Here is a 57,671-nt window from a genome sequence, read left to right as displayed (position 1 = left end):
CGATCCCCTGGCTGCTGGTGGCAAACGCGAGGTGCCGGGCCCCGACCTTCAGGAGGGCCAGGGCCCTGACCCCGTCACCCGTCGGGAGGAAGTCCCCGACCGGGTAATACGACGATCCGCTCGCGTTCATCACGATCGTCCCGTAGCCCGCTGCGTCGGTCCAGGACCCGAGGACGCGCGTGCCGTCCGGCGAGATGGCGACGGGACCGATGCGCTCCTGGCCGTCACCGCTCTTCGGGTACTTGTCCGTCCCCAGCAGGTCTTCGACGGAGATCTTCGCGGGGGCTCCGGGATTCGCGAGGCTGTAGACGAGGAAGCCGTAGTTGTAGCGGATGGTCAGGCGCTGCGCGCCCGGGGACCCGCCCAGGCTCAACGCATCCTTCCGAGCCTGGAAGCGGAAGTAGGACGGCAGGCCGGATGACGGCGGATCGAACTGCGCAGGCGCCGAGAGGACCAGGCACTGGGCAAGGCCGTGTTGCGAAACGCCGACGAAGGACAGGCCGAGGCAAGCGGCAACCGCGATGCGGGCTAACAGTCGGACCGGTGAACCGAACATCATGGGTACCCCTCGGGGTGGTCTCCGGAGCTTCGATGGGTGGCCTGCGCTCGCAAGACGCTCCGTCCGCCTGCCCTCATGTCGTCCAGCCTGGGTTCTACCGGTTCTTCGAGACGTATCCCGGACACCCAAGCCCATCGAACAGGATAAGTGAAAGTGAAGCCTCGCGCCCGAGTTAAAGGCGGCCGCCATCGCAGCGACCGAGTGCGGAATGGAGACGTGGACGAACCAGAACTCTGGGGAATGGTGTGAACAGAGCTCACCAGGCTCCCGGCTGTCGAGCCTTGGGGGCGGAATCCTCAGCGCCCGGCGAGGGCGACGGTCTCGTGGGCCGGCTCGGAGCGGCGGACGTGCTCGCTGGCGGCGGCCTGCCGGATCTTCTTCGCGAGCGCCGTGTGGAGCGCGTGCCCGGCGCGGTGCGCCACGACGTGCCCGACGACCGGACGCCCGACGAGGGCGAGGTCGCCGATCAGGTCGAGCGCCTTGTGCCTCACGAACTCGTCGGCGAAACGCAGGCGGCCGTTCACGACGTCGCTGTCGCCGACGACGATGCAGTTCTCTTCGCTCGCGCCGCGCGCGAGGCCCTTCGACCGCAGGTAGTCGTACTCGGCGAGGAATCCGAACGTCCGCGCCGGGGCGAGGTGCTCGGCGTAGACGTCGGGAGTCAGGACGACCGAGATCGACTGGCGGCCGATCGCCGGGTTCGGGAAGTCGATGGAATACGAGACGCGGAGCTCCTTCGCCGGGCGGACCTCGATCCACTTTCCGTCCTCGTTGTGGACCGAGAGCGTCTTCGTCACCGCGAAGGGGCGGACGGCGGAGCCGAGGGGGACGAGTCCGGCCTCCCGGATCTCGGCGACCCACGGGGCGGAGCTGCCGTCGAGGATCGGGACCTCGGGGCCGTCGATCTCCACCGTCATGTTGTCGAGGCCGAGCCCGACGGCGGCGGAGAGGAGGTGCTCGATCGTCCCGACCTCGCGCCCGGGCTCCCCGAGAGAGGTCGCGAAGTCGAGACGGCCCGCCTCCTCGGCGACTGCCGGGATGACGACGCCGACGTCGGTCCTGACGAAGGCGATTCCGCGGCCCGCGGGGGCGGGACGAAGGGTGGCGCGCACGTTGCGGCCGGAGTGGAGGCCGACGCCGGAGACCGAGATGGTGCGGCCGAGGGTCGTCTGCAACCTCATCACGGTCCTCTCTACGCACGGTGGATGCCAGACGGACTTCCTCGAAATCGCTGGATCCGGGTGACTTGCCGGCCTGGGGCGACCCGCTGCCGTTGAATTTCCGCATCACCTTGTGGCGTTGGCGCCACACTTCTCCCGCGGGAGCCTTCGAGCTTTTCCGGCGGTTCGCCTGACGCGGGGCACCGCGAGCGGTCGTCCGCACGGGCATACTCCGGATCGTGACCGCCCGCCCCGCAGCAACCCCGAACAGAAAGAAGGACGACGCCGTCCGGCCTGTCGCCAGGAACCGCAAGGCGTTCCACGAGTACTTCATCGAGGAGAAGGTCGAAGCGGGCCTCGAGCTGACCGGGACGGAGGTCAAGTCGCTCCGGGAAGGGCGCGCGAACCTCACGGACGGCTGGGTTGAGTTCGCAAAGGGGCAGGCCTGGCTCCACGGCGTCCACGTCTCCCCTACGACCCGGGCTCTTACATGAACCCCGACCCGGTCCGGAAACGACGGCTCCTCCTTCACAAGCGCGAGATCCTGAAGTGGGCGACGAAGATCCAGAGGTCGAGCGCCACCTGCGTCCCCCTCTCGCTCTATTTCCGCGGCCCGCGTGCCAAGGTCGAGATCGCTCTCGCCACCGGCAAGAAGCTCCACGACAAGCGCGAGACGATCAAGCGGCGCGAGGCCGACCGGGAGAGCCGCGCGGCGATCAAGGCGGGCCGGACGCGTTAGGGGGCGGCCACGAGGGGCGTGCAGGGAACGACGCGGCTCCTCACCGGAAGTAGCCCGAGACGTCCAGGATGACCTGCACCTGGCCGGACCCCGCCCGGTTCAGGACCGAGAGCACCCCTCCGGTGAGGCCCATGATCGCGTTGTTCGCGCGGATGGTTCCCGGGCGGAAGGCGATCGTCGTCGTCCCGGGCGCCGCTCCGGTACCGGGGAAGAGGGTCAGGGTCCCCGAGACCGTCGCGTTCGTCGTGGTGACGTTCAGGGCGACAGCCGTCGCGTCGGCGGGGATGCCGCAGGCTCCCGCCGGCAGCGCGAACGCGCGGGTCTCGCCTCCGGAGAGCGCCGGCCCTCCGAACGGACCGGAGGGGTGCCGGGTGTCGACGATGCGGCAGGGGGCGAGCGTGTAGAACCCCGACGCGTCGGGCGTGACGTTCTCCGCGGCGACCTCGAGGAGCCGGGCCGATCGGGCCGGCATGTCGAGCGTCAGGTGCCCGCCGCCGAAGATCGCCCCGCCGAGTGGGGAGAGTCGGGTCGAGCCGTCGAACCCGAAGACGCGGACGTCGCGGGTCCCTCCGCCCGCGATCGTGACGGTGACGGGCCGCAGCACCGTGTCGCGGTTCACGAGGACGACCACCAGCGCACCGCCCGGCGCCTCCACGGCGTAGCCGCTGACGGCTTCGGGTTCGTCCGAGGCGGCCCGCACGCTCGTCCCGGCCACCCGCGCGCCCGCCCCGTCGTAGTCGAGCCAGAGCCGGAAGGCGTCCTCGACGAGCGACCCTGCCGCCGGCGCCACCCACCGCGTCGCGACGTCCACCCCCTCCCTCGCGAAGATCCCGAGCAGCTCCGCCTGCGCGAGGGCGCTCGAGAGGCCGTCGTCGTTCCCCCAGCTGTATTCCGTGATCGCGAGCTTCGTACCGGGCAGCTCGGCGGCGATCCACTCCTTCATCCGTGGGATCAGCCGCACGGCCGCGGGGATCCACGACTCGTCGACGTAGTTCGGGTCCCAGAGGCTCCGGAGCGACCGGAGCCGCCGGGCCGACGTCGCCGCCGACTCGTCGCCCGAGAGCGCCACGCCCGAGGCCTGCGGGTAGTAGTGGACGTCGAGGACGTCGACGAGCCGCACGCCGTGCGTCTCCTCGTGCTGCCGCACCTGCCGCAGGTACCACTGGGTCAGCGGGACGCGTCCGTGGGCGATGAAGTCCGCGCCGCTCGGCGAGCAGTTGTCGGCGGCGGAGTAGAAATACTCGCACCAGCCCCACGACACCGGCCCGAACACGACCGCGGCCGGGTCCTTTGCCTTGATCGCGGCGGCGACGTCGCGCGTCTTCGTCCAGAGCTCGTCGAACGTGAGCGGCAGCGGGTGGACGTCGCGATGCGTCGAGTCCCAGAGGGCGGGCTCGTTGTCGAGGGCGTAGTAGCGGATGCCGCCGCTGGCCGCCGTCCCGAACTGGGCCGCGAGGTGGTCCATCCAGGCCGTGACGAACGACGGTCCGACGGCGATCGACGTGTCGAGCGGGTCGTTGCCGGTGACGAACGCCCCGCCGGGGCGAATGCCGTTCCCGGCATCGGGCTGGCACCAGAAGGCCCCGCCCGTCGCGGTGCACTCCGTCTCTGTCTGGGCGCCGTAGCTCTGTACCGAGAAGCCCCACGACTTCTCGCGGCTCTTCGGGGTCCACCCGATGAGCGGGACCGTCAGGATCGGCTCTCCGCCGGCAGCCCGTGTCTCGGCGAGGAACCGGTCGGCCGAGGAGCCGAGCGGCAGCGTCGACGGGTCGGGGTTGTCGTCGGGGACGTTCATGAAGAACCAGTCCATCCCCTTGTTCGAGGTGTCGTTCTGCCAGTTGTAGCGGGTCACCGCGTTGCCGCCCCAGCGACGGACGGGCCACTTCAGCTGCGCCGCCTGCGCCGCCGTCCCGAAGTTCACGCCGAAGATCTGCGGGCTCACCGGCCGGCGATCCAGGGCCGTGTCGACCGAGACCGTCACCGCGCCGCCGACGGGCGACGCCGCGACCGCGAGGGCGAGGAGCGCGGCGAGCACGAAAGGGAACCGTTTGCCGCTTCGGACCCCTCCTCCGGAGGCGCTGAGGTTTCGCATCGGTTCCGGCACCGTACGCCCGCCCGTTCGCGACATCTACTCGACCGGAGGTGAGCGCCGTCCCTCCGTGGTCTCGTCGTCCCGCGCGAAGCGAATGAGACGCAGCGGGATGGGGGCCGAACGTGGGGCGGCGACACTACGAAGGGGAGATTGTCTGAGCCATGGCACCACTTGCTGGTCAGGAGCCCTCGGAGAGGCTAGATTCAATGATGCGAGTATTCGCGTCCGGTTGCCGGTCCGGCCGGAAGGGGGATTCATGAGGGCTCCGCGTTTCCTGATCCTGGCCGCACTCGTCGCCGGCGTGCCGGGGGTTCTGCGGGGCCGCTCTGCCCGAGCGGAACGGTCCCATCGTCGCAGCGGCCCGTGGAGCCATCGTCGACGTTCCCGGCGGGAGCGGCGAGATGGAGGTGGTCCGGTTCTCGGACGAGGCGGGGACGGGACTCCTCGCGACCTCCCTGAACGACAGCCTCCGCCTCGAAGAGTGGCCGGTGGCGCCCGGCGTCCGGAGGCCGGTCGTCCTGTCGCGGTTCGAGGTCTACGCCCCCGATGCCCGCATCGTCCGGATCGTCGACGGCCAGGAGATCGAGCTGCCCCGCTCGCCGCTGGCCTTCTTCAAGGGGACGACGGCGGACGGCGACGAGCCGGCCCGGGTCGTCGCATGGGTCGACCCGGTTCTCGGAGTGCGCGGCGGCTTCGCCATCGGTCCCGACGGGATGGTCGAGATGGAGCCCGACCCCGACGCGAAGGCGGGCAGGAGCCTCAGGGTCCTGAGCTCCGAAGCGAGGTTCGGGGAGGGGGATGAACGCCGCCCGACCTTCGCGTGCGCCCAGGGCGAGGGGGAGACCGCCCACTTCAGCGTGCCCGACACGCTCGAGACGCTCGGCGAGGCGTACCGCGCCGTCGTTCCCACCCAGCTCGCTCCGCTCGCGACGACGCCCACGAAGACGGCCGTCATCGCGTTCGACACGGACGCCGAGTGGATCGCCCTGAGACACGGCGGAAGCATCGCGGGTACCATCAACCACCTCACCCAGCTCGTCGCGCTGATGACGATCATCTACGAGCGCGACGCGGGCCCCGCGAAGGACCAGGGCGTCCGGATCCTCCAGGGCTACAGCATCATCCGCGCCACGGAGGCGGAAGACCCGTACGCCGATACGACGGGCGGGGCCAGCGGGACGAAGCTGAACGAGCTCACGAACTACTGGGAGGCGAACTACCCCCGAAGTGTCGTGAAGCGTGCTCTCGTCGCGCTGGTCTCGGGAAAGCAGTCGAACGTCCCGGTGACCTCGGCTTCTGGAATCGCCTGGGTCGGCGGTCTGTGCAACGGGGTCGGCTACAGCGTCAACCAGCTCATGACGGGGTCGAGCAGCGGCTTCTGGGACATGCTCATCATGGCGCACGAGGTAGGGCACAACTTCGGCTCGCCGCATACTCATTGTTACCCGAACCCGAAGCCAGACACGTGCTACGGCAGCGAGACCGGAACGAACTGCTTCTCCGGGGCGGGGTCCTGCCCGGGGTCGGCGACGTACAACGGCGTGACGACCAACGGCACGCTGATGAGCTACTGCCACACCCCCCCCGTCAGCTGCAGTCCGCGCAACGACAACGTCTTCCATCCCACCTCGGTCTCCAGCTACCTCCTCCCGAACATCAACGGCGCCTCGTGTCTCGCGACGGTGCCCGGCGGCATCGTCCCGAGCGGGCCGAACAGCATCGGCATCTCCCCGACGTCCGGTCCCCTCGCCGGCGGACAGAGCGTGACGATCACCGGGGGCGGCTTCGCCACCGGGACGACCGTCGCCTTCGTCGAGCTCCCCTCGAACAACGTCTTCGGCGGCTCCCCGAACACGAAGCTCCTCACCGGCGTCAGCATCGTCAACGCGAACACCATCACCGCCGTGACCCCTTCGGCGACGAACACCGGTCTCGTCGACGTGGTCGTCATGAACAGCGACCAGCAGACGGCCTTCATCCGGAACGGGTATACCTACTCGACCGGTCCGGTGTCCCCATCCGTCACCGCGATCAACCCGAACTTCGGCCCGGCTGCGGGCGGTACGGCGGTCACGATCACCGGGGCGAGCTTCGTGGACGGCGCGACGGTTCGCTTCAGCGGCACGTCGGCGACCGGGGTCGGCTTCGTGAATGCGACGACCCTGACCGCGACGACTCCCGCTCGCGCCGCTGGCCTCGCGAACCTCACCGTCACGAACCCCGACGCGCAGGCCGGGACGCTGGCGAATGCCTATTTCTTCGCGCCCGCGCCGACGGCGACGAGGTGGTTCCCCGTGACCCCGTGCCGCATCCTCGACACCCGTAACGCGAACGGCGCACTGGGCGGACCGGTCCTCTCGGCGAACCAGACCCGGTTGTTCGACGTCACGACGACCCCCACGACCTGCGGGATTCCCGCGACGGCGAAGGCGCTCTCGGTGAACTACTCCGTCTTCGCTCCCCAGCAGGCCGGCGAACTGCGCGTCTACCCCGGCAACGGTGTCCCCACGATCGCGAACATCGTCCCGTTCAAGGTCAACGAGACGCGCGCGAACAACGGCCACCTGACCCTCTCGACGGATAACACGGGGACCTTCAACGTCCGAAACGCCTCCAACGGGACTATCCACTTCATCCTCGACGTCAACGGCTATTACCAGTGATCCGCGCCAGGGCCTTCGCGCTGGCCACGGCGCTGGCCCTTTCGAACGCGCCGGCCGCCGGCCAGACGATGGGCTGCCTCGGAGCCCCGGCCTCGGTCCACTGCGGCTCGCCCGAGGTGCCTCTGTTCCCGGCGGACAACTGGTGGAACGTCCCCGTGAAGGATGCCGTCCTCGACGCGCGCAGCTCGAGCATCATCGGATGGATCGGGACCGGGGTCGGGATTCATCCCGACTTCGGAGGCGACGATTCCGAAAACCCGCCCTCGATCTACGGGATGGTCCACTTCTCCGTCGCAGGAACCCAGGCTCTCGAGGAGGTCGCCTTCGACTACTCCGACTCGGACGAGGGGGCTCCCGGGCGCCCGTCCGGCTACCCGATCCCACCCGAGGCGAAGACGAACGCGAAGTGGATCGAGGGGGGATCGCCGGGAAACGAGAACCCGGGGGGCGACAAGCACATGCTCATCGTCGACCGGGACAACAAACTCCTCTTCGAGCTCTGGAACCTGCGCTGCCTGCCGGCGGGCTCCCCGACCTGCTCGTGGGAGGCCGGGTCGGGCGCCGCCTGGAGCCTCGAATCGAACGCCCGGAGGCCTTTCGGCTGGACGAGCGGCGACGCGGCCGGCCTCGCCATCCTTCCCGGGCTCGTCCGGTATCCCGAGGTCTATTCGGGGAGTCCGATCCGGCACGCCTTCCGCGTCACGACGAGAGGCGTTAACGGGTTCGTCTACCCGGCGTCGCACCTGGCGACGACGAGCACGAACGTCAATGCCCCCGCACTCGGCACGCGCCTCCGGCTCAAGCCCGCGTTCGCCCTGTCGGGATACCCGTCGGGGGCGACCGCGACCGACCGGGCTGCGATGGACCGGGTCGTCGCGGCGCTGAAGGAATACGGTCTCATCGTGGCCGATACGGGCTCGGACATGTACGTTTCCGGCGCGTACGACACACGCTGGGACAACGGCATCTGGAACCCGTTCTTCGGCGGTATCCAGGCCGGCGATTTCGAGGTCGTCGAGCAGGGCTGGGGCTCGTCCCGATTCACGCCGGTGACACCCTGCCGGCTCCTCGACACCCGGAACGCCAGCGGGGCCTGGGGTGGGCCCGCGATCCCCGCGAACGGACAACGGTCCTTTGTGGCGGCCGGGCGATGCGGGCTGCCGGCCTCCGTCCGGGCGATATCCGGGAACCTCTCCGTCGTGAACCCGGCGGTTGCCGGCTCGCTGAAGCTGATCCCGGGTGACCGGTCGGCCAGCGCCGCGACGGTGATCGGCTATGCCCAGGGGCGGGTCATCGCGAACAACTTCGTCCTCCGCCTCTCCGGGCGGAGCGCGACGCTGGCGTGGGGATCCTTCGCGGCCCGAAACGAAAGCAGCCAGCCCGTTCACGTCGTCGTCGACGTGAACGGGTACTTCGAGTAGAAAATGCGGTCCAGGACAGGAGCATCAGCATGAGCAGAACCCAGACCCGGCTTTCCACGCTTCTCTTCGCCGCCGCGGCGCTCACGGCGACCGTCGTCACGGAGCGCGCGGAGGCGCAGGGGCTTCAGTACTACGCCGTCACGCCGTGCCGGATCGTCGACACGCGGAATCCGAACCCGTTCCAGCCGCCGCCGCGGAACACGACGCCGACGGTCCTCACGGCGCTCTACCCGCCGACGTCGGAGACGTGGTGGCCCGGGCCCTACGACGCCTTGAACCCGGTCGGGATCAAGGTCCGCCTCGCGCCCCTCTACGACGGCACTGGCAACTGCGGAGTTCCGACGACGGCCTCGGCGGTGAGCCTCAACGCGTCGATGATCAACGGGAACACGCTGGGCTACTTCAACATGTGGCCTTCGAACGCGGCTTTTCCGACGGTCGCGACGATGATCGTGGGGCAGGGTGAGACGGTGACGTCGAACGGCGCCATCGTGCCGCTCGGGCCCTACTCGGCCGGCAACCCCGACATGTACGTGAGGTACTCGACGGGCCAGAAGCCGGGTTCGGCCCACCTGACCCTGGACATCACCGGCTACTTCGCGCCCTGAGCCCGGTGGCCGGGTCCCCGGAACGGTCCCGCGGTCGGGAGACAGCCGGCGTGCTATCGACGGTGAAGCACTGGGGGGCGCGCGCCCGATCCATCGCTCGCGCCCTGTCCGACCGGTCTCGCCTTTCGCTCGAGGTCGCACGCCTGCGGAACGAGAACCGCCGCCTGAACGAACGCCTCGGGCTCGCCGTACCGCCCGTCAGGAGCGATCCTTCGATCGCCTACGCCTACCTGATCGACCAGTTCTGGTGCGACCGCTACGGCATGTATTTCCGGGGATGGCTCCACTGCCACGAGCGGCGCCTCTTGCGGCTCGAGATCGAGGTCGGCGAAGCGCGTGTCGTCGTCGACACCTTCCACGACCGGCCCGACCTTCTCCGCTTCTACCCCGACCATCCGCACGTCGTGCACACCGGATTCGAGGCGTGGGTCCCATCCCGGCCGGGAACTCCCGTCTCCTGGGTCCTCGTGACCGACCAGGGGGTACGGCGCATCGTGCCCGACCTCCCCGAGCCCCAGCCGGAGCCGTGGGAGCCGACCGACACGGGCCCGCTCCTTCCGGACTTCATCGCCGAGATGCAGGCGCGTCGCGGCCGCGTGCTCGAGATCGGAAGCCGGCTCGTCTCGCCCGACGCCCAGGTGTTCCGGGAGCGCTTCCACCGGTACGTCGGCACGGACATCTTTCCGGCACGAAACGTCGACGTCGTCGCCGACGCGCATTACCTCTCCGGCGCTTTCGGCTCGGAGACCTTCGACGGCGTCTTCTCCCTCAACGTCCTCGAGCACCTCTCGGCCCCCTGGCTCGTCGCGCGCGAGATCAACCGGGTGCTGAAGCCCGGAGGGCTCACGTTCCACAACGCCCCGCACACCTGGCCGATCCACGAGATGCCCAACGACTTCTGGCGGTTCTCGGACGAGGGGCTGCGCCTCCTGTTCGGGCCGGCAAGCGGCTTCGAGGTCCTTGACGCAAAGGGCTACGGGCGGGTCTACGTCCACCCGGACTGCCGCAAGGGTGCCTACCTCGGCATGCCGACCATCGCGAGCGTCGGTGGGGCCTGTGTCCTCTCGCGAAAAGTGCGCACCGTCGGCCGCGATGAGATCGCCTGGCCGAGCGAAGCGGCCGAGTCGAACCGGCGCGCGCTCTCGTACCCGGCGCCGGCGTGAACACCGCCTGAAGGAGCCTTCGGTTCCCCCCCGCCCGACTGGGTGATAATCCTCGGTCGCGGAGGGGAGATGCGCTGCCTGGTCATCCATGGCGAGGACGAGGTGCTCCGGTTCCCGGTGCCCGAGGCGGAGGCTCGCCTCGGGTCGGACCCCTCGAACGACCTCGTCGTACAGGTCGCGGGTGTCTCGCGCTTCCATGCCCGCCTCGTGCCCGATTCTCTCGCGCCCCGCCTGTTCGATCTCGACTCGAAGAACGGGCTTGTCGTCAATGGGAAGCGGTACCGGGAGGTCGCCCTTTTCCCGGGGCTCATCGTCCACGCGGGCGCCGCCCGTCTCTCGCTCGAGGACGGAGCAACGTCCGACTTCGAGATCGCCGTCGAGTTCGCGCGGCAGCCCGACCACCCCCTCCGGCCTTCCGAAGCCTCCGCCCCTGTCACCGACACGATCACGTCGAGTCCGACCGGTCGGGACGCGCTCGGTCTCCTGCGCGACCTGAACGGATTCGGCAAGGAGGGACGCCCGAAGCCCGGCACGGACGAGTTGCTGGAACGGCTGAGGAGGGTCCTCGGTGCGGAGACCGTCGCCCTGCTTCGGGAGAGTCCCTCGGGACGCGAGGTCGTCCTTGCGAGCGGCGAAGCTCCCGACAGCCGAGCTCTCTCTGCACTCCCGGCACCTTCCGGGGCGAAGGGAAGTCTCTGCTTTCTGGACATCGGCGACACGACCGGCGCCTTCCAACCGTCGTGCTCACCCGACGCCCTCGCCGCGCTCGTCCTGCTGCCGGCCGGCGCCGCCTTCGCTCCCTGGCAGAGGGAGTTCCTCGGGTTCAGCCTCGATCACCTCACCGACACGCGGAACGCCCTGGCGCGTGAGGTCGCGATCTCGGTGCCAAGGCACCGGCAGCTCGTCCTTCCCGAGGGGATGGTCCGGGGCGATTCGATCGCGATGCGCGGGCTTCTCTCACAGATCGCGAAGACGGTCCACTCCCGCATCGACGTCCTCATCCACGGCGAGACGGGAACGGGCAAGGAGCTGATCGCACAGCTGATCCACGCGTCCGGACCGACCGCAGGAGGCCCGTTCGTGGCGATCAACTGCGCCGCCATCCCGGCGGAGCTCCTCGAATCGGAGCTCTTCGGGGTCCGTGCGCGCGTCGCGACGGGAGTTGACGCGCAGCTCGGGCGAATCCTGGACGCGAACGGCGGCACGCTCCTCCTCGACGAGATCGGCGAGATGCCGCTCTCGCTTCAGCCGAAGCTCCTCCGTTTCCTGCAGGAGCGCGAGGTCCACTCGATCGGTGCCTCGAAACCGGAGAAGGTCAACGTGCGGGTCATCTCGATCTCGAACCGAGATCTCCTCGAGGATTCCAGGGCCGGGCGCTTCCGCTCGGACCTCTTCTACCGCCTGCGTGGTCTCCAGTTCCACGTCCCCCCCCTCCGCGACCGGAAGGAGGACATAGCAGGTCTCGTCGCGGCCCTCGCTGCCCGCGCTGCAGAGGAGGAGGGGAAGCAGATTCGCGGCATCAGCCGCAAGGCGCTGGACCTCCTCGAGGCGTACGACTGGCCGGGGAACGTCCGGGAGCTGCAGGCCGAAGTGCATCGCGCCGTTCTCTTTTGTCCGGCAGGTGCCCTATTGGGCGCAGAACACTTCAAGACCGTTGACTGGGCGGTTAGGCAAGGTCGGTCGGGCTCAGCGGCCGAACGGGAGACTCTTCGCCCTGGGCAGCACTTGGGCGGGGGCGGTCTCGAACTCCGAGATCGAGTCGTCAAGTTGGAGAAGGAGATGATTGCGGCAGCGCTGGCAGAAACCGCGGGCAACCAGACACGAGCCGCGAAGATACTCGGTATCACGAGGAATGGGCTTGCACTGAAGCTCGCACGGCTCTTTCCAAGCGGACGTCCTTTGTAGGCCGCCCCTCCCGACGTTGGTCTCGACAGAGAGATCGACCTCACGTCTCGGGTATTCCCGCTCTCGGGGCCTTTGTCAGCGGCCTGTTGGCTGCTACAGCGCTTCCGTTGCCTCAGGCCTGGCCCGTCGCCACGACCACGGCAGCTCCTTTATCAGCTTTCAATCGAAGGTTCTCTTCCTCGGCATCGCCTCGAGCCCGGCCTACGTGCGAGAGCGCGAGGGAAACGGCGGCGCCGAGCCCTTCATCCGAACCCTCAAGGAGCAGCTCCTCTGCCTCCATCGTTTCGACACTCTCGAAGATCTCCAGCGCGCCCTCGTCGGCTTCAAGCATCGCTACAACCACCAGTGGCGCATCGAACGCCACAGCTTCCTCTCCCCCTCGCAGCAGCGCTCCCGCCTCCTCGATTCTCTTCTCTTCATGAGGCCGCGTGATTACCATCTCGCGGCTGCCCTAGGATCCCGGGCCAGTCCAGGCTGAACGGACCCTGGCGTAGGCTTTCCGACGAACCATGCCAGGGCCTACTCGTGAAGCAGTGCCCTGGCCGCGGAAGCCACATCCCTGACGCACGAAGGGAATCGCCGAGGACGACCCGTCAGAGCGCTGCACACAGCGTTTCATGGGCCGCCAAGATTGTTGGCTACCGGACAGGAAACCGAGAATCGTACTGATGCTTCGGCACCACGTCCCGTCAATCAGGTCAGATCGAATTGAATCCTTCGTGCCCGAAAGCGTCGATGGCGTCCGAATTGCAGACCCGGAACGTAACGGACAGGTCTCTCGGAGATCCCGCTTGCGACAAGAGGGAGTCGGGGGTCCTGTTTCGCCAGAGCCGGTCACTTGAGGTCTCCCTGTGGGGCCATGCAGGAGGAGTCTGTGAGGATTCAATCGAGCTTCGTTCACATGTGCGGACTGGCAGCTACCGCGACTCTGCTTGCGTTCTCCGGCACGCTGGCCGCAACGACGATCAGTGAGTTTTCGACGGCTGACTTGGTCCGGCACGCTCAGCTCGGCGGGAGGATGTCGGTATTGAAGAAAGCCTCCATCCCGGGCGGTTCTATGTATCGCCTCCGGATCGATGACCTCCTCGTCGGATCCCTCTTGGGAGACGAACTCGACCTCACACTCGACGACTCTGTCGAAGGCATGCCGCAGCTTCAACTGGGCAAAAGCTACGTCCTCTTCCTCAGTCTCGCGAATCGATACGAGAGGATCATCGCGCTAATACCGGGCACCATTGAGGAGAGAAATGGCCTCCTCTTTAGCTACGGTGGACAGCCGACGCGACTTGAGTCGGTGAGCAGCGTGGTTCCCTCGATGTCGAAGGGAGAAGGCGCCGGCGTACCGGTGACAGTGACAGCCCATCGACTCATCCCGGCCGACGATCCGATGTCCTATGCGGAGTTCCGCTCCTCGCTTCTGCGAGTCAGGGACGAGTTGCTCAGCGCAGGCGCACTCCTTCGTTGGAAGTAGAGGAGAGCCCTGTGAGATCCGGCGGTCGCATGCGCGTCGGGATTGGTTTTGTCTACTTCGTGGTGGCTCTGATTTTGAGTTTCGAATCAGTGGCGCAGGCGAAGTTCGCGCTGCATAGGACACAGGCATGGAGCCGTCACCCGGCTAAGAAGGACCCGGCAGCCGTTGGTACCTCGAACAACACGTGGTACTACAACGCATCAGGGGCTCCCAGCAACGCTAATGAGAGCGATGTAAAGCAACAGCTGGTGGCGGCTATGACGCAATGGAACGGGGTGCTTTCAAAATGGACCTTCTATACGAGTTCGATCTCGAACACGACAGACCCACCGGATCCCCTGGACACCTTTCACGACGTCGGCTGGTACCACGAATCGGGTGCGGCGCTCGCGGTGACGACATATCCCTGGCCGTCGGGTTACCAGCCCGACGGAGCCGACATTAAGTTCAACACCTACTACACGTGGGCCTTCTCCTCGACTACGCCATCGACCGCATACGATTTCCGCTCCGTGGCACTACACGAGTTGGGACATGTGGTCGGGAGCGGACACTCGAGCACTGCGCAGAACGTGATGTACTACGCGATCCCCCAGGGTAGTCAGAAGCGTAGTCTGCAGACGGACGATACCTACGTTGCTTCGTACCTCTACGGTTCCTCTCTCGATGCGAGCGTTCAGAGCGGTGCTCCTGCATTGATGACAGTGGGAGTCGACTACTACGTCACGTTCCAGTACGTCGTTTCGGCAGGATTCTCGCCGGTTCCGAGTAGTGAGTGCTACCTGGACATCAGCTTGACGGCCGGTAATGCGGCGGTGGCTGTCTACGATTACTCGCCAGAGTGGGATGCTGTTGACGACCGTGCCATAGGGTCGACTATCTACAGATACAGCGGCACGACGATGTTGGCGACGAACCGACTGTTCAGCGCGCGGAGAGGATTGTCCCTGCCGTCGAATGCCTCGTACTTCGTGACCCTGCGGGTCCGGGCATTAGACGCGACCAGCCCAGTGGCATTTCTTTACCGTGCGAACTACGTGAACTCATCTCACCAGGAACCCACGTCGGACAACGGTGCCGTTCAACCTTCGGCTCCGGCGATCTTCGGGGACCTTTCCCCTCGTACATCGTCTTACCTGGACCAACAGGGCTTCCCGGCGGCCAGGCTCTCGATTCCGGTGGTGGCGGGTCCGGCGGCTCCGTCTGGCCTATCAGCGTCTGCAGCGTCGTCAGCGCAGATCAATCTGGTCTGGATGGACAACGCGACCAACGAGACGGGCTATAAGGTCGAGCGGAAGACGGGTACCGCTGGGACCTGGGGGCAGATAGGGACGGCGGGAGCAAGTGCGACGAGCTACCCGGACACGACATGCAGTCCGAGCACGACTTACTACTACAGGGTTCGAGCGACGAACAGTGCCGGAGACTCGGGCTATTCGAACGAGGCGAACGCGACCACGCCGGCGGCGCCTCCGGCGGCTCCGTCTGGCCTATCAGCGTCTGCAGCGTCGTCAACCCAGATCAATCTGGTCTGGATGGACAACGCGACTAACGAGACGGGCTATAAGGTCGAACGGAAGACGGGTACCGCTGGGACCTGGGGGCAGATAGGGACGGCGGGAGCAAGTGCGACGAGCTACCCGGACACGACATGCAGTCCGAGCACGACTTACTACTACAGGGTTCGAGCGACGAACGGTGCCGGAGACTCGGGCTCTTCGAACGAGGCGAACGCGACCACGCCGGCGGCGCCTCCGGCGGCTCCGTCTGGCCTATCAGCGTCTGCAGCGTCGTCAAGCCAGATCAATCTGGTCTGGATGGACAACGCGACCAACGAGACGGGCTATAAGGTCGAACGGAAGACGGGTACCGCTGGGACCTGGGGGCAGATAGGGACGGCGGGAGCAAGTGCGACGAGCTACCCGGACACGACATGCAGCCCGAGCACGACCTACCACTACAGGGTTCGAGCGACGAACAGTGCCGGAGACTCGGGCTCTTCGAACGAGGCGAACGCGACCACGCCGGCGCCTCCCGTAACGATTCCGGCGGCTCCGTCTGGCCTATCTGCGTCTGCGGCGTCGTCGACCCAGATCAACCTCGTCTGGGTGGACAACGCGACCAACGAGACGGGCCATAAGGTGGAACGGAAGACGGGTACCGCTGGGATCTGGGGGCAGATAGGGACGGCGGGAGCAAGTGCGACGAGCTACCCGGACACGACATGCAGCCCAAGCACGACTTACTACTACAGGGTTCGAGCGACGAACGGTGCCGGAGACTCGGGTCATTCGAACGAGGCGAGCGCGACGACGCCGGCGCCTCCCGTAACGATTCCGGCGGCTCCGTCTGGCCTATCTGCGTCTGCGGCGTCGTCGACCCAGATCAACCTCGTCTGGGTGGACAACGCGACCAACGAGACGGGCTATAAGGTGGAACGGAAGACGGGTACCGCTGGGACCTGGGGGCAGATAGGGACGGCGGGAGCAAGTGCGACGAGCTACCCGGACACGACGTGCAGCTCGAGCACGACTTACTACTACCGGGTGCGTGCGACGAACAGCGCCGGGGATTCGAGCTTTTCGAACGAGGTGAGCGGGACGACGCCGGCGCCGTTGACGTGTACGACACTCAGTTGCGCATCGCCGATGGTGGGCAGCCTGTCCACCACAGATGCCACGAACGGTCATAACGGCCCAGGCGTCTACGTCGATCGATACTGCTTTGCCGGCGAAGCCGGCCGCACGATCACCTTCGACCTCGTCTCTGCGTCCTTCGACGCCTACCTGTATCTCTTAGATCCGTCTGGAAACGTCGTGGCATGGAACGATGATTGGAGCGGACTGAACTCGCACATCTCGTTCACCCTTCCTTCTTCAGGGCAGTGGACCGTGGAGGCCACTTCCTACCATCAAGGTGCGACCGGGCCCTACACGCTTACGATGTCAGGTTGTGCGAACGGTAACGGTACCGCCTTCTATCCGCTGGCTCCATGCCGGATCATCGATTCCCGCAATGCCGCAGGGCCCGCCGGCGGGCCAGGGCTCTCGCCCCAAGGATCAAGGATGATCTATGTTGCGGGTGCCTCCTGCGGCGTTCCCGCCACCGCCACGGCGGTAGCCGTGAACCTGACCGCGATCAGCCCCCCGGCTCATGGTGCCCTCAAGCTGATCCCGAGCGGGACGAGCCCGACAGCAGCCACGGCGCTCAGCTTCCGTGCGGGCCGGATGAGTTCAAATAACGTGATTGCCAAGCTTGGTCCGGATGGAGCCGCGGTGGTGTTCGCAGACACGTCCTCGGGCACGACGCAGTTCACGCTCGACGTCAGCGGGTACTTCGCACCTTCGTGGCAAGAGGTCACTGTCTGGCTTCCAGGAGACGTCCCGCTCATCCTAACGAGAGTTCCGGCAGGTACCTTTCAAATGGGATCGCCGACTACTGAGAGAAGCAGAGAGACAGACGGGACTACCGAAGCGCTGCACCAGGTTTCGATTTCGAGTGACTACTATATTGGCAAGTACGAGATCACGCACGCTCAATGGGTCGCGGTTATGGCATCGCACCCGGACGACAACCCGTCGTGCGGGGCGTCCTGTCCCCAGAATCTGGTGTCGTGGAATCAGGTCTCGGGAACAGATGGATTTCTTCAGAGACTGAATGCACATTTATCAGCGACCGGTCAGCAGGGCGCGGGAATGTTCAGGCTACCCACGGAGGCGGAGTGGGAGAGAGCGTGCAGGGGTGGCACTCAGAGCAGGTTCTCTTTCGGCGATGCTCTCAATGGTTATGAAGTCTGCAACCCGAGTGCGGAGGCCGATCCTTACATGTGGTTCTGCGGCTCCTCTGGAGGCTCTCAGCATCCGGTGGGCACCAGAAGGCCTAATCCGTACGGCCTGTTCGATATGCATGGAAACGTTTATGAGTGGTGTGCAGATTGGTATTCAGACTACAGTGGTGTGCCGGAAACCAATCCCGTCGGGCCGCCATCGGGTACCTACAGGGTCGTGCGCGGCGGTTCGGCTTCCGACGTCCTTGCACGAGCCCGTTCCGCCGCGCGCTTGTTTATGGAGCCCAACGAGTTCAGCCACCGCATCGGCTTTCGGGTGGCGCGGACGCGATGACCGAGGATCAGCCAGAGGCCCTATGGACTTATAGAAGACGGCCTGTATGGGGCTTGGCGCGCGAGACACAGGAGAGTAACGATGACGGACACTTTGTATGCCAGCAGGGGAGTTGCAGCCATGGAAACGAAGCGGAGGGCAATCGGTCTCACCGGAATTCTGGCCGCTGCATTCGCAGCGGTCATCGTTTCGGAGAGCGCCGAGGCACAGGGCTACCAGTACTACGCCGTCACGCCGTGCCGGATCGTCGACACGCGGTATCCGAACCCGTTCCAGCCGCCGCCGCGGAACACCACGCCGACGGTCATCACGGCGCTCTACCCGCCGACGTCGGAGACGTGGTGGCCCGGGCCGTATGACGCCCTGAACCCGGTGGGGATCAAGGTGCGGCTCGCGCCTCTCTACGACGGAACGGGCAATTGCGGGGTGCCGTCGACGGCCGCGGCGGTGAGCGTGAACGCGTCGATGGTCAACGGGAACACGCTGGGCTACTTCAACATGTGGCCCTCGAACGCGGCCTTTCCGACGGTTGCGACGATGATCGTGGGGCAGGGCGAGACGGTGACGTCGAACGGGGCGATCGTGCCGCTCGGACCCTACTCGACCGGCAACCCCGACATGTACGTGAGGTACTCGACGGGCCAGAAGCCGGGCTCGGCCCACCTGACCCTGGACATCACAGGCTACTTCGCCCCCTGAGGTGGGATCGCCGGATTCCTCGCACGGTCTGCCGCTCCGGCCTCGGGGCGGCGGACCAGGCGGAGGCGGCTCCCGTCAGCGCGTCGGCTTCGGGTATTCGGATCGGACGACCGAGTGGACGTCAACGTCCCACCGAAACTTCTCGGTGTCGTACTCGCCCGTCTTCCTCGCCACGAGCGCGATCCCCATGTTCATGGGATGCCGGAACAGGCCCCTCGTGGGCGCGTCGGCCACGAGAGAGTAGGCGCGGCAGGGGAGGCCCTCGACGGCCTCGACGATCTCGAAGCCGGTCTCTGGGATGAAGAGGTGGGATAGGCCCGCGACGGGGAACCGCCAGAAGTCCCACGGGAGCTCGTGAGCGGGCCAGACCGGGTGGGTCGAGAGGAAGACGTAGCCCCCGGGTTTGAGGATGCGGTTGATTTCGAGCACGACCTTCCACGGAAAGACGAGGTGCTCGAAGACCGAGGCCGAGAAGACGACGTCGACCGAACCGGGCTCGAAGTGGCGCGACAGCTCGTGAGCGTCGCCGACGACGTCGACGCCCCGCCCGGGGTGAATGTCGAAGCCCGTGTATCGCGCGGCCTTCGGGAAGAGATCGCGTCGGAGCACTCCCGTGACGTCGCGGGAACCGATCTCCACGACGACCGGCGCCGGCATCTTTCCGACGATCGACAGGAACTCGGGAAGGAGCTCGTGAAAACGGAACCGCTCCGCCTTTCGGATGAGCGGGCGATGCAGGAGGTTGAGGAACGCGAAGTACCAGTCCAAGTCGGATCTCACTCTCTCAGGCTAGGCGCTGCCGCTGAAGAGCCGGCGGATGCGCGTCGCGAGGCCGACCGGGGCGAGGGCGCGCTCCCTCTCGTGCCGGACGGACTTCGTGAGTGCGTCGGCGAAGGCCGGGCCGGCGGGCAACGACCGCTGCGCGTCGGCGAGGTCGAGGGCCTCGTCGAACAGGGCGATCGCGACGTCGGCGTGTCCGTCCCCGTTCAGGCGCAGGGCTCCACGCGCGAAGGTCGACCACGCGACCGCCTGGAGCAGCCCTTCGCGCTCGACTGCGGCCTGCGGCTCCGAGCGGACCCCGCGGGCGAGCGATGAAGGGTCGATCCGCTCGACGCGGAGCGCCCGGCAGAGAAGCCGCTGCAGGCGCTCCTCCTCGAGTCGGGCCGCTTCGTGACGCCCCGAGAAGACGTGAGCCTTGAAGAGCTCCGTCGCCGCGATGGCGAGGATCTCTCGCCCCGGCGGGAAGTCGAGCCCCGTGCCTTCCCGGTCTCGCTCGAGATCGAGAAACCTCTCCACCTCCGTGACGGAGCCGCGGCCGAGGGCCATCGCGGCGACCTGGTAGAGCGCGTTGTACGCGTAGCTCGTCGCGGTCGGAATGAACGTCGGGTCCAGCGCGACGAGCCTCGGGGCCGTTTCGGCGACGAGGTCGAAGTGATGTCGCGCCTTCTCGGCCGACCCGCCGCCGGCGACCTCGAGGATCCCGAGCGCGTGATGGAGCTCGAGGAGGAACCACGGAACGTGCTGCCCGATCTCGGACGGGCCCGGGATCGCCCCGGCGCGGCGACGGCAGACTTCGGGATCCGTGACGTCGTCGCCGTAGCGTTCCAGCAGGGAGAGCCGAAGGCGGCCCCGGACCTCCTTCGCGGCGTCCCAGTCGCCCGCGTTCATGAGGTGCTGGAAGAGCCGGAACGTGAGCCCGTCGCGGACGGAGGTCGAGGAGGAGCCCTTCTCCACTTCGCGGCGCAGGTACGCGCCGTACTCCCGCCGGGCCTCCATGCGGTCGATGGCGGCGTCAGCGACGTCCTCGCCGGCGATGCAGACGACGTGAGCGCCGGACCTCTCGATGCGGACGGCGGGGAGGCCGGCGTCGACGCAGAGCTTCCGGAGCGCGGCCGGGCTCAGGACACACGTGTGGAACCCCGGGCTCAGGACCTCCCAAGCCTCGAGGTCGTCGGGGTCGGCCTCGTCGAGCGGGCCCGTGTCCGGAGTGCTCAGGACGACGAGACCGCCGGGGGCGCGCAGCGAGGCGAGTATGCGGAGAAATCCGGACGGGTCCGGGACGTGCTCGACGACCTCGGAGCTGAGGACGACGTCGAAGCGCCGGCCCTCGAGCTCGGGGGCGGCGCCGGCGAAGCCGTGAACGACCGGGATGCCGAGGCGCTCCTCGCCGGCGAATCCCAGGGCGGAAGGCTCGACGCCGAGGCCCTCGCGGCCGAGCGACCTCCAGAAGTGGACGCTGAAGCCGCAGCCGCACCCGACGTCCACGAGCCCGGAGGATTCGCGCCGCGCCACGGGGACCGCGGTGAGGAGCATGCTGATGAAGTCGATGCCCGCGCCCACCTCCACGTAGGGGTCCGGTGCGAGGCGGCCGGCGAGGAGCCCGCCGTAGTCGGGCATCTCCATGGGATCCATGAGGTAGGTGCCGCAGGCCGGGCAGCGGACGAAGCGGCGATAGAGGCCCGGTACGACGACGTCCGTCGCCTCGACGACCGCCGGCATGGGCGACTCGGTGCCGCACCCGAGGCAGCGTCGCTGGGAGGGGGGAAGGTCGTCGCGATCCCGAAGCCAGCGGACGTGCGGTCCGGCGAAAGCTCCCATCGGGCGATGCTAACCCACGATTTCCGGGCGCCCGCCGGCGCCCTGCGACAATCGGAGAGGATGAAAGCGCCGGGCGAAGACCAGGACGAGCTCGCCCGCCTGCGGGCGGAGAACGAGGTCCTTCGAAAGGACGTCGAGGCCCTCGCCCGTTCCCTCCAGGAGGCGGAGGGGTCGCTCGGGTGGCTCCTCACGCAGAAGGCGAGGCAGCTGATCGACTTCGTCGCGCCGAAGGGCTCCCGCCGGCGCAGCGTGGTCATACGGGGCCTCTCGTCCCTGCGTCCCTGGGTGCAGGACGGATTCCGGACGACGGCCCGCGCCACTGTCGTGGAAGCGCGGGAGAGCGTCCATCTCGCGCGCCTGCGGCGTCGCGCCGGTCCCGGGGCCGAAGGCGCACCGGGGAGCGTCCTCTTCGTGAGCGGGTCGTTCGGTGCGATGGAGAGGTACCGCTGCGCGACCCCGCGCGAGCAGCTCGCGCTCGCCGGCGTCCGGTCGGTCCTCCGCCGCGGGGCGGGAGCCGGGATCGTCGGCGAGGCCGAACGGCACGACCTCCTCGTCCTCCACCGGATCCCGTTTTCGACGGCGGTCGCGAGGATCGTCGAGGCCGCGAAACGGCACGGCGCGCCCGTTCTCTTCGACGTCGACGACCTCGTCTTCGACCCGGGCCTCATGGAGCGGATCGACGCCCTCCAGTGGATGGAGCCGGCGGAAGCCGCCCTCTTCCGCGACAGCCTCGAGCGGTACCGCCGGACGCTCGCCCTCTGCGACGGCGCGATCGTCCCGACCGAGCCTCTCGCGGAGGCCGTCCGGGCGCTCGGGATGCCCGCGTGGGTCCACCGGAACGCCCCGAGCCTCGATCTCCTCGAGCTTTCCGAGGCCGCGCGGCAGAAGCGGAAAAGCGACCCGTCCCGCGTCGTCCTGGGCTACGCGAGCGGCTCGAGGACCCACAACCGGGACTTCCTCGAGGCCTCGCCGGCCCTCCTGACGCTCTTCGCCGAGAACCCTGCCGTCGAGCTGCACCTCATCGGCTACCTCGACCTCGGCCCGGAGTGGGGGCCGTTCCTTCCCCGGGTGAAGAAGCTCGAGTACGTCCCATGGCGCCGCCTCCCGACCGTCCTCGCGACGTTCGACGTGAACCTCGCGCCGCTCGAGCACGGGAACCCCTTCTGCGAGGCGAAGAGCGAGCTGAAGTGGGTGGAGGCGGCGGCCGTGGAGGTTCCGACGATCGCCTCTCCCACGGCGCCCTACCGGAGCGCGATCCGGCACGGGAGCGACGGGTACCTCGCGTCGACGAGCGAGGAATGGCTCGTGGCGCTTCGCGCGCTCGCGGGTGACGCGGGTCACCGCGCGGCCGTCGGCGCCGCGGCGAGAGCGAGCCTCCTCGACCGGTACCACCCCGCGCGGATGGGGAGCGTGCTCGCGGCGATCCTCTCGGGCGTGGGCGACCGCGGCCCCCGAACCGGTGCGGCGAGCGCCCGGACGCTAGAATCCGGCACTTGAACGTCCCGCCGATGGAACTTCCGAAGGACATCTACGACTCGTCCGAACGGGGTGGGCGCGTGATCGCGGAGGCGCGCGAGCTCTGGCGTTTCCGCCACCTCGTCCGGGAGCTGATCTCCCGCGACATCAAGGTCCGCTACAAGAGGTCCTTTCTCGGGGTCGGGTGGACACTTCTCGGGCCGCTGATGCAGATGGCGGCGCTGACGGTGGCGTTCTCGGCGATCCTCCGGTACGAAGTGCCCAACTACCCGGTCTACTTCCTCACGGGGACCCTCTTCTGGACGTTCTTCTCGCAGGCGACGAGCCACGCGGCGAACCTGACGACCGACGCCCTCGAGCTCTCCCGGAGGATCTACCTGCCGCGGTCGGCGTTCGTCGCGTCGGCGCTCGGGGTGGCTCTCGTCAACGTGGCCGTGAGCCTCGTGCCTCTCCTCGTCATCGCGCTGTTGACGGGACACCCCATCCGGGCGACGTGGCTCTTCCTGCCCGTCGCCATCGTCCTCGGCGCGGCCTTCACCGCCGGTGTGGGGCTCGTCATCTTTACCCTCGCCAGTCGTTTCATGGATGTGCGTGAGACCTACCTGGTGCTCCTGCAGCCGTGGTTCTTCGTGACCCCGATCCTCTACCCGCGCGAGATCGTCCCCGAGCGGTTCCAGCCGCTGGTGAGGTTCAACCCGATGACCTATCTCGTGGAGGTCTTCCGGGCGCCCCTGTACAACGGCTGGCTTCCGGGGTGGAAGACGATCCTCTTCTCGTGCCTCGCGGCGACGGTCAGCCTGGCCGTGGGGTGGTGGTTCTACTCCTCGCGCATCGACGACTATGCCTCCCGAAGCTGACGCGCCGCTTCCTGCCATCCTCGTGGAGGGGGTGACGGTCCGCTACACCGTCCCGCGCGAGATGGTCGCTTCGCTCAAGGAGTACGCGATCCGGCGGCTCGCGGGGCGGTTCGAGAGGGACGAGTTCGTCGGCCTCCGGGACGTCGACCTCGTCATCCGTCCCGGGGAACGCGTCGGGGTCATCGGGCCAAACGGGGCTGGGAAGAGCACGCTCCTGCGCCTCATCGCCCGGGTCCGGCGGCCCGCGACCGGCCGGGTCGTGGTCCGCGGACGGGTGGCGCCGCTCCTGGAGCTCGGGCTCGGATTCCACGGCGAGCTGACGGGGCGCGAGAACGTGACCCTGCAGGGAGCCCTCCTCGGCGTCTCGCGCAAGGAGATGATCGAGCGCCTTCCGAGCATCGTCGCGTTCGCGGAGCTCGAGGGGTTCTTCGACGCGCCGACCCGGACCTACTCGACCGGCATGGTCGCCCGGCTCGCGTTCGCGGTCGCGACCGACGTCGACCCCGACATCCTCCTCGTCGACGAGGCGCTCTCGGTCGGGGACGAGCGGTTCCGGGCACGCTGCCACGACCGGATGGAGCAGTTCCGCGACCGCGGGAAGACCTTCCTGTTCGTCTCCCACTCCCTGGAAGAGGTCGTCGCGACCTGCCAGCGGGCCGTCTGGATCGGCGAAGGCCGGGTGGTCGCGGACGGGCCCGCGGCCGAGGTGTGCGAGCGCTACCGGGCGTGGTCCCACGCTGGGTCGACAGTGCTGCCGGCCGGGAACGGCGCGGCGTGACGCGCACCCTCATCACCGGCATCACGGGCCAGGACGGCTCGTACCTGGCGGAGGCGCTGCTGGCCGAAGGTCACGAGGTCCACGGGCTCGTGAGGCAGGCCAGCAACCTGCAGCGCAGCCGCCTCGACACCCTCCCGCCCTGCGCCGCCGCGCGCGCCGAGGGGAGGCTCGTCCTCCACTACGCGGACCTGACCGATTCGTCGAGCCTCCAGTGGGTCGTGCGGCAGGTAATGCCCTCCGAGGTCTACCACCTCGCCGGGCAGAGTCACGTCAAGATCTCCTTCGACCTCCCCGAGTACACGGCCGACACGACGGGCCTCGGAACGCTGCGCCTGCTCGAGGCGGTGCGCCAGAACGCGCCCGAAGCACGGTTCTTCCTCGCGGCCACGAGCGAGATCTTCGGAGAGCCGGCGGAATCGCCGCAGAGCGAGACGACGCCGACAGGCCCCGTGAACCCGTACGCCGCCGCGAAGCTCTACGCCCTGAACCTCGTCCGCATCTACCGAAAGGCCTACGGGCTCTTCGCGTGCGCCGGGATCCTCTTCAACCACGAGAGCCCGCGGCGCGGCGAGAACTACGTGACCCGCAAGATCGCGGGCGCGGCCGCGCGCATCTCCCGAGGCCTCGAGAGAGAGGTGCACCTCGGAACCCTGTCTCCCCGTCGCGACTGGGGCTGGGCGCCCGACACCGTCGCGGGGATGCGGGCCATCCTCGGCGCGCATCGGCCCGACGAGTACGTCCTCGCCACGGGAGAGACCCACTCCGTAGGGGAATTCTGCGATCTCGCGTTCCGGACCGTGGGGCTCGACTATCGCGATCACGTGGTCCTCGACCCCAGGTACGCCCGGGCGGTCGACATCACGGAAACCCGTGGAGACGCCGGGAAGGCTCGCAGGGAGCTGGGGTGGGAGCCGCGGGTGGGGTTTCCCGAGCTCGTCCGCCGCATGGTCGAGGCCGAGCTCGCGGCGATCGAGCAGCCCGATGGCGGATGAGGACCGGCCCGAAACGGGAGAGCCGGGAGCCGGCCCCTCCGGCGGCCCGGCGGTCGACGTCGTCCTCCCCGTCTACGGGCCCTCGCCCGACCTGGCCCGCTGCCTCGGGTCGATCCGCGCCTTCACGGATCTCCGTCGGCACCGGGTCGTCGTCGTCGCCGACGGGCCTCTCCCCGAAAGTCCCGCGCGCCTCGTAGGCGCGCTCGAGGCTTTCCGTCCGGAAGGAGTCCTGGTGCTCCGGCGCCCGGAACGTCGCGGCTACGTCGCGAGCACGAACGCGGGGATGCGGGCCTCGGACCGGGACGTCGTCCTCCTCAACAGCGACACGGAGGTGGCGGAGGGATGGCTCGAGAACCTCCAGGCGGCCGCCTGCTCCGCTCCCGGCATCGCGAGCGCCACGCCGTTCTCGAGCAACGCCTCGCTCGCGTCCCTCCCTTTTCCGTTCACCGCGAACCGGGTTCCCTCGGGCCACACCGTGACGTCGTTCGCACGCCTGGTGAGCGAGCGGTCGGCCCGGAGCCGGCCGCGGATCCCGACGGGCGTCGGGTTCTGCCTCTACCTGCGCCGGGACGCCCTCGCGGACGCCGGGCTCTTCGACGAGGAGCGCTTCGGCCTGGGCTACGGCGAGGAGGTGGACCTCTGCCTGCGGCTCGCCGCCCGCGGGTGGAGCCACGTGCTGGACGACGCCACCTACGTCTGGCACAGGGGGAGCGGCAGCTTCGGCGGCGAAACGGCGGGACGAGCCCGGGCGGCCGAGCGTCTCCTCGCCCGGCGGCACCCGCTGTTCCTCCCCCGGCTCGCGGAGTTCATGCGCGAGGACCCGCTGCGCGCTGCGCGCGAGAGGGTGCTCGACGCGCTGCGCCCGCCGCGCGCGCGTGGCTCGAGGCCCGTCCCGCGGGTTCTCCACCTCGCTCCCGCGTGGCAGACGCGCGACGAGGGCGGGATTGCGGGCCGGGTGAGGGCCCTCGTCCTGGAGCAGGCGACGCGGGGAGAGGTGGCCGCCTGCGCGGCGAGGGGTACGGTCAGCCCGGACGAGGAGGACGGTTGCGAGCTGTGGGACTCCGGGGTCCGCGTCCGCTTCGTCGACGGCGCCGGGAACGCCGACCCGGCCGGGCTCGAGAGGTTCCTGGACGACGTGAAACCCGAGATCGTCCACGTTCACGAGCCTGGAGGCGCGCTGGGCGACGTCCTGCGGCGCGTTCGCCGCCGGGGGGCGCCGATCGTCGTCCACCTGCACGAGGATCCTCCGCGCGGGGCAGGAGAACGGAGCGCCCTTCGCCGGGCGGTGGAGGCGGCGAGAACCCGCGTCGCGCTCGACGCGCACCGTTACGTGGCCGACTCGGACGCCGTCCTCGCCCGCTGGACCGACGCGGGATCCCTGCCGGGCTCCGCCCCGGTCGAGGTCCTGCCGTCGGGCGGCGCGTCGACGCACCGGGACCACGCCGCGCGACGGCTCGAGCAGGTCTACTCCGAGCTCCTCGGCTCCGGGGGCGCGTCGTGAGGAGGCTCCTGCTCGGCTGGGAGCTGCTCCGGGCCGAGGGCGTGCGCGGCATGCAGGAGCGCCTGGCCGACCGCCGGGCGACGCTCGCCCAACGCCGTGCCGAGAAAGAGGTCTCCTTGGGCGAGCTCCTCGAACCGGGTGCACGGATCGCGGTACTGGACGTCCTCGCGACCCCGCTCGCCCCGCGATTCGGGGGCGTTCCGACGCAGCTCGGGCCCCGGCTCGCCGAGGAGGAGCGGCTGCGTCCGACGGCTCTCCTCTCGCCCGAGGCCGACGGATGGACTCTGCACACGGTGCGCCGGGGGGCGAGGCTCCGCGCCCGCCTCGGGCCCTGTCGAGGGAGCGTGGACCCCCGGGACGGCCTGCGCGCGGACGTGCCGACGGTCGTCGAGGCGGCGACCCGGATCGGGGCCGGGGTCGTGAACCTGGAGGGGCTCGCCGGCTGGCCGCCGGACGCGCTGGGGTCTCTCGCGAACGGCCCACGGAAGCTGGTGCTCTCCCTCCACGACTTCGCCCTCTACTGTCCCCGGCCGAACCTCGTCGAGGAGCCGCACGGCCGCTTCTGCGGCTACTCGGCCGACGCGGCCCGCTGCCGCGCCTGCCTGGCGGCCTCGTGGCCGCTTCCGGCGGGCTTCGTGGAGGCCTGGAGACGGGCCGCCGGGGCGCTCCTCGCATCGGCGGACGCGGCCGTATACCCCTCCGAGTTCCTGCGCCGCCAGCACTCGGCGCTCTTCGGGGTGGCATCCCGCCTCGAACGCGTCATTGCTCCACCTGCGCCCGGAGAGGCTCCGGCGGACTCGTCCACCGGGTCGCCGGCTTCTTCCGGAGGCGGGAAGGAGCCGTTCCACGTCGCCTTCGTCGGGGCGTATCGCCCTCACAAGGGGGCGCTCGTCTTCGAGGAGCTCCTCGGCCGTCACTCCGGCAGCGCGGCCCGTCCCGTGAGGTGGTCGATCTACGGGAGCGGAGACCCCGGGCTCCTCCTTCGGGCGAAGGGTCTCGGTGCACGCGTGCGGGGGCACTATCGCGCCGGAGGCCTCGTGCGTCGGCTTCGCGAGGAGCGGGTCGACCTCGCCCTGCTCCTGTCGGTCTGGCCCGAGACCTTCTCGCTGACGTTGAGCGAGTGCCGCGCGGCCGGCGTCCCGGTCCTCGCCTTCGAGCACGGCGCGATCGCAGACCGCGTGCACGCAGAAGGCGGGGGCGTCCTGGTGCCGCTGGAGGAAGGAGCGGCGGGAGTCGACGGCGCGCTGCGCCGGCTCCTCGCGGGAGAGCTCGAGCTCGCTCCGCTGCGCGGGAACCGGGCGGAACCTTCCGCTTCCCAGGCGGCCGTGGAGCGGCTGGCGCTCTACCGGGAGCTTCTCGGGGAGGCGCCGTGACGTCCTGCCGCCGCCTCTCCGTCGTCGTACCGACGCTCGACACCCGCATCCTGACGTCGGAATGCGTCGAGGCCGTCCTCGCGTCGCGCGTGCCGGCGGGGGTCGACCTCGAGGTGATCGTCGTGGACGACGGCAGCCGCGACGGGACGGCGGAAGCGCTGGCGGGCCGGTCCGGCGTCCGGGTTCTCAGGAACGAACAGCCGACCGGCTACTCGCGGGCGGTGAACCGCGGGGCCGCAGAGGCGACCGGGGATCTCCTCGTCTTCCTCAACAGCGACACGAAGATCGAGGGCTCGAGCCTCGGGAGCGTCCTCGACGCGTTCGAGGCGGAGGCGGCCCTCGGGATCGCCGGCGCCGCCCTGACGTACCCCGACGGGACGCCCCAGTGGAGCGGGGGCCCTGAACCGGGCCTGGTCTGGCTCCTGGCCCAGGCGAGCGGTGCCCCGGCCGCCCTCGGGCGTCTGCCGCTCTGGCGCCGGGCGAAGCCGCTCCACCCTCCGGAGGTCGCGGCGGTGGCGTGGGTCTCCGGCGCAGCCATGGCCGTGAGAGCTTCCCTCTGGCGCGAGATCGGGCCGTTCGAGACGTCCTACCGGTTCTACGGGCAGGACCTCGAGTTCTGTCTTCGCGCCGGGGACGGAGGCTGGCGTGTCCGCATCGTCCCCGGGTTTCGGGTCGTCCACCACCACGGAGCGACCATCTCCTCGAAGGAGGAGGGGACGGTCCTCGGGAATGCGGACCTCGGGCGTCTCTGGAGCGACCTCCTCCTCTGGACCGGAAGGAGGAGGGGTGCCGCGTACGCGCGTCGGGCGCGGGCCGCGATCCTGCTGGGCTCGGGCCTTCGCATCGTCCTTCGCCGGCTCGTGACTCCGTTCGTGGGCGGCTCCCGCCGGAGCGTGTGGCGGCGCGACACGGCGGCTCTCTCCCGGGCCAGGTCGGAAGTCGTCTCGACGGCGCGCTGACGCACCGGCCGGCCCGCCGGGATCTCCCCTCTACTTGATGATGCGAAGCAGGTTGCTGTAGTCGTCCGTCCAGGTGCGCAGGGAGGCGGGGACTGCGATCGGCTGCGCCAGGTCCTGCATCGACGGGTCGGCGAAGTACCCGGAGCCGGAGGCGACGAGCACCCAGTCCGAGGCCCTCACGAGCATGTCGGGCTTCCCCGGGCTGTGCACCACGCGCGCCTCCAGCCCGCGGCTCTTCGCCGCCAGGGCGACGACGGGGGGGAGGTTCAGGAACCGGTTCGAGCAGTGGACCGCCAGTATTCCGCCCGGCGCGAGGTGGCGCTGGTAGAGCTCGAAGGCCTCGAGGGTCAGAAGGTGAACGGGAATCGCGTCGCCCGAGAACGCGTCGACGACGAGGATGTCGAATCGCTGCGGCGGTTCGCGCTCCAGGGAAAGCCGCGCGTCGCCCAGGACGACGCTGACCTCCGCCTTGCACTGGGCCAGGTACGTGAACTCGCTGCGGGCCAGGTCGATGACGAGGGGGTTGATCTCGTAGAAGCGGAACCGGTCGCCGGCTCTCCCGTAGGTCGCCAGGGTACCGGTTCCGAGGCCGATGACACCCACGTGTCGCGGAGGCGCATCGGGCGTGAGAAGACGCGAGAGCGCCATCCCGGCCCCCGACGAGTAGCCGAAGTAGGCCGTGGGGACCTTGGAGAGTGCGGGGGTCAGGATCTGTTCCCCGTGGTTGGTGGCGCCGTGGAACATCCCGCGCACGTTGAACGTCCCGGAAACGCGGTCGGCCACGCGGACGTGCCCGTAGAAGTTGCGGGCCAGCGCGCGGGACGACTTGCGCACGGCGTCCATTCGATACACGACCAGGAACGTGAAGACGAGGACCGCGGCGATCGCGAGGAGCCAGTCGGGGCGCCAGCGCGCCCGATGGAAGCGGCTCTCGGGATCCCGCCTCAGGGTCGCCAGGATGAGAGCCCCCAGGAACGCGAGGCCGAGCGGCAGCTCGTCGCCCTCGGCGAAGAGGTGTGGGGCGAGAAGGGCGACGAAGAGACCGCCGGTCGCACCCCCCGCGGAGATCGCGAGATAGAAGCCGGTGAGCTTGTCGGGGTGCGGCCTCGAGCGGTGAATCTCGCCGTGGCAGACCATGCAGCAGACGAGGAGGCCTCCGGCGAGGATCGCGATCGTGCTCTTCTCCCCCAGCTTCCAGGGGATGAGCGCGTAGCCCATGGCGGCGATGGCGAGCGGAAGCAGCGCGAGGAACCAGGTCCGCCGATACCACCCGCGCGCGTCGAAGGTGAGGATGAAGCTCACGAGGTAGAGCGTGAGCGGGAGGATCCAGAGGAAGGGGATGGCGGCGATGTCCTGGGACATGCGGTTCGTGACGCCGAGAAGGAGCGTCACCGCGGTGGCGGAGAGGAGGAACCACGTGACGGGACTCCCCGCGGTGTCCGGCAGAGGAGCTGTCTCCCGACGCTCCTTCCGGGGCTTCTCCCGTTTCCCTGCCGCCTTGTGGCGTTCCGTGTCCGGCGGGACCTGGTTCTCCGGCGCGGCCGTTCGGTTTTCGCCGGGGCCGGCGGCGCGCGAGGTGAGGAGGAGGACCGCACCGGAAAGGAGGACGAAGACGATGTAGCCGGCAGACCAGAACCAGCCCTGCATACGGGTCGTCAGGTACGGCTCCACCAGGACCGGATAGGACAGGAGCGCGAGCAGCGAACCGAGATTCGAAAGGGCGTAGAGCCGGTAGGGGCCGCCGTCGGACGCCTTCCCTCCCAGGCCGCTCGAATGGAGACGCGCCTGCATCAGGGGGCCCGTCGTGGAGAGGAGGAAATAGGGGAGCCCCACGGTGACGGTGAGGAGGCCCAGGAGCAGCGACGTGGGATCTTCGGAACCCGTCGGCTTCCACCTCACGCTCGGCAGGAGCGGAAGGGACAGGAGGCTGAGCGCCAGAAGCGAGAGGTGCAGCGTGAGGAAGCGGTTCCGGCCGAGGCGCTGGATGGCGTGCGCGTAGAGGTAGCCGAAAAGGAGCAGCAGCTGGAAGAAGAGCATCGCGACGGTCCAGACCGCGGCCGAGCCCCCGAACCAGGGCAGGACCATCTTGGCGACCGTGGGCTGCACGAGGAAGAGCAGGAAGGCCCCGGCGAAGATCGTGAGCGCGATCGGGAGGAGAGCGGACCGGTTCGCTCCCTTCTCGTGCGACTCCATCGGCGTGGCGGCGGGATTCACGGTGCGAGCTCCATGGGGACGGAGTATCGGAGGCACCCCCGGGGATGACAAGACGGCCCGGGGAGCCGGGCGGCTAGGTTCCCGCCGCTCTCCATCCCCGGCTCCGGCGGCGCGTGGACCATCGTCCCGCCGACGTGGCCGGTGGCGGCCATCAGGGCGCAGCTCAGCAGGGCCGCCAGGAGGGCGAGGAGCGGCGAGCCCTCGCGCCTGCGGGCGAGGAGAACGAGCCCGAGGGCGAGCGCTGCCGCCGCGACGGCGGCGAGGGCCAGGAAGGCATGGCGCTGCGCGAGCCCCTCGACGGCCTTGGGCCCCGGGATCGGCCCCCATCCCCCGGCGAGGTAGGCGAGCTGGTCGGCCCAGCGCCACCCGGTGACGAGGGCGGCCAGCCCGCCGGCCACGGTGCCTGCGAGGAGCAGCGCGGCCCCCCAGAGCGCGGCGGGCCGGTGGGCGGGCTTCCAGAGGCCGAGCGCGAGCGCCCCCGCGGCGAAGAACGAGCCCGCCACGGGAAAGTGGATCACCGCGGGGTGCAGCGGCAGCTCGGTCATGTCATCTCCTGAAGGGGGACATAATCCGCCCCCTTCCCCCCAGACGGAAGTGAGACACGTCATGGATTCGATCGTCATTCGCGGCGCGCGTCAGCACAACCTCAAGAACGTCTCCCTGTCCATCCCCCGCAACGCCCTCGTCGTCCTGACCGGCGTCTCGGGCTCGGGGAAGTCGTCCCTCGCCTTCGACACGCTCTTCGCCGAGGGGCAGCGGCGGTACGTCGAGTCCCTCTCGGCCTACGCGCGGCAGTTCCTCGAGCAGATGGAGAAGCCCGACGTCGACTCGATCGAAGGGCTCTCTCCCGCCATCTCCATCGAGCAGAAGACGACGTCGAAGAACCCCCGCTCCACCGTCGGCACGGTCACCGAGATCCACGACTACCTGCGGCTCCTCTTCGCCTCCATCGGCCAGCCCCACTGCGTGAGCTGTGGCCGGGAGATCTCCGCCCAGACGATCCAGCAGATGACCGACCGGATCCTCGGGATGCCCGAAGGGACCCGCTTCCTCGTCCTCGCCCCGTTCGTCCGCGGGAAGAAGGGGGAGTACCGGCGGCAGATGGCCGAGTTCGCGAAGAAGGGCTTCGTGCGGGCGCGCGTCGACGGCGAGACGGTCGACCTGGCCGAGCCGCCGGAGCTCGACAAGCAGAAGAAGCACTCCATCGACGTCATCGTCGACCGCCTCGTCGTCCACCGTGACGAGGAGACGCGCCGGCGCCTGGCCGACTCGCTCGAGACGGCGGTGCGGGTCGCCAGCGGCCTCGTGACGATCTCGGTCGTCGGCGAGAAGGGAGCGACGGTCTCCGAGGAGACCCTCTCGACCTCCTACGCCTGCCCCGACTGCGGGACCTCGCTTCCCGAGATCACGCCACGCCTCTTCTCGTTCAACTCTCCCTACGGGGCCTGCGCGGCCTGCTCGGGCCTCGGTTCGGTGCCTCGGGTCGACCCCGACCGGCTGGTCCCCGACCCGTCGCTCTCGATCAACGAGGGGGCGATCGCCCTCTGGAAGCCCGGCTCGGCGAACTGGCGCCTCCGGCAGGTCGAGCAGCTCTCGAAGGCGGCGAAGTTCTCGATGGACGTCCCCTGGAAGAAGCTCCCGGCCAGCGTCCGCGACATGATCCTCCACGGGTCGAAGGACCAGGAGATCAAGTGGAAGTGGAAGTCGGAGAAGGGGGAGTACGTCTGGTCCTCCTCCTACAAGGGGCTCGTCCCGCTCCTGACGGAGAAATACAAGGAGGTCGAGAGCGAGGAGGCGCGGCAGGAGCTGGAGAAGTTCATGTCGGCCACCCCCTGCCCCGACTGCGGCGGCCGGCGCCTGAAGCCGGAAGCCCTCGCCGTGAAGGTGCGCGGGCGGGCGATCGACGCGCTGACGGGGATGACGCTCGAGGACGCGAAGGCGTTCTTCGTCTCCTTCGACGCGGCGCCGCGCGAGCGGGAGATCGCCGGGAAGATCCTGAAGGAGATCGAGGACCGCCTCGGCTTCCTGAACGACGTCGGCATCGGCTACCTCTCGCTCGGGCGCGGCTCGGCGACGCTCTCCGGCGGTGAGGCGCAGCGGATCCGGCTCGCGACGCAGATCGGCTCGAAGCTGATGGGGGTCCTCTACGTCCTCGACGAGCCCTCCATCGGCCTCCACCCGAAGGACAACCGCAAGCTGATCGACACGCTGAAGGCGATGCGCGACCTCGGGAACACGGTCGTCGTCGTCGAGCACGACGAGGAGACGATCCGGTCGGCCGACCGTGTCGTCGACCTCGGCCCCGGGGCCGGAGTCCACGGCGGCGAGGTGGTCGGAGAGGGGAAGGCGGCCGAGCTCGTCCGGTTCCCACGCTCGCTGACCGGGAAGTACCTCTCGGGCGAGCTCTCGATCCCGGTCCCGGACTCCCGCAGGGCCGGAAGCGGGAAGTCGATCTCGGTCGTCGGAGCCCGGGCGAACAACCTCCAGAACGTCACCGTCCGCTTTCCCGCTCGGCTGCCTGACGGCGGTGACGGGTGTCTCCGGGTCGGGTAAGTCGACCCTGGTCAACGACATCCTCTACCGGGCCGCGGCCCGGGCGCTCCACGAGTCGAACGAGAAACCGGGGGCGCACGACCGGATCGAGGGGCTGGAGCACGTCGACAAGGTGATCGACATCGACCAGTCGCCGATCGGCCGGACCCCCCGGTCGAACCCGGCCACGTACACGAACCTGTTCGGAGGGATCCGCGACCTGATGGCCCAGGTGCCGGAGGCCCGGATGCGCGGCTACGGTCCGGGGCGCTTCTCCTTCAACGTGAAGGGGGGCCGGTGCGAGGCGTGCGGCGGCGGCGGGCAGATCGCCATCGAGATGCACTTCCTCCCCGACGTCTACGTCACCTGCGACGTCTGCGGCGGGCACCGGTACAACCGCGAGACGCTCGAGGTCCGCTACAAGGGGCTCAACATCGCCGAGGTCCTGGACCTGACGGCCGAGCAGGCGGCCGAGGTCTTCACGAACGTCCCGTCGATCCGGAACGTCTCCGCGACGCTCGTGGAGGTCGGCCTCGGGTACATCAAGCTCGGCCAGCCGGCGACGACGCTCTCGGGGGGCGAGGCGCAGCGGGTGAAGCTGGCCCGCGAGCTGGCCAAGCGCGCGACCGGGCGGACCCTCTACATCCTCGACGAGCCGACGACCGGCCTTCACTTCGACGACGTGAAGAAGCTCCTCGGCGTCCTCCACGCCCTCGTCGAACGTGGAAACACGGTCATCGTGATCGAACACAACCTCGACGTCGTCAAGACGTCCGACCGGATCGTCGACCTGGGACCCGAAGGGGGGGCCCGGGGAGGCCTCGTCATCGCCGAGGGGACCCCCGAGGAGGTCGCGGCGGTCGCGGACTCGGCCACGGGTGTCCACCTCGCTCCCCTCCTCCGAAAGAGGCGGCCGGCCAGCCGCCGGTAGATCGCGGGGCCTCGCGGCCCTAGAATCAACGTTCTGTCGTGATCACGGGCTTCAATACAGACATCCGGCACGGGGACCGCGTCTTCCACGTCCAGACGGAGGACCGGGGGCTCGGGAACCCGATCGTCGAGTCCCTCGTCTACGTGGGTGGACAGATTCTCCTTTCGAAGAGGAGCCCGTACGCCGACCTCGTCGTCGACGGAAAGCCCGACGAGAAAGCCGTCAAGCAGCTGATGGACCTGCAGCACCGGCGGATCATCGAGGCGATTCGACGCGGCCGGTTCGACGCGTCCCCGTCGAGCGCTCCGTCGTCCGAGACGGGCCCCGTGAAGACCGACACCGCTCTCTCTCCCGCCGCGGCCGCGGCCGCGGCCGCGATCCTCGCTGGAGGCCCGAATTCCGGGGGCTTCCAGGCGACACACCCGCGCCCGCCCGCGACGGACGCGATGGCGCGGCCCCCCGCTTCTGGAGCGATGGCGCGGCCGCCCGCTTCGGGCGCGATGATCCGGCCGGCCGACTCGGCCCCCCCTTCGAGTCCCCCTCCTTCGGGAGCGATGGCCAGACCACCCGCTTCCGGCGTCCTGCCGGGCAGCAGCGCCGGCATGGACCGGTCGCTCGACCAGGTCATCATCGAGTACCTGGCGGCGGAGGCTGCTTCCGAACGGCTGGAGCTGGGCCTCATGAAGGGGGGCGACCTCGTCTCCGGCGAGACCGTCGCCCTCTCCGTGCGGGCGGCGACCTCGCTGACCGACCGGGCCGTTCCGGGCGCGCACATCACCCTCCGGGTCGTCTCGAACATGGGTCCGACGCAGGTCCTGTACCGCGGCGTCACCGGGGCGACGGCCTCGTGAAGGTGACGGCCACGCTTCCCGACATCGGGATCGGCAACGCGGCCCTCATCGTGTCGGCGACCTCCCCGCTCGGCAACCAGGAGATCAAGCAGCTCATCCGCCGCAAGGTCGAGTAAGGGCTTGAACTTCGGTGCGCCCCTCGTATAATGCGCGTCCCGCGGCCGGGACGGCCGGGCGCGGGTCTACGGGCCGCTAGCTCAATTGGTAGAGCAAGAGACTCTTAATCTCTGGGTTCGGGGTTCGAGTCCCTGGCGGCTCACCAGCACCATCCGGGGGTCGGCGGAAACGCCGGCCCCCGATTCGTCTTTCCGGGGCTTCCCTGGCGACGCCGGGCCCTTGTGGTAACGTCCCTTTCCCCGTCCGCGTCCGCTCCGCGGGAGTGGCGGAATGGCATACGCGCCGGACTTAGGATCCGGTGGGGCGACCCGTGAGGGTTCGAGTCCCTCCTCCCGCACCACGCTGAAAACGAGAGACCCTCATGAACATCACGTCCTACGTTGAAGAGTCCCCGACGAAGAAGTCGATGTCGCTGGAGATCTCCCTCGAGGAGGTCCGCGCCGCGACCGAGAAGGCCGCCCGGAGCATGGCCCGGCAGGTCCGCCTTCCCGGCTTCCGTCCGGGGAAGGTGCCCGCCGAGATCGTGAAGAAGCGCTTCGCCGACGAGCTGAGGAGCGAGGTGCTCGAGTCGCTCGTGCGCGACACGCTGCACGAGGCCTTCCGGGAGAAGGGGATCCTCCCGGTCGGGGAGCCGAAGCTCGACGACCTGAAGTACGAGGCGGAATCCCCGATCACGTTCAAGGTCGTCGTCGAGCACCGGCCGGCCGTGGAGCCGAAGGACTATCGCGGACTCAAGGTCCCGACCGAATCGACGATCCCCTCGGACGAGGAGGTCGCCGCCGCCCTGGAGCGGATCCGGGAGGGGCGCGCCGCGTTCGAGGCGGTCGAGGACCGCCCGGCGATGGACGGCGACTTCGGCCTCGTCGACATCCGCGGCGTCTTCCCCGCCGGGAACGGGAAGGACTTCGAGCGGCCGAAGGTCCTCGTCGAGATCGGCGGGGAGGAGACGCTTCCCGAGATGTCCGCCCACCTCAGGAACGCCGAGGCCGGCGTCACCGTCAGCTTCCAGAAGGACTTCCCCGAAGAGGGGGTCGACCCCGAGTTCGCCGGCAAGTCGGTCCTCTACCACGTGCAGCTCCACGCCATCAAGAAGCGGGTCCTGCCGGAGTGGGACGACGAGCTGGCCCGCCAGGTCCTGACCCCGCGCGAGGGTGAGGCCCCCGAGGGCGCCGGGATGGAGATGCTCAAGGCCGAGCTGGTCAAGAGCCTCCTGAGGGAGAAGGAGCAGGCGCTGAAGGAGAAGCGGCGCCGGGCCGTCCTCGACGCGCTCCTGGCCCTGAACCCGGTCGACGCGCCCGACACGATGGTGACCGCCGAGGTCGATTCCTCGCTCCAGCAGTACGCCCGCTTCCTCGCCTCGCAGGGAATGGACCTGAAGGAAGCGAAGATGGACTGGAACAAGCTCCGCGAGGAGGCCCGTCCGGCAGCCGTCCGGCGGGTGAAGGAATACCTCCTCCTCGACGCGATCGCCGAGGCCGAGAAGATCGACGTGAGCGACACGGAGCTGGACGCCGATCTCAAGCGCCGGGCCCGCTCCATGGGGGCCACGTTCGGCGAGCTCAAGTCGCAGCTCGTGAAGAACGAACGCCTCGAGGGGATCCGGGAGGAGCTCCGGATCGACAAGGCCCTCGAGCTCGTCCTGACGGAAGCCGTTCCGGCCTCCTGAGCGGAGAGGGATTAGGAGGATCGACGATGCTGGTCCCGATGGTGATCGAGCAGACGAACCGGGGAGAGCGCGCGTACGACATCTACTCGCGGCTCCTCAAGGACAACGTCATCTTCCTCGGCACGGCGATCAACGACGAGGTGGCGAACCTCGTCATCGCCCAGATGCTCTTCCTCGAGGCCGAGAATCCCGAGAAGGACATCACCCTCTACATCAACAGCCCCGGAGGGTCGGTCACGGCGGGCCTCGCGATCTACGACACGATGCAGTACGTGAAGCCCGACGTGGCGACCTACTGCATCGGGCAGGCGGCTTCGATGGGCGCCGTCCTCCTCGCCGGGGGCAAGAAGGGGAAGCGGGCCGCGCTCCCGAACGCCCGGGTCCTGATCCACCAGCCGCTCGCCTACGGTCTCGAGGGGCAGGCGTCGGACATCGAGATCCACGCCCGGGACCTCGTCCGTATGAAGAGGCGGCTCAACGAGATCCTCGCCGTCCACACCGGCCAGCCGTTCGAGCGGATCGAGTCGGACACCGATCGCGACAACATTTTCGAGGCCGAGGCCGCCCGCGAATACGGCCTCATCGACATGGTGCTCCGGAACCGGGACTGAACCCGGGCAGGGAAACGGCCCCCGGAGGCCGGGGGGCGCTAGAATTCCCCCGGGAAGGACTCCTTCACGGATGACGAAGAAAACGGGTTCCGGCGACGTCCTCAGGTGCAGCTTCTGCAACAAGTCGCAGCGCGACGTGAAGAAGCTCATCGCGGGGCCGACGGTCTACATCTGCGACGAGTGCGTCGACATCTGCCTCGACATCATCGCGGAGGACCGTGTCCTCGACCAGGCCAAGCCCGAGTCGAAGCTCCCCAAGCCCCGCGAGATCAAGGAGTTCCTCGACGAGTACGTCGTCGGCCAGGAGCAGGCGAAAAAGAAGCTCGCCGTCGCGGTCTACAACCACTACAAGCGGATCGACTACTTCGAGCGGAACCGCAAGCTGGACGTCGAGCTCCAGAAGTCGAACATCCTTCTCATCGGGCCGACCGGCACGGGGAAGACGCTCCTCGCCCAGACCCTCGCCCGGATGCTCTCGGTCCCCTTCACGATCGCCGACGCCACGACCCTCACCGAGGCGGGCTACGTCGGCGAGGACGTCGAGAACATCATCCTGAAGCTCTACCAGGCGGCGGGGCAGGACAAGGAGAAGACCGAGCGCGGCATCGTCTACATCGACGAGATCGACAAGATCGCCCGCAAGGGGGAGAACCCGTCGATCACCCGCGACGTCTCGGGCGAAGGGGTGCAGCAGGCGCTCCTGAAGATCCTGGAGGGGACGGTCACGAACGTCCCGCCGCAGGGGGGGCGCAAGCACCCGCACCAGGAGTTCATCCAGATCGACACCACGAACATCCTCTTCATCTGCGGGGGGGCGTTCGTCGGGCTCGAGGACATCATCGGCCGCCGCCTGACCGAGAAGCAGATGGGCTTCGGCGCGAAGATCGAGTCGAAGAAGCAGAAGCGCGCCGGAGACACCCTCGAGAAGGCCCACCCGGAGGACCTGATCAAGTTCGGGATGATCCCCGAGCTCATCGGCCGCGTGCCCGTCGTGGCGGCGCTCCACGATCTCGACCGCACGGCCCTCGTCGCGATCCTGAAGGAGCCGAAGAACTCCCTCATCAAGCAGTACCAGACGCTCCTCGAGCTCGAGAACGTCGGCCTGAGGTTCACCGACGACGCCGTCGAGGAGATCGCCGACGAGGCGATGAAGCGGACCCTCGGGGCCAGGGGCCTCAAGGTCATCCTCGAGGAGCTGATGCTCGACGTGATGTATCGCGTCCCCTCCGAGGAGGAGATCGAGGAGTGCGTCATCACGAAGGACGTCGTCCAGCGGCGCGCCGCGCCGATCCTGTCGCTCAGGAAGGCCGGTTGACGGCCTTCTCCCCGGCGATGCCCGGTCCCGCGCCTTCCGGGCACGGGACCAGAGCCCTCCCGACCACGAGGTAGACCCGAATGACTTCTCCCGCGACCCCGCCCCAACGGCCCGCGACGCGGACGCTTCCGCTCGTGCCGCTCAGGGACATGGTCGTTTTTCCCAGGATGATGGCCCCCTTCGTCGTGGGCCGGGCGTCGTCGATCGCGGCGCTCGAGGCCGCGCTCCTGACGTCCGACAAGAAGATCTTCCTCGCCGCGCAGCGCGACCCGAAGATCGACGAGCCCGCCGCTGGCGACATCCACGACGTCGGCGTCGTGGCGGTCGTCGTCCAGTCGCTCAAGCTCCCGAACGGCCACATCAAGGTGATGGTCGAGGGGGTCTCGCGCGGGGTCATCCGCTCCTTCGCCACCGCCGGCGGCCACAAGGAAGTGGCGGTCGAGCCGGTGGAGGCGCGGCCCCTCTCCGGCGGCGCCGCCGAGATCAACCCGTACATGCAGAAGGTGCTCGGCGTCTTCGAGCAGTACGCCAAGCTCTCCCACCAGCTCGCCTACGAGGGTCTCCTGGCGTCGCTGACGCTCGACGACCCCGACGTCTTCGCCGACATGCTCGCGGGCCACCTCCCGGCGTCGATCGCGACGCCCGAGAAGCAGGCCCTCCTCGAGACGGTGAACTCCCTGGAACGGCTCCAGAAGCTTCAGGACCTGCTGGAGGTGGAGATCGAGAAGATCAACATCGACCGGCGGATCAACAACAAGGTCAAGAAGCAGATGGAGCGGGCCCAGAAGGAGTACTACCTCAACGAGAAGATCAAGGCGATCCACCAGGAGCTCGGCAGGAAGGACGACAAGTCCGACGAGCTCGAGGAGCTCCGGCAGAAGATCGAGAGCGCCGGGATGCCCAAGGACGTCAAGGAGAAGGCGCTCGCCGAGCTGAAGCGGCTCGAGGCGATGCCCAACGTCTCGGCCGAGGCGACGGTCTCGCGGAACTACATCGACTGGCTCGTGAACGTCCCCTGGAAGAAGTCCTCGCGCGAGTCGAAGGACATCAAGAACGCCGAGAAGATCCTGAACGAGGACCACTACGGCCTCGCGAAGGTCAAGGAGCGGATCCTCGAGTTCCTCGCGGTGCGCCAGCTCGTGACGGAGACGAAGGGGTCGATCCTCTGCTTCGCCGGTCCCCCGGGCGTCGGCAAGACGTCGCTCGCCAAGTCGATCGCCAAGTCGCTCAACCGCAAGTTCGTGAGGCTCAGCCTCGGCGGCGTGCGCGACGAGGCCGAGGTCCGCGGCCACCGCCGGACCTACATCGGCGCCTTCCCCGGCCAGATCATCCAGCTGATGAAGAAGGCCGGGACCGTCAACCCCGTCTTCCTCCTCGACGAGGTCGACAAGATGTCGATGGACTTCCGCGGCGACCCGTCCGCGGCGCTCCTCGAGGTCCTCGACCCCGAGCAGAACCACGCCTTCGTCGACCACTACCTCGACGTGGAGTACGACCTCTCCAAGGTCATGTTCATCGCCACGGCGAACGTGGTCCACCCGATCCCGCCCGCCCTGAAGGACCGGATGGAGATCATCAGCCTCTCCGGCTACACGCCGAACGAGAAGCTGGCGATCGCCCGGCAGTTCCTCGTCCCGAAGCAGGTCAAGGAGAACGGCCTCACGCCGGAGCAGGCCGCGTTCGAAGACTCCGGGATCTACGGGCTCATCGAGAAGTACACCCGCGAGGCGGGGGTGAGGAACCTCGAGCGCGAGATCGCCTCCGTCTGCCGGAAGATCGCCCGCAAGGTCGTCGCGGAGGAGCCGCGAGACCCGAAGGAGCCGAAGCCGGCGAAGGGGCCGATCGCGGTCACCGCCGAGAACCTCCCCGACTTCCTCGGCAAGCCCAAGCACCGTCCCGCGAAGAAGGGCGAGAAGGCCGAGGTCGGCCTCTCCACGGGCCTCGCCTGGACCGAGGCGGGCGGCGAGGTCCTCCACATCGAGACGACGCTCATGCGCGGGAAGGGCAACCTCGTCCTCACCGGGCAGCTCGGCGACGTGATGCAGGAGTCGGCCCGGGCGGCCCTCTCGTACGTGCGCAGCCGCGCGGAGATGTACGGCGCCGATCCCGACTTCTACGAGAAGAAGGACATCCACGTCCACATCCCGGAAGGGGCGATCCCGAAGGACGGCCCCTCGGCCGGGATCACCATGGCGACCTCGATCCTCTCCGCCGTCACGAACATCGCCTGCCGCAAGGACCTCGCGATGACGGGTGAGATCACGCTCCGTGGAAAGGTCCTTCCCGTCGGGGGCATCAAGGAGAAGCTCCTCGCCGCCTACCGGGCCGGGATCACGACGATCATCCTCCCCCGCGAGAACGAGAAGGACCTCGACGACCTCCCCGACGAGATCCGGACCGTCATCGACTGCCACCTCGTCGACGACGTCGACGAGGTGGTGCGGCTGGCGCTCGAAACCCCGCCCGTCGCCGCCCCGCCCAAGGCCGCTCCGGCCGAGACCGGGACGACGCCCCCTTCGGGCCTCGCACACTGACCCGCCGGCCGGCTCCCCGAGGGGAGCCGGCCGGTCCGGCTTCCATCTCTATCAAGCCCTTATGACCCGGAAAGAATCGCCTGTCTCCCGCACGCCCAAGTCCGCGCGAGCGGTCGCCGTGAACAGTCCGCTCGGGCGGACGGTCCGGCTCGAGCTCCCTGCCCACGCGGCGGGCGAGCGGCCGCGTACGCTCCCGCTGCCGGCGGTCGTCGTCCTCGGCCGGTCGAACGTCGGCAAGTCGAGCCTCCTGAACGCCGTCCTCGCGACGAAGGTGGCCCGCGTGTCGCAGACCCCCGGCCGCACCCAGGCGCTCCACTGGTACCGGGTCGACGACGCCTTCCACGTCATCGACTGCCCCGGCTACGGCTACGCGAAGACGGCCCGCGAGTCGCGCGAGCGCTTTGCCGGGCAGATCGAGGAGCTCCTCACCGGCGAACGCCGGCCCGACCTCGCCCTCCTCCTCGTCGACAGCCGGCTCGCCCCGCAGGAATCGGACCGCTCCATGGCCCTCTTCCTGCGGACCGCGGGGGTCCCGACCGTCGTCGCGGCGACGAAGTGGGACGCCGTCAAGTCGTCCCAGAGGTTCCGGCAGCTCCGGGCCCTCGCGGCCGAGTTCGAGGATCCCGAACGCCCCCTCCTGCCCGTTTCGTCCGAAACAGGCGAAAATCTGCCCACCCTAGGCCGTCTTCTCAAGGACCGGCTCATCGGAAGGACCCGGACGGGTGCCGCTCCCGCGGCGCCGCAGGGTCTGCCACAAAAGGAGTCCTGATGCCACGCCGCAAGGTCCCCGGCACCGACTACGCCACCCCGGCGATCGACCTCAACGAGCTTCCGAACGACCTGGAAGAGCCCGTGTCGCCGGACGTCGACGACCAGCCGATGCTCGACATCCGGACGCTGCACAACACCCCGATGCCGCAGCTCCTGAAGATCGCGGCCGAGCTCGAGGTCGAAGGAGCGCCCGCCCTGCGCAAGCAGGAGCTCATCTTCAAGGTGCTGCAGGCGCAGACCGAGCGGGCGGGGCTCATCTTCTCGGAAGGGGTCCTCGAGGTCCTCCCGGACGGCTTCGGCTTCCTCCGGGCGCCCGAGTACAACTACCTCGCCGGGCCGGACGACATCTACGTCTCGCCTTCCCAGATCCGCAAGTTCGGCCTCAGGACGGGCGACACGATCTCGGGGCAGATCCGTCCGCCGAAGGAGGGGGAGCGCTACTTCGCCCTCATCAAGGTCGAGGCGGTCAACTTCGAGCACCCCGACATCGCGCGGGAGAAGATCCTCTTCGACAACCTGACGCCCCTCTACCCGCAGGAGCGGATCCGGCTCGAGACGGCGAACATGTCGTCGCGCGTCCTCGACCTGATCGCCCCGGTCGGCAAGGGACAGCGCGGCCTCATCGTCGCCCCGCCGCGGACCGGCAAGACGATGCTCCTGCAGGCGCTGGCGAACTCGATCACGACGAACCACCCCGAGGTCACGCTCATCGTCCTCCTCATCGACGAGCGGCCCGAGGAGGTCACCGACATGCAGCGGTCGGTGAAGGGCGAGGTCATCAGCTCGACGTTCGACGAGCCGGCGACGCGCCACGTCCAGGTGGCCGAGATGGTCATCGAGAAGGCCAAGCGCCTCGTCGAGCACAAGCGCGACGTCGTCATCCTCCTCGACTCGATCACGCGCCTCGCCCGCGCCTACAACACGACCTGCCCGCCGTCGGGCAAGGTCCTCTCCGGCGGTGTCGACGCGAACGCGCTCCAGAAGCCGAAGCGCTTCTTCGGCGCGGCGCGCAACGTCGAGGAGGGGGGCTCGCTGACGATCATGGCCACGGCCCTCATCGACACCGGCTCGCGGATGGACGACGTGATCTTCGAGGAGTTCAAGGGGACGGGCAACATGGAGATCCACCTGGATCGCCGGCTCGTCGACCGCCGGGTCTTCCCGTCCATCGACATCAACAAGTCGGGGACGAGGAAGGAAGAGCTCCTCATCGAGAAGGGCGAGCTCAACCGGATCTGGATCCTCCGCAAGGTGCTCACCCCGCTCTCGACGGTCGAGTCGATGGAGCTCCTCCTCGAGAGGCTCGAGAAGTCGAAGACGAACCAGGAGTTCCTGGGGTCGATGTCGGCGGGGTGAGGCAATGAGTCGGGGGGGACCCTGGCCCGGGCCGCGCCGTCCCCCCCCCCCCCCCGGCGCGCCGCCCCGCCGCCGCTCCCAGCGCCGCTTGAGGCCGAGAATCGAGAGGAAGAACGACGCGAGGAGGCCGTGTGCCCCGAGGACGAGCAGCAGGGCGCCCGGGATCATCCTTCGCATCGAGACGGAGTAGTCGAGGTAGTTGAAGACGGAGGCGGCCCAGTCGGCGACGACGGTGGCGCAGAGGCCGGCTCCGGCCAGGAGGAGGATCGTGCTCGCCACGAGCCCGGTCTCGAGCGTGACGACCCGGAAGGCCCGGGCGAGGCGCGGGTCCTCCGGCAGGAACCCCTCGGTGATGGCGAAGACCTTCGCGAAGACGGCGAACGTGAGCGCCTCGACCCCGGTCAGGACCATGACGGCCGCCCCGAGCATCGCGTGGACGTCGAGCGTCGCCGCGCCGACGTGACGGGGGCCGGGGTAGAGCCACGCGAGGAGCCCCGTGCCGAGGAGGACGAGAAGGAGGCCGGGCCAGAGATAGAGCCACCGGGGCGAGTACATCAGGAGGAAACGCAGGTGTCTCCAGCCGTCCCTCCACGTGCGCAGGTGCGGCGGCCGCGACCGGCCGTCCTTGCGGAGCGTCACCGGGATCTCGCCGATGCGCAGGCCGAAGAGCGTCGCCTTGACGACCATCTCGCTCGCGAACTCCATCCCCGTCGTCCTGAGGCCGATGCGGTCGATCGCCTCCTTGCGGAAGCCGCGGATGCCGCAGTGGAAGTCCGAGATCGGGACGCGGAAGAAGAGGCGCCCGAGGAAGGAGAGGACGGGGTTCCCGAGCCAGCGGTGAAGCGGCGGCATGGCGCCCGGCTCGATCCGGCCCTGGAAGCGCGAGCCCATGACGAGGTCGTGCCCCTCCTCGAGCCTGGCGACGAAGGCGGGGACGTCGCCGAAGTCGTAGGAGTCGTCCGCGTCTCCCATGACGACGTGGCGCCCCCTCGCCGCGGCGATGCCGCCGAGGAGCGCGGCGCCGTAACCCCGTTCGGGGACGGAGACGACCCGCGCGCCGGCCCGTACGGCGATCTCCTGCGAGCCGTCGGTCGAACCGTTGTCGGCGACGAGGACCTCTCCGGCGAGCCCCGAGGCGGTGAGCGTGTCGACGGCTCGCCGAACACAGCGTTCGAGCGTCTCGGCCTCGTTCAGGCACGGCATCAGGACCGAGACGAGAAGGGGCGGCGCGTCCACGCCGGCATTGTCGCCCGAGTCCGTCCGGGATCCGCCGTCGTAAGATCGTCGTGGCCATGACGCCTGCCATACCCGTCTCCGTCGTCGACTTCGTGAACGCCTGGCCCGTCACCTGGGGCTTCCTCAAGGGGGCGGTCGAGGGATTCCTCCCGATCAGCGACCTCCCGTCCTCGTGCGCGGAGCGGCTCGCCCGCGGCGAGGTGCAGGCCGGCATCATCCCGTCCATCGAGGCGGCGCGAATCCCCGGGATCCGGATCGTCCGTGGCGTGGGCATCGCGGCGTACGACCGGGTCCGGAGCGTCCTGCTGGTGTCCCGGGTCCCGTTTCCCGAGATCCGGAGCGTCGCGCTCGACTCCAGCTCGCGATCCTCGGCGGCGATGGTGCGGGTCCTCCTCGCGGACCTCTACGGCATCGTCCCCGAATACCACCGCGCCGTGCCCGACCTGCCGCGGATGCTCGCGGCGGCGGATGCCGCGCTCCTCATCGGAGACCCGGCGCTCGTCACCGACGTGTCGGCGTACCACGTCCTCGATCTCGCCCAGGGGTGGAACCGGCTCACGGGCCTGCCCCTCGTGACCGCCGTCTGGGCCGTCCGGCGGGACGTCGACCCCGAGCCGTTCCTCTGGTCGCGCGACTACGCCCGGCACCGGACGAGCGAGATTCTCGACGCCTCCGTGGCGCGGACGGGGCTCGACCGGAGGCTCCTCGGGGAGTACCTCGAGCGGGACCTCCACCACGACCTCGACGCCGACGACGAGCGCGGCCTCGCCGAGTTCTACCGCCGGGCCGCGGCGCACGGACTCATCACGTCGCCCGACCTTCCGCCCTTCGCGGGCGTGCCGCTCGTCCCGAGGTCCTTCTCCTGATGCTGGCCGGCGCACCCGGCGGATTCCTCGCCAACCCTCCGGTCCCGGGCCTCGGGGGCTCGCCCCGCGTATCCGCGATCCTCGACCGTGCCGTCGCCGGCGCCCGCATCACGCCGGCCGAGGCGCTCGTCCTCTTCGAGGAGGCGCCGCTCCTCGAGCTGGGCGCGGCCGCGGCCGCGGTCCGGCGCCGGATGCACCCGGGTCTCACGGCGACGTACCAGGTCGACCGGAACATCAACTACACGAACGTCTGCATCTACCGCTGCAGCTTCTGTGCCTTCTACCGGAAAGCGGGCGACGAGGAGGCCTACGTCCTCCCCCTCGAGGAGATCGGCGCGAAGGTCGAGGAGACGCTCGCCCTCGGGGGGACCGGTGTCCTCCTGCAGGGAGGCGTCCACGCCGAGCTCCCGTTCTCCTTCTACGAGGAGCTCCTCTCGTTCCTGCGCGATCGCTACCCGCGCATCCACAGGCACGCCTTCTCGGCGCCGGAGATCTTCTTCCTCGCCAAGAAGGAGAAGATGCCGGTGGCCGACGTCCTCGTGCGGCTGCGCGACGCCGGCCTGATGTCGGTCCCCGGCGGCGGGGCGGAGGTCCTCGAGGACGGCGTGCGGAAGAGGATCTGGGCGCTCGCGAAGGCGCCGACCGAGAAGTGGGCCGAGGTCCACCGCGAGGCGCACCGTCTCGGGATGCCGACGACCGCGACGATGATGTTCGGCGTCGGGGAGACGTACGCCGAGCGGATCGCGCACCTCGCGGTCGTGAGGCGGATCCAGGACGCGTCGCTCTCCGAGGGCCGGGAGTCGTTCACGGCGTTCATCCCCTGGACCTTCCAGGACGAGAACACCGCGCTCGACGGCACGGTCGAGGTCTCGACCGGCCACGACTACCTCCGGACGCTGGCGCTTTCGCGCCTCTTCCTCGACAACGTCGCTCACCTGCAGGGCTCGTGGGTGACGCAGGGCAGGAAGATCGGGCAGGTCTCGCTCTTCTTCGGCGCCGACGACCTCGGCTCGATCATGATCGAGGAGAACGTCGTCGCCGCGGCCGGGGCCCACAACCGGATGACGAAAGCCGACATGGTCGCCCTCATCCGCGACGCCGGCTTCGTGCCCGCCCAGCGGGGCTCGGTCTACGACCGGTGCCACGCCCCCTGCTGCCGGCTCGAGGGACGGGAGGGCGCATGACCGTGGAGGAGCTGAAGGCGCTCTTCGACGGGGGCCGGGCCCCGTTCGTGCTGGACGTGAGGGAAGCGCTCGAGCTGCAGACCGCTCCGTTCCCGTTCGAGGTACACCACGTTCCGATGCGCGAGGTGCCGCAGCGGCTCGCCGAGATTCCGGCCGACGCCCAGGTCGTCGTGGCCTGCCGCAGCGGCAGCCGGAGCGCGACGGTGGTGCAGTTTCTCCGGAAGAACGGCATACCCGGGGCCTGCAACCTGGAGGGCGGGATCCTCGCGTGGGGCAGCCGGATCGACCCGTCCGTTCCCCGGTATTGAATCCCCCTGACTTTTGTAGAACAATTGCGAAGCGCGCAAAATCCCGGGAAACGGAAGGAGACCGCATGGCCTCAGAAACGGACAGGCTCCGCCAGACGGTGGAATCGCTCCTGAAGGGCGACAAGTCCCTGAACGAACGGGACGTCAAGGTCGCGGCCGGCAAGGCCCTGAAGATGAAGCCGGCCGACATCGGCGCCGGGATCATCCGGGAGGTGCGCCGGAAGATGGGGATCGACCGTCCGGCCGCGCTCGCGTGGGCCCGGAATCTCCTCGCGAAGGCCCCGACGACCGAGGCGCGCGTCGTCATCGAAAACGTGGCCGAGAAGTTCGGCATCCGGGTCGGCCCGCCCGACGTGACCCGGCTCCGCCCGAAGGAGTCCCGGCGCCCGCGGAAGAACGGGCGCAAGAAGGCTGCGAAGGTGCTGCAGCCCGAGGTGGTCGACGCTGCGCCGAAGAAGGGGCGCGGGAAGGCCTCCAGGGTGTCCGAACCGGCCGTCGTGCCGGGAGCGGCGAAGGGGGAGGTCTCGGTCACGTTCCAGGGGCGCGGCCTTCCGGAGGACCTGGCGCGGTTCTTCCTTTCACTCTCCAAGACGCTCTGACGGCCCCACCGGTTGACCGGCACGGTCGCCGACCTCATAATGCCCGCCCCTCCAGGTTGGGGGGTCGTCCAATGGTAGGACTGCAGACTCTGGATCTGCCTATCGGGGTTCGACTCCCTGCCCCCCAGCCATCCTGACGAAACTCGCCGCCCACGGGCGGCGTTTTCGTTCCGGCCGCCGCGACGAGGCGAGGCGGGTCAGGACGGAGGGGGCACGGCGACGAGGCGAAGGCGCCGGAGGAGCGGCTCCGCGATCAGCGCGGCGACGGTCGCGCCCGCGACGTCGGCGGCGACATCCGCAGGCTCCACGTCGCGGCCCGGCACGAAGGCCTGGTGGGCTTCGTCGCTGATTCCCCAGAGGAGCGCCCCGAGGATGAGCACGAGCGTCGTCCGGCGGCGCGGCCAGCCTTCGCCGCTGCGGGCGGCCCGGTAGGCGAGGAGCCCGAGGAGGAAGAACCACCCCGCGTGCGCGATCTTGTCGCTGGCGGGAAGTGAACGCAGGAGCGGCAGGGGCAGCTGGCTCCGGGACGAGAGCACCACCTGGATGACCAGCATCGCCAGGACGGGGGCCCAGAGGAGGAGCCTCCGCCCGGCGGGCGCTCTGACGTCCGGTTCCGCGGTCACCTTCGGGCCGTCAGGCCCCGCGTCCCTTCTTCTCGATCTTCGCCCACGTGTCGCGCAGCCCGACGGAGCGGTTGAAGACGGGCCTCCCGGGCCCCGAGTCGGGATCGACGGAGAAATACCCCAGGCGCTCGAACTGGAGGAACGCTCCGTGCGGCGCCGACGCGAGCGCCGGTTCGACGAATCCCTCTCTCACGAGGAGCGACTCGGGGTTGAGGTTCGAGAGGAAGTCCTTGCCCTCCGGGGCGTCGTCGGGGAGCTCGGTCGTGAAGAGGCGGTCGTAGAGACGCACCTCGGCCGCGACCGCGTGGGCCGCCGAGACCCAGTGGATCGTCCCCTTCACCTTGCGGGCGGCGCCCTCCTCCCCGCTCTTCGACGTCGGGTCGTACGTGCAGCGCAGCTCGACGGCCTCGCCGGAGGCGTTCTTCACGACCTCCTCGCACCGGATGATGAAGCCCCAGCGCAGGCGCACCTCCTGCCCCGGAGAGAGGCGGTGGTACTTCGGGGGCGGCACCTCGCGGAAGTCGTCCCGGTCGATCCAGAGCTCGCGGCCGAAGGCGACCTTGCGCGTCCCGGCGGACGGGTCCTCGGGGTTGTTGACCGCGTCGAGCTCGACGACCTCTCCCACGGGCCAGTTCGTCAGGACGACCTTGAGCGGGTCGAGGACCGCCATCCCGCGCGGGGCGCGACGGTTGAGGTCCTCCCTCAGGCAGTGCTCGAGGAGGGCGACGTCGACGAGGCTGTCGCGCTTGGCCAGGCCGATCCGGTCGGCGAAGTCGCGGATCGCCTCGGGCGTGTAGCCCCGGCGGCGCAGGCCCGCGATCGTCGGCATCCGCGGGTCGTCCCAGCCCTTGACCTGCCCGCCGGTGACGAGCTGGAGGAGCTTTCTCTTGGAGAGGAGCGTGTAGGTGATGGCGAGGCGCGCGAACTCGATCTGCCGGGGGCGGTTCTCGAGGCCGAGGGCGAGGAGGCACCAGTCGTAGAGGGGCCGGTGGTCCTCGAACTCGAGCGTGCAGAGGGAGTGGGTGATCCCCTCGATCCAGTCGGAGATCGCGTGGGCGTAGTCGTACATCGGGTAGATGCACCACGCGTCGCCCGTCCGGTGGTGGGTCGCCTTGCGGATCCGGTAGAGGGCCGGGTCGCGCAGGTTGATGTTCGGCGACGCCATGTCGATCTTCGCCCGCAGCGTCCGCGAGCCGTCGGGGAACTCCCCGGCGCGCATCCGGCGGAAGAGGTCGAGGCTCTCCTCGACGGGGCGGTCGCGGTACGGGCTGTTCTTCCCGGGCTCGGTCAGCGTGCCGCGCGTGGCGCGGACCTCGTCGGCGGTGAGGTCGCAGACGAAGGCCTTCCCGCGCCGGATCAGCTCCTCGGCGAAGTCGTAGATCCTGCCGAAGTAGTCCGAGGCGTAGAACATCCCGTGCCACTCGAAGCCGAGCCAGCGGACGTCCTCCTCGATGGCGTCGACGTACTCGACGTCCTCCTTGAGGGGGTTCGTGTCGTCGAAGCGGAGGTTGCAGGTGCCGCCGTACTCCTTCGCGACGCCGAAGTTCAGGCAGATCGACTTGGCGTGGCCGATGTGGAGGTAGCCGTTCGGCTCGGGCGGGAAGCGCGTGGCGACGGTCGTGTGCTTCCCCGTTCGGAGGTCGTCCTCGACGATCTCTCGGATGAAGTCCTTGCCGGGGGTCTCGGGGGCGGGGGTCTGCGTCTCTTCCATCGGTTGCCTCAGCTCGGGGCCTCTTCGATCTCGATTCTCGCCGCCAGCGCGAGGGCGCGCCGCCGGGTCGTCTCGAGACCGAGGACCTCGATCATCTCGAAGAGGGGAGGGGAGGCGAGGGTGCCGGTGAGGGCGAGGCGCACCGGCTGGGCGAGGTCGCCCAGCTTGACGCCCGCCTCGGCGGCGAGGGCGCGGGCGGCCTCCTCGATCGCGGCGTGGGAAAGGGACGGGAGGGCGGAAATCCGCTCGACGAAGGACCTGAGGAGCGGGGCGTTCGCAGCCTTGCCGAACTTCTTCATTCCCGCGGCGTCGTACTCGGCGGGGTCGTCCCCGTAGACGGAGAGGCCCGTCGCGAGCTCGACGAGGGTCTTCGCGCGCTGCTTCTGGAGCGGGAGCGCGCAGAGGAGCGTCTCGTCCGGGCAGCACGCCGTGGGAGGCCGAAGGGGCGCGCGAGCTCGAGGAGGCGCGCGTCGGGGACGTCCTGGAGGTACTGGCCGTTCAGCCAGGCGAGCTTCTCGTGGTCGAAGCGCGAGGGGGAGGGCCCGATCCTCTCGAGGGAGAAGAGCGAGGCCATCTCGTCCATCGTCATGCGTTCGCGGTCCTCGCCCGGCGACCAGCCGAGAAGCGCGAGGAAGTTGACGAGCGCCTCGGGGAGGAGCCCCTGGGCGCGGAACTCCTCGGCGCCGGCCGCGCCGTGCCGCTTCGAGAGCTTCTTGCCGTCGGCGCCGAGGATCATCCCGAGGTGCGCGAACTTCGGCGGCTCGGCGCCGAGGGCGGCGAAGAGGGCGACGTGCTTGGGCGTGTTCGGGAGGTGGTCGACGCCCCGCACGACGTGCGTGATCCGCATCTCCACGTCGTCGACGCAGACGGAGAAGTGGTAGAGCGGGTGGCCGTCGGAGCGCATCAGGACGAAGTCGTCGAGCGAGCCGGCCGGGAACTCGGCCCGGCCCTGGACGATGTCGTCGACGACGATCGCCTCGTCCGGCATCTTCAGCCGGATGACGAACGGCTCTCCCGCGGCGGCGCGGCGGTCCGACTCGGCCACCGGGATCTCGCGCCCCGCGCCGGAATACCGGAACGTCTCTCCGGCGGCGTCGGCCGCCTTGCGCGCGGCCTCGAGCTCCTCGGGGGTCTCGAAGGCGCGGTAGGCCTTCCCTTCGGCGAGGAGCCGGGCGGCCGCCTCGCGGTAGAGGCCGTACCTCTCGCTCTGGCGGAACGGGCCCTCGTCCCACGTCAGGCCGAGCCAGGTCATCGCCTCGAGGATCTGGTCGACGAGCTCGGGCTTGTTCCGGTCGACGTCGGTGTCCTCGATCCGGAGGATGAAGGTGCCGCCGTGGCGGCGCGCGAAGAGCCAGTTGTAGAGAGCGGTGCGGGCGCCGCCGACGTGGAGGGAGCCGGTGGGCGAGGGGGCGAAGCGGACGCGAGGGGCCGAAGTCATGGGCCCGTGATGATAACTGCCGGGGTCCGGCGGGCCCGTATCATCCGCCGGCCGTGAGCCCTTTGGACGTGCCGCGCCGCGAGGCGCTCCTCGCCGATTCCGCCCTCGTCGTCGTGACGGCGATCTGGGGCTCGACGTTCATCGTCAACGAACTCATCCTGAAGGAGACGCCGCCGCTCCTGTTCCTCGCCCTGCGCTACGGCGTGGCCGCGGGCATCCTCGTCTTCTTCGCCCGCGGCCGGCCCCGGACGCCGGGCCTCGTGAAGGACAGCGCGATCATCGGCCTCCTCCTCGCGGTCGGCATCGGCTGCCAGCTCGTCGGGCAGCTCTTCACGACCGCCTCCAAGGCCGCCTTCATCACGGGCCTCTCCGTTCCGCTCACGCCGGTCGCCGGGTGGCTGTTCTACCGGCAGAAGCCTTCGGGGTCGAACCTCGCCGGCCTGATCCTGGCCGCCGGGGGCTTCGGCCTGATGTCGTGGCCGACCGGGGCGACGGGGCTCGACCCGGGCGACCTGCTCGTCTTCCTGACGGCGCTCGTCTACGCGGTCGTCTTCGTGGAGATGGGCGTCGCCTCGCCGAAGCACGACGTGAGGGCCTACTCGGCGGGGCAGATCGTCTTCGCCTTCGCGGGGGTCCTCGTCGGCCGGCTTCTCCTGACTCCCTTCCTCGGGAGGACCGAGCCGTTCTTCGCGGCCGAGGCGCGGCCGCTCGAATTCACGCCGAAGCTCCTCCTGGCGATCCTCTGGATGGGGCTCGTCGCCTCGGTCGTCACGACGCTCGTGCAGACCTGGGCGCAGGCGCGGATGCCGGCCGTCCACGCGGCGGTCATCTTCGCCCTCGAGCCGGTCTTCACGGCGCTCTTCGCGGCGGTGACGCTGGGCGAGCGGCTCTCCGCCCGCGAGGCGTGGGGGGGCGGCCTCGTCCTCTTCGGCATCGTCGTCTCGGAGCTGCGCCTGAGAAGGTGAATCGCGAGGCGGGCAGCTCCGCCCGCCCCGCCCTTCCCTGTCGAGGGAGGCGCCGGAAGGCGCCGCGGGGAGGCTCGTGGCGAGCCTCCCCGATCCACTTCAGTCGAGGGCGAACGTCACGTTGTACGTGTACCCGCCGCGCCCGACGGCCAGGGCCAGTCCCGAGCGTCCGTAGCCGCGCTCGACGGCGCGGGCGGCGTCCTCGAGCGTCGCGACGCGCCGGCCGTTGACGCCCAGGAGGGCGTCGCCCCGCTCGAGCCCCTTCCGGTCGGCCGGGGACTCGCGCGCCACCGAGGTCAGCACGAGCCCGGTGCGAGCCGGCGCCACGGAGATGCCGATCTCCCGCCGGAGGATCTCGAGCCCGAGGTCCGACGGTACGCGCGCCGCCTTCATCGACGCGGTGCGGGAACGCTCGCCGCGCCGGGTCTCCAGCGTCAGCGGCGCTCCGGGCGCGACGGCGGAGAGAAGAGTGTCGAAGTCCTCCCGCGATTCCACGGGCCGTCCGTTCAGCGAGACGACGACGTCGCCCGGCTCCAGCCCCGCGTCCTCGGCGGGGGAAGAGGGATAGACGGACCTGATGCGCATGCCGAGGCCCCGGGCGCTCGGACGGGCCCGCTCGGCCGTCACGGTCGTTCCCCTCACGCCGATCCAGACGGGCTTGACCTCCCCGAAGCGGAGGAGGTCGTCGGCGATCCTGCGGACCCGCTCGACGGGGATCGCGAAGCCGATGGTGTTCGCCCCGCCGACGATCGCCGTGTTGATGCCGATCAGCTCGCCGACGACGTTGCAGAGGGCCCCCCCGGAGTTCCCCGGGTTGATTGCCGCGTCGGTCTGGATGAAGTCGGTGTAGGTACGCGAATCGCCCTTCACCGTCCGCTGGAGGGCGGAGACGATGCCGGTGGTGACGGTATTCGAGAGGCCGAAGGGGTTCCCCACGGCGATCGCCGTCTCGCCGATCATCAGGTCCGCGGTCGTGCCGAGACGCACCGGTTTCAGTCCCCGGCCGTCCACCTTCAGGACCGCGAGGTCGTTGTCGGCGTCGGCGCCGAGGAGCTCCGCCTCGAGCTCGCGGCCGTCCGCCGTCGTCACGAAGATCTTCGAGGCTCCGGATATGACGTGGTCGTTCGTCACGACGATCCCCGAGGCGTCGAGTACCACCCCGGAGCCGAGCGATTCGGACCGGCGCGCCCGGTCTCCCTGGGCGCCGAAGTAGTCGAGGGGGCTGGCCCGGCGCCGCACGAGCCGCTCGGCCGAGATGTTCACGACCGAGGGGCCGATCTGCTCGACGGCGCGGACGATGGGACTGCGGCGAGGGTCCTCGGCCCCGCGACGGAGGTCCGATTCGCCCCTCGGCGCATCCGCGTCTCTTCGCTGGGCGGATGCGGACGGTGCGGTGGCGAGGAGGACGGCGACGACGGGGAGGAGAAGGTGTCTTGACATCTCGGAAATCAGCCTCAAAATAATGTTAGTAAAGTTGAATGGAGTTTTCAAGATTTTAACCCAAAGGCAGAGAAAGGCGATCCAGGCGATGGTAGAGGTGAGTTCGAACCCGGGCGGCGAGCGAAGCGCTGCCGAACTGGCAGGCCTTCTCGGCCTCTCGCGAGAATCGGTCCACCAGCTCCTGGCCCCGTACGTTCGAGCGGGGCTCCTCGTGGCCGTCCGAGGCCGAACGGGGGGATACCGGGCGGGGCAGAACCTCTCCGCAACGCCCCTCGCGGCCGTCCTGGCTCCCTTCGCCGGGCCCTCGCCGGACTCGGAAGCCGTCGAGGGCCGGGCCGGCCTGGACCGCCTCGTCGATGCCCTGGAAGCGGAGGCCGCCGGCGCGCGCCTCGCCGTCTATCAACGCCTCACGGTCGGCGAGCTGGTCCGGCGCGTGCGCGCCGAGCGCGAAGCCCTCGACTGGGAGATCTGAGCCGGGAACCCCGGAACCAAGGAGGCCGCCATGCGGATCGCGTCCGACATCACGAAGCTCATCGGAAACACCCCCCTCGTCCGCCTCAACCGGATGGCGAAGGACTCGGCGCCGGGAGCGGTCGTCGCCGCCAAGCTGGAGTACTTCAACCCGGCCAACTCGGTGAAGGACCGGATCGGCGTCGCGATGATCGAGGCCCTCGAACGGGACGGGAAGATCACCCCCGGCCGGACCGTCCTCGTCGAGCCGACCTCGGGAAACACCGGCATCGGCCTCGCCTTCGCGGCGGCCGCGAAGGGGTACCGGCTGATCCTGACGATGCCGGAGTCCATGTCGCTCGAGCGGCGCAAGGTCCTGCGCCTCCTCGGCGCCGAGCTCGTCCTGACGCCGGCGGCGCAGGGGATGAAGGGCGCCATCGCGAAGGCGGGCGAGATCCTCGCCGGTCTCGGCAGCGACGGCGCGATGCCGCAGCAGTTCGAGAATCCCGCGAACCCCGCCGTCCACGAGGCGACGACCGCGGTCGAGCTCTGGAACGACACCGACGGGGCGATGGACGTCTTCGTCGCCGGGGTCGGCACGGGCGGGACGATGACGGGTGTCGGCCGCTTCTGGAAGCCGAAGAAGCCGGCCGTCAGGCTCGTCGCCGTCGAGCCGGTCCACTCGCCGGTCCTCTCGGGCGGAGCGCCGGGACCTCACCGTATCCAGGGAATCGGGGCCGGCTTCGTGCCGAAGAACCTCGAGACCCAGCTCGTCGACGAGGTCGTGCAGGTGACGAACGACCAGGCGTTCGAGTACGCCCGCCGCCTGGCGAAGGAGGAAGGGATCCTCGCGGGAATCTCCTCGGGAGCGGCGGCCTTCGCGGCCCTCGAGGTCGCCAGGCGCCCCGACAGCGCGGGGAAGCTCATCGTCTTCGTCATCCCGTCCACGTCGGAGAGGTACATCTCGACGGACCTCTTCAAGGAAGACGAGCCCCCGGCCGGAACGGTCATCTGAAGACAGGGAGCGGAGGCCTCGGGCCTCCGCTCCCTTCCGCCCCGGCGGCCTACTTCACGTCGGTCGGCGCGGCGCCGGCGGCGCGGATCCGGATGCTCTTCGGCGCCGCCTCTTCTCTCTTCGGGAGCTCGACGACGAGGAGACCGTTGAGGAACGTCGCCGAGATGGCCTCGTCGGCGACGTTCGCCGGCAGGCGGAACGACCGCGAGAAGCGGCCGTAGCTGCGCTCCACGCAGTGGTAGCGCGCTTCGTCGGCCTCCTTCTGGAAACGCCGCTCGCCGTCGAGCGTGAGGACGCCGTCCTCGAACCGGAGGTGGATCTGGTCCTCGGTGAAGCCGGGAAGCTCGGCAGTGAGGACGATCCGGTCCTTCCTCTCGAGGACGTCGACGGGAGGCGTCCAGGTGGCGGCGAGGGCCTCGTCCTCGCGCCGTGAGGTGCCCGCGAGCGTGTCGTCGAAGATCCGGTTCATCCGCTCCTGGAGGCCCGCGAGCTCGCGGAAGGGGTCGTAGCGTCGCACGGCGGTCATGGCGTCCTCCTCCTCTGTGCGTCCCTCAGGCCGCCGGGGCGGCGGGAGGGGTCGAGATCGTGAAGGCGACGCCTTTGCCCGCGGCGTCGGCGTCGAGGGAGACGGTCGCCCCGCCCGGCACCGCGCCTTCGAGGAGGCGGAGGGCGAGCGGGTCCTGGACGAGCTTCTGGATGTTCCGCTTGAGGGGGCGCGCGCCGTAGACGGGGTCGAAAGCCCGCTCGGCGAGGAGGCGGCGGGCGCCTTCGGTCCACGCGAGCGTCACGCCGCGGGGCGCCAGGAGCGCAGCGACACGCCGGAGCTGGATGTCGACGATCCGGGCGATCTCGTCCGGGCCCAGCCTGCGGAAGACGATGATGTCGTCGATCCGGTTCAGGAACTCGGGGCGGAAGCGCTGGCGCAGCTCGGCTTCGACGCCCTTCTGCATCTCGGACTCGTCCACGTCCTGCAACGCCTGGATGAGCTGCGACCCGACGTTCGAGGTCATGACGACGACGACGTTGCGGAAGTCGACGGCGCGCCCTTTCCCGTCGGTGAGGCGACCGTCGTCGAGGACCTGCAGGAGCGTCGACCAGACGTCGGGGTGGGCCTTCTCGATCTCGTCGAAGAGGACCACCGAGTAGGGCCGGCGCCGGACCGCCTCGGTCAGCTGGCCGCCCTCGTCGTGCCCGATGTAGCCGGGAGGCGCGCCGATCATCCTCGAGACCGTGTGCTTCTCCTGGTACTCCGACATGTCGAGCCGCACCATCGCGCTCTCGTCGTCGAAGAGCTGCTCGGCGAGGGCGCGCGCGAGCTCGGTCTTGCCGACGCCCGTCGGGCCGAGGAAGAGGAACGAGCCGATCGGCTTCTTCGGGTCGTTCATCCCGGCCCGCGCGCGCAGGACGGCGGCGGAGACGGCCGCGACCGCCTCGTCCTGGCCGATCACGCGGAGCCGGAGCCGCTCCTCCATCGCGAGGAGCTTCTTCGTTTCCCCCTCGACCATCTTCGAGACGGGGATGCCCGTCCAGCGGGAGACGACCGCGGCGACGTCCTCCTCCTCGACCTTCTCGCGGAGGAACCCGCCGCCCTTCTGCAGCTCCTCGAGGCTCGCCGTCGCCGCGGAAAGGTCGCGATCCAGCTGGTTGAGGACGCCGTAGCGCAGCTCGGCCGCACGGCTCAGGTCGCCCTGGCGCTCCGCCCGCTCCGCGTCGGCCTTGCCGTCCTCGATCCGCTTCTTCAGGTCCCGGATCCTGCCGATGGCGTCCTTCTCGTTCTTCCAGACGGTCTTCATCGAGAGCGAC

General features: G+C 69.2%; 44 protein-coding genes, 3 tRNA genes and 3 pseudogenes (2 of these 50 running past the window's edge). 34 read left to right on the top strand and 16 right to left on the bottom strand.

Translation table 11 applies throughout. From position 1 onward, the window contains the following. Positions 1-373: the beginning of a hypothetical protein gene (locus tag IPN03_23055; GenBank protein MBK9376514.1), read on the bottom strand. The gene continues 1,739 nt to the left of window position 1, outside the view; 373 of the gene's 2,112 nt are visible here — the first part of the coding sequence; the start codon lies at positions 371-373; its stop codon lies off the left edge, out of view. A 482-nt stretch (positions 374-855) separates the two neighbouring features. Further along, a complete protein-coding gene (gene lpxC, locus IPN03_23050) occupies positions 856-1,740 on the bottom strand; it encodes a UDP-3-O-[3-hydroxymyristoyl] N-acetylglucosamine deacetylase (protein ID MBK9376513.1) in 885 nt (294 codons plus the stop codon). Positions 1,741-1,958: 218 nt separating this feature from the next. Between lpxC and smpB the strand changes: the two are divergent. Continuing rightward, positions 1,959-2,458: pseudogene (gene smpB, locus IPN03_23045) on the top strand (SsrA-binding protein SmpB). Positions 2,459-2,498: 40 nt separating this feature from the next. Here smpB and IPN03_23040 read toward each other — a convergent pair. Beyond that, positions 2,499-4,493, bottom strand: a complete 1,995-nt coding sequence (locus IPN03_23040) for a glycoside hydrolase family 44 protein (GenBank protein MBK9376512.1) — start codon at positions 4,491-4,493, stop codon at positions 2,499-2,501. 458 nt (positions 4,494-4,951) lie between these two features. Between IPN03_23040 and IPN03_23035 the strand changes: the two genes are divergently transcribed. The 5 genes from IPN03_23035 (at position 4,952) to IPN03_23015 (ending at position 12,310) form a co-directional block, all read left to right on the top strand. Beyond that, a complete protein-coding gene (locus tag IPN03_23035) occupies positions 4,952-7,213 on the top strand; it encodes an IPT/TIG domain-containing protein (protein ID MBK9376511.1) in 2,262 nt (753 codons plus the stop codon). Further along, the gene (locus tag IPN03_23030; protein MBK9376510.1) at positions 7,210-8,634 is read left to right on the top strand and encodes a hypothetical protein; all 1,425 of its coding nucleotides are present in this window, start codon (positions 7,210-7,212) and stop codon (positions 8,632-8,634) included. The genes IPN03_23035 and IPN03_23030 overlap by 4 nt, the downstream gene beginning before the upstream one ends. A gap of 29 nt (positions 8,635-8,663) precedes the next feature. Continuing rightward, entirely contained in the window at positions 8,664-9,242 is a 579-nt protein-coding gene (locus IPN03_23025; protein ID MBK9376509.1) for a hypothetical protein, read from the top strand. 50 nt (positions 9,243-9,292) lie between these two features. After that, positions 9,293-10,405: a class I SAM-dependent methyltransferase gene (locus IPN03_23020; protein ID MBK9376508.1), complete on the top strand. Its 1,113-nt coding sequence runs from the start codon at positions 9,293-9,295 to the stop codon at positions 10,403-10,405. Positions 10,406-10,474: 69 nt separating this feature from the next. Further along, positions 10,475-12,310: a sigma 54-dependent Fis family transcriptional regulator gene (locus tag IPN03_23015; GenBank protein ID MBK9376507.1), complete on the top strand. Its 1,836-nt coding sequence runs from the start codon at positions 10,475-10,477 to the stop codon at positions 12,308-12,310. A 112-nt stretch (positions 12,311-12,422) separates the two neighbouring features. Here the strand turns inward: IPN03_23015 and IPN03_23010 are convergent, their stop codons facing one another. Further along, a complete protein-coding gene (locus IPN03_23010) occupies positions 12,423-12,749 on the bottom strand; it encodes a hypothetical protein (protein MBK9376506.1) in 327 nt (108 codons plus the stop codon). Positions 12,750-13,184: 435 nt separating this feature from the next. On the opposite strand from IPN03_23010, the gene IPN03_23005 reads away from it, so the two are divergent. The 3 genes from IPN03_23005 to IPN03_22995 all read left to right on the top strand — a co-directional run bounded on the left by IPN03_23005 (position 13,185) and on the right by IPN03_22995 (position 18,601). Further along, the gene (locus IPN03_23005; protein MBK9376505.1) at positions 13,185-13,781 is read left to right on the top strand and encodes a hypothetical protein; all 597 of its coding nucleotides are present in this window, start codon (positions 13,185-13,187) and stop codon (positions 13,779-13,781) included. A gap of 11 nt (positions 13,782-13,792) precedes the next feature. Continuing rightward, entirely contained in the window at positions 13,793-17,902 is a 4,110-nt protein-coding gene (locus tag IPN03_23000) for an SUMF1/EgtB/PvdO family nonheme iron enzyme (GenBank protein ID MBK9376504.1), read from the top strand. Between the two features lie 120 nt (positions 17,903-18,022). Further along, positions 18,023-18,601 carry a hypothetical protein gene (locus IPN03_22995; GenBank protein ID MBK9376503.1) on the top strand — a complete coding sequence of 193 codons (579 nt, stop codon included), beginning with the start codon at positions 18,023-18,025 and terminating at the stop codon, positions 18,599-18,601. A gap of 75 nt (positions 18,602-18,676) precedes the next feature. Here IPN03_22995 and IPN03_22990 read toward each other — a convergent pair whose 3' ends face one another. Both IPN03_22990 and IPN03_22985 read right to left on the bottom strand, forming a co-directional pair. Continuing rightward, positions 18,677-19,381 carry a class I SAM-dependent methyltransferase gene (locus IPN03_22990; GenBank protein MBK9376502.1) on the bottom strand — a complete coding sequence of 235 codons (705 nt, stop codon included), beginning with the start codon at positions 19,379-19,381 and terminating at the stop codon, positions 18,677-18,679. A 9-nt stretch (positions 19,382-19,390) separates the two neighbouring features. Beyond that, the gene (locus tag IPN03_22985; GenBank protein ID MBK9376501.1) at positions 19,391-21,199 is read right to left on the bottom strand and encodes a class I SAM-dependent methyltransferase; all 1,809 of its coding nucleotides are present in this window, start codon (positions 21,197-21,199) and stop codon (positions 19,391-19,393) included. Between the two features lie 60 nt (positions 21,200-21,259). Here IPN03_22985 and IPN03_22980 point away from each other — a divergent pair, with 60 nt between their 5' ends. The 7 genes from IPN03_22980 to IPN03_22950 are packed head-to-tail and all read left to right on the top strand — an operon-like array spanning position 21,260 to position 29,135. Beyond that, the gene (locus IPN03_22980) at positions 21,260-22,696 is read left to right on the top strand and encodes a glycosyltransferase (GenBank protein MBK9376500.1); all 1,437 of its coding nucleotides are present in this window, start codon (positions 21,260-21,262) and stop codon (positions 22,694-22,696) included. Next, positions 22,693-23,532: an ABC transporter permease gene (locus IPN03_22975; GenBank protein MBK9376499.1), complete on the top strand. Its 840-nt coding sequence runs from the start codon at positions 22,693-22,695 to the stop codon at positions 23,530-23,532. Before IPN03_22980 ends, IPN03_22975 begins: the two co-directional genes overlap by 4 nt. Beyond that, entirely contained in the window at positions 23,516-24,310 is a 795-nt protein-coding gene (locus IPN03_22970; GenBank protein ID MBK9376498.1) for an ABC transporter ATP-binding protein, read from the top strand. Before IPN03_22975 ends, IPN03_22970 begins: the two co-directional genes overlap by 17 nt. After that, on the top strand, positions 24,307-25,302 hold the full coding sequence (locus tag IPN03_22965; GenBank protein MBK9376497.1) for a GDP-mannose 4,6-dehydratase: 996 nt from the start codon (positions 24,307-24,309) through the stop codon (positions 25,300-25,302). Before IPN03_22970 ends, IPN03_22965 begins: the two co-directional genes overlap by 4 nt. Further along, positions 25,292-26,803 (top strand): glycosyltransferase, encoded by a 1,512-nt coding sequence (locus IPN03_22960; protein ID MBK9376496.1) that lies wholly within the window; start codon positions 25,292-25,294, stop codon positions 26,801-26,803. Before IPN03_22965 ends, IPN03_22960 begins: the two co-directional genes overlap by 11 nt. Then, positions 26,800-28,176, top strand: coding sequence for a glycosyltransferase (locus IPN03_22955; GenBank protein MBK9376495.1), 1,377 nt, complete (start codon positions 26,800-26,802; stop codon positions 28,174-28,176). Before IPN03_22960 ends, IPN03_22955 begins: the two co-directional genes overlap by 4 nt. Further along, positions 28,173-29,135 (top strand): glycosyltransferase family 2 protein, encoded by a 963-nt coding sequence (locus IPN03_22950; GenBank protein MBK9376494.1) that lies wholly within the window; start codon positions 28,173-28,175, stop codon positions 29,133-29,135. The genes IPN03_22955 and IPN03_22950 overlap by 4 nt, the downstream gene beginning before the upstream one ends. A gap of 30 nt (positions 29,136-29,165) precedes the next feature. Here IPN03_22950 and IPN03_22945 read toward each other — a convergent pair whose 3' ends face one another. Both IPN03_22945 and IPN03_22940 read right to left on the bottom strand, forming a co-directional pair. Continuing rightward, on the bottom strand, positions 29,166-31,349 hold the full coding sequence (locus IPN03_22945; GenBank protein ID MBK9376493.1) for a fused MFS/spermidine synthase: 2,184 nt from the start codon (positions 31,347-31,349) through the stop codon (positions 29,166-29,168). After that, positions 31,346-31,894, bottom strand: a complete 549-nt coding sequence (locus tag IPN03_22940) for a hypothetical protein (protein MBK9376492.1) — start codon at positions 31,892-31,894, stop codon at positions 31,346-31,348. Before IPN03_22940 ends, IPN03_22945 begins: the two co-directional genes overlap by 4 nt. 61 nt (positions 31,895-31,955) lie before the next feature. Here IPN03_22940 and uvrA point away from each other — a divergent pair. The 10 genes and pseudogenes from uvrA (at position 31,956) to rho (ending at position 44,033) form a co-directional block, all read left to right on the top strand. Beyond that, positions 31,956-34,812 (top strand): annotated as a pseudogene (gene uvrA / locus IPN03_22935) (excinuclease ABC subunit UvrA). A gap of 38 nt (positions 34,813-34,850) precedes the next feature. Next, entirely contained in the window at positions 34,851-35,663 is an 813-nt protein-coding gene (locus IPN03_22930; protein MBK9376491.1) for a hypothetical protein, read from the top strand. Positions 35,664-35,849: 186 nt separating this feature from the next. Next, positions 35,850-35,925 (top strand) — tRNA-Lys (locus tag IPN03_22925). A 111-nt stretch (positions 35,926-36,036) separates the two neighbouring features. Continuing rightward, positions 36,037-36,120 (top strand) — tRNA-Leu (locus IPN03_22920). Positions 36,121-36,141: 21 nt separating this feature from the next. Further along, positions 36,142-37,446, top strand: a complete 1,305-nt coding sequence (gene tig / locus IPN03_22915) for a trigger factor (GenBank protein MBK9376490.1) — start codon at positions 36,142-36,144, stop codon at positions 37,444-37,446. Between the two features lie 26 nt (positions 37,447-37,472). Further along, the gene (clpP, locus tag IPN03_22910; GenBank protein ID MBK9376489.1) at positions 37,473-38,057 is read left to right on the top strand and encodes an ATP-dependent Clp endopeptidase proteolytic subunit ClpP; all 585 of its coding nucleotides are present in this window, start codon (positions 37,473-37,475) and stop codon (positions 38,055-38,057) included. A 70-nt stretch (positions 38,058-38,127) separates the two neighbouring features. Next, positions 38,128-39,372 (top strand): ATP-dependent Clp protease ATP-binding subunit ClpX, encoded by a 1,245-nt coding sequence (clpX, locus tag IPN03_22905; GenBank protein ID MBK9376488.1) that lies wholly within the window; start codon positions 38,128-38,130, stop codon positions 39,370-39,372. Positions 39,373-39,452: 80 nt separating this feature from the next. After that, on the top strand, positions 39,453-41,906 hold the full coding sequence (lon, locus tag IPN03_22900; protein MBK9376487.1) for an endopeptidase La: 2,454 nt from the start codon (positions 39,453-39,455) through the stop codon (positions 41,904-41,906). A 118-nt stretch (positions 41,907-42,024) separates the two neighbouring features. After that, positions 42,025-42,675: a ribosome biogenesis GTP-binding protein YsxC gene (gene ysxC, locus IPN03_22895; GenBank protein MBK9376486.1), complete on the top strand. Its 651-nt coding sequence runs from the start codon at positions 42,025-42,027 to the stop codon at positions 42,673-42,675. A 110-nt stretch (positions 42,676-42,785) separates the two neighbouring features. After that, entirely contained in the window at positions 42,786-44,033 is a 1,248-nt protein-coding gene (gene rho / locus IPN03_22890) for a transcription termination factor Rho (protein MBK9376485.1), read from the top strand. A gap of 81 nt (positions 44,034-44,114) precedes the next feature. On the opposite strand, the pseudogene IPN03_22885 reads toward rho, so the two are convergent. Then, a pseudogene (locus tag IPN03_22885) lies at positions 44,115-45,236 on the bottom strand (glycosyltransferase). A gap of 89 nt (positions 45,237-45,325) precedes the next feature. On the opposite strand from IPN03_22885, the gene IPN03_22880 reads away from it, so the two are divergent. From IPN03_22880 to IPN03_22860, 5 genes are all read left to right on the top strand, one after another. Further along, positions 45,326-46,135 carry a menaquinone biosynthesis protein gene (locus IPN03_22880; GenBank protein ID MBK9376484.1) on the top strand — a complete coding sequence of 270 codons (810 nt, stop codon included), beginning with the start codon at positions 45,326-45,328 and terminating at the stop codon, positions 46,133-46,135. Further along, on the top strand, positions 46,135-47,319 hold the full coding sequence (gene mqnC, locus IPN03_22875; GenBank protein MBK9376483.1) for a dehypoxanthine futalosine cyclase: 1,185 nt from the start codon (positions 46,135-46,137) through the stop codon (positions 47,317-47,319). The genes IPN03_22880 and mqnC overlap by 1 nt, the downstream gene beginning before the upstream one ends. Next, positions 47,316-47,627 carry a sulfurtransferase gene (locus tag IPN03_22870; protein ID MBK9376482.1) on the top strand — a complete coding sequence of 104 codons (312 nt, stop codon included), beginning with the start codon at positions 47,316-47,318 and terminating at the stop codon, positions 47,625-47,627. The genes mqnC and IPN03_22870 overlap by 4 nt, the downstream gene beginning before the upstream one ends. Before the next feature lie 65 nt (positions 47,628-47,692). Then, complete coding sequence (locus IPN03_22865; protein MBK9376481.1) at positions 47,693-48,226, top strand: hypothetical protein; 534 nt, start codon at positions 47,693-47,695, stop codon at positions 48,224-48,226. Between the two features lie 57 nt (positions 48,227-48,283). Beyond that, a tRNA-Gln gene (locus IPN03_22860) sits at positions 48,284-48,357 on the top strand. A gap of 66 nt (positions 48,358-48,423) precedes the next feature. Here IPN03_22860 and vanZ read toward each other — a convergent pair. Genes vanZ through IPN03_22840 form a run of 4 tightly spaced genes read right to left on the bottom strand, consistent with a single transcriptional unit; the run spans position 48,424 to position 51,998 of the window. Further along, on the bottom strand, positions 48,424-48,849 hold the full coding sequence (gene vanZ, locus IPN03_22855; protein MBK9376480.1) for a VanZ family protein: 426 nt from the start codon (positions 48,847-48,849) through the stop codon (positions 48,424-48,426). A gap of 10 nt (positions 48,850-48,859) precedes the next feature. Beyond that, the gene (locus IPN03_22850; GenBank protein MBK9376479.1) at positions 48,860-50,560 is read right to left on the bottom strand and encodes a glutamine--tRNA ligase/YqeY domain fusion protein; all 1,701 of its coding nucleotides are present in this window, start codon (positions 50,558-50,560) and stop codon (positions 48,860-48,862) included. A gap of 8 nt (positions 50,561-50,568) precedes the next feature. Continuing rightward, the gene (locus IPN03_22845) at positions 50,569-50,859 is read right to left on the bottom strand and encodes a hypothetical protein (GenBank protein ID MBK9376478.1); all 291 of its coding nucleotides are present in this window, start codon (positions 50,857-50,859) and stop codon (positions 50,569-50,571) included. After that, positions 50,856-51,998, bottom strand: a complete 1,143-nt coding sequence (locus tag IPN03_22840) for a glutamate--tRNA ligase (protein MBK9376477.1) — start codon at positions 51,996-51,998, stop codon at positions 50,856-50,858. The genes IPN03_22845 and IPN03_22840 overlap by 4 nt, the downstream gene beginning before the upstream one ends. A 53-nt stretch (positions 51,999-52,051) precedes the next feature. Between IPN03_22840 and IPN03_22835 the strand changes: the two genes are divergently transcribed. After that, positions 52,052-52,963 carry a DMT family transporter gene (locus IPN03_22835; protein ID MBK9376476.1) on the top strand — a complete coding sequence of 304 codons (912 nt, stop codon included), beginning with the start codon at positions 52,052-52,054 and terminating at the stop codon, positions 52,961-52,963. Between the two features lie 99 nt (positions 52,964-53,062). Here IPN03_22835 and IPN03_22830 read toward each other — a convergent pair whose 3' ends face one another. Further along, complete coding sequence (locus tag IPN03_22830; protein ID MBK9376475.1) at positions 53,063-54,403, bottom strand: trypsin-like peptidase domain-containing protein; 1,341 nt, start codon at positions 54,401-54,403, stop codon at positions 53,063-53,065. Between the two features lie 88 nt (positions 54,404-54,491). Here IPN03_22830 and IPN03_22825 point away from each other — a divergent pair, with 88 nt between their 5' ends. Together IPN03_22825 and cysK are read left to right on the top strand one after the other, a co-directional pair. Beyond that, the gene (locus tag IPN03_22825; protein MBK9376474.1) at positions 54,492-54,875 is read left to right on the top strand and encodes an Rrf2 family transcriptional regulator; all 384 of its coding nucleotides are present in this window, start codon (positions 54,492-54,494) and stop codon (positions 54,873-54,875) included. 30 nt (positions 54,876-54,905) lie between these two features. Next, complete coding sequence (gene cysK / locus IPN03_22820) at positions 54,906-55,868, top strand: cysteine synthase A (GenBank protein ID MBK9376473.1); 963 nt, start codon at positions 54,906-54,908, stop codon at positions 55,866-55,868. Positions 55,869-55,917: 49 nt separating this feature from the next. Here the strand turns inward: cysK and IPN03_22815 are convergent, their stop codons facing one another. After that, positions 55,918-56,394 (bottom strand): Hsp20/alpha crystallin family protein, encoded by a 477-nt coding sequence (locus tag IPN03_22815; protein MBK9376472.1) that lies wholly within the window; start codon positions 56,392-56,394, stop codon positions 55,918-55,920. Positions 56,395-56,419: 25 nt separating this feature from the next. Next, positions 56,420-57,671: the 3' portion of an ATP-dependent chaperone ClpB gene (gene clpB, locus IPN03_22810; protein MBK9376471.1), read on the bottom strand. Its footprint extends 1,361 nt past the window's final position; 1,252 of the gene's 2,613 nt are visible here — the last part of the coding sequence; its start codon lies off the right edge, out of view; it ends in the stop codon at positions 56,420-56,422.

The sequence above is a fragment of the Holophagales bacterium genome (genome assembly GCA_016719485.1).
Lineage (GTDB): Bacteria > Acidobacteriota > Thermoanaerobaculia > UBA5066 > UBA5066 > UBA5066.
The sequence above is the reverse complement of the archived record's forward strand: the minus strand, read 5'-3'. Positions and strand labels throughout refer to the sequence as shown.

Excerpts from the sequence above, each read along its gene's own strand:
- IPN03_22980 (MBK9376500.1), top strand. The coding sequence starts at position 21,260 with ATGAAAGCGCCGGGCGAAGACCAGGACGAGCTCGCCCGCCTGCGGGCG.
- IPN03_22845 (MBK9376478.1), bottom strand. The coding sequence starts at position 50,859 with ATGAAGAAGTTCGGCAAGGCTGCGAACGCCCCGCTCCTCAGGTCCTTC.
- cysK (MBK9376473.1), top strand. The coding sequence starts at position 54,906 with ATGCGGATCGCGTCCGACATCACGAAGCTCATCGGAAACACCCCCCTC.
- IPN03_23035 (MBK9376511.1), top strand. The coding sequence starts at position 4,952 with ATGGAGGTGGTCCGGTTCTCGGACGAGGCGGGGACGGGACTCCTCGCG.
- IPN03_23025 (MBK9376509.1), top strand. The coding sequence starts at position 8,664 with ATGAGCAGAACCCAGACCCGGCTTTCCACGCTTCTCTTCGCCGCCGCG.
- lon (MBK9376487.1), top strand. The coding sequence starts at position 39,453 with ATGACTTCTCCCGCGACCCCGCCCCAACGGCCCGCGACGCGGACGCTT.
- IPN03_23010 (MBK9376506.1), bottom strand. The coding sequence starts at position 12,749 with ATGGTAATCACGCGGCCTCATGAAGAGAAGAGAATCGAGGAGGCGGGA.
- IPN03_22815 (MBK9376472.1), bottom strand. The coding sequence starts at position 56,394 with ATGACCGCCGTGCGACGCTACGACCCCTTCCGCGAGCTCGCGGGCCTC.
- IPN03_22825 (MBK9376474.1), top strand. The coding sequence starts at position 54,492 with ATGGTAGAGGTGAGTTCGAACCCGGGCGGCGAGCGAAGCGCTGCCGAA.
- IPN03_22865 (MBK9376481.1), top strand. The coding sequence starts at position 47,693 with ATGGCCTCAGAAACGGACAGGCTCCGCCAGACGGTGGAATCGCTCCTG.
- clpX (MBK9376488.1), top strand. The coding sequence starts at position 38,128 with ATGACGAAGAAAACGGGTTCCGGCGACGTCCTCAGGTGCAGCTTCTGC.
- IPN03_22830 (MBK9376475.1), bottom strand. The coding sequence starts at position 54,403 with ATGTCAAGACACCTTCTCCTCCCCGTCGTCGCCGTCCTCCTCGCCACC.
- clpP (MBK9376489.1), top strand. The coding sequence starts at position 37,473 with ATGCTGGTCCCGATGGTGATCGAGCAGACGAACCGGGGAGAGCGCGCG.
- IPN03_22870 (MBK9376482.1), top strand. The coding sequence starts at position 47,316 with ATGACCGTGGAGGAGCTGAAGGCGCTCTTCGACGGGGGCCGGGCCCCG.
- IPN03_22880 (MBK9376484.1), top strand. The coding sequence starts at position 45,326 with ATGACGCCTGCCATACCCGTCTCCGTCGTCGACTTCGTGAACGCCTGG.
- IPN03_23015 (MBK9376507.1), top strand. The coding sequence starts at position 10,475 with ATGCGCTGCCTGGTCATCCATGGCGAGGACGAGGTGCTCCGGTTCCCG.
- lpxC (MBK9376513.1), bottom strand. The coding sequence starts at position 1,740 with ATGAGGTTGCAGACGACCCTCGGCCGCACCATCTCGGTCTCCGGCGTC.
- IPN03_22995 (MBK9376503.1), top strand. The coding sequence starts at position 18,023 with ATGGAAACGAAGCGGAGGGCAATCGGTCTCACCGGAATTCTGGCCGCT.
- IPN03_22970 (MBK9376498.1), top strand. The coding sequence starts at position 23,516 with ATGCCTCCCGAAGCTGACGCGCCGCTTCCTGCCATCCTCGTGGAGGGG.
- IPN03_22960 (MBK9376496.1), top strand. The coding sequence starts at position 25,292 with ATGGCGGATGAGGACCGGCCCGAAACGGGAGAGCCGGGAGCCGGCCCC.
- rho (MBK9376485.1), top strand. The coding sequence starts at position 42,786 with ATGCTCGACATCCGGACGCTGCACAACACCCCGATGCCGCAGCTCCTG.
- tig (MBK9376490.1), top strand. The coding sequence starts at position 36,142 with ATGAACATCACGTCCTACGTTGAAGAGTCCCCGACGAAGAAGTCGATG.
- mqnC (MBK9376483.1), top strand. The coding sequence starts at position 46,135 with ATGCTGGCCGGCGCACCCGGCGGATTCCTCGCCAACCCTCCGGTCCCG.
- IPN03_22940 (MBK9376492.1), bottom strand. The coding sequence starts at position 31,894 with ATGACCGAGCTGCCGCTGCACCCCGCGGTGATCCACTTTCCCGTGGCG.
- IPN03_22840 (MBK9376477.1), bottom strand. The coding sequence starts at position 51,998 with ATGACTTCGGCCCCTCGCGTCCGCTTCGCCCCCTCGCCCACCGGCTCC.
- IPN03_22850 (MBK9376479.1), bottom strand. The coding sequence starts at position 50,560 with ATGGAAGAGACGCAGACCCCCGCCCCCGAGACCCCCGGCAAGGACTTC.
- IPN03_22985 (MBK9376501.1), bottom strand. The coding sequence starts at position 21,199 with ATGGGAGCTTTCGCCGGACCGCACGTCCGCTGGCTTCGGGATCGCGAC.